62 protein-coding genes (2 of these 62 only partly in view) are annotated in these 55,582 nt (G+C 50.9%); 39 read left to right on the forward strand and 23 right to left on the reverse strand.

Annotated features, from left to right (window positions below):
- From ACYVJM_RS28060 to ACYVJM_RS28075, 4 genes are all read left to right on the forward strand, one after another.
- Positions 1-213: the 3' end of a QcrA and Rieske domain-containing protein gene (locus ACYVJM_RS28060; RefSeq protein WP_460963736.1), read on the forward strand. 261 nt of this gene lie to the left of the window's left edge; 213 of the gene's 474 nt are visible here — the last part of the coding sequence; its start codon lies off the left edge, out of view; it ends in the stop codon at positions 211-213.
- Entirely contained in the window at positions 213-1,553 is a 1,341-nt protein-coding gene (locus ACYVJM_RS28065) for a hypothetical protein (protein ID WP_460963735.1), read from the forward strand. The genes ACYVJM_RS28060 and ACYVJM_RS28065 overlap by 1 nt, the downstream gene beginning before the upstream one ends.
- Before the next feature lie 88 nt (positions 1,554-1,641).
- A complete protein-coding gene (locus ACYVJM_RS28070) occupies positions 1,642-2,019 on the forward strand; it encodes a hypothetical protein (protein WP_460963734.1) in 378 nt (125 codons plus the stop codon).
- Between the two features lie 259 nt (positions 2,020-2,278).
- On the forward strand, positions 2,279-2,503 hold the full coding sequence (locus ACYVJM_RS28075) for a hypothetical protein (RefSeq protein WP_460963733.1): 225 nt from the start codon (positions 2,279-2,281) through the stop codon (positions 2,501-2,503).
- Positions 2,504-2,586: 83 nt separating this feature from the next.
- On the opposite strand, the gene ACYVJM_RS28080 is transcribed toward ACYVJM_RS28075, so the two are convergent.
- Together ACYVJM_RS28080 and ACYVJM_RS28085 are read right to left on the reverse strand one after the other, a co-directional pair.
- Positions 2,587-4,575, reverse strand: coding sequence for a heavy metal translocating P-type ATPase (locus ACYVJM_RS28080; protein WP_460963732.1), 1,989 nt, complete (start codon positions 4,573-4,575; stop codon positions 2,587-2,589).
- Positions 4,576-4,581: 6 nt separating this feature from the next.
- Positions 4,582-5,208: a hypothetical protein gene (locus ACYVJM_RS28085; protein WP_460963731.1), complete on the reverse strand. Its 627-nt coding sequence runs from the start codon at positions 5,206-5,208 to the stop codon at positions 4,582-4,584.
- 96 nt (positions 5,209-5,304) lie between these two features.
- Between ACYVJM_RS28085 and ACYVJM_RS28090 the strand changes: the two genes are divergently transcribed.
- Positions 5,305-5,511 (forward strand): hypothetical protein, encoded by a 207-nt coding sequence (locus tag ACYVJM_RS28090; RefSeq protein ID WP_461151528.1) that lies wholly within the window; start codon positions 5,305-5,307, stop codon positions 5,509-5,511.
- A 330-nt stretch (positions 5,512-5,841) separates the two neighbouring features.
- On the opposite strand, the gene lpcA is transcribed toward ACYVJM_RS28090, so the two are convergent.
- The 8 genes from lpcA to ACYVJM_RS28130 all read right to left on the reverse strand — a co-directional run bounded on the left by lpcA (position 5,842) and on the right by ACYVJM_RS28130 (position 14,800).
- Positions 5,842-6,441, reverse strand: coding sequence for a D-sedoheptulose 7-phosphate isomerase (gene lpcA, locus ACYVJM_RS28095; RefSeq protein ID WP_460963729.1), 600 nt, complete (start codon positions 6,439-6,441; stop codon positions 5,842-5,844).
- A 35-nt stretch (positions 6,442-6,476) separates the two neighbouring features.
- Entirely contained in the window at positions 6,477-7,130 is a 654-nt protein-coding gene (locus tag ACYVJM_RS28100; protein WP_460963728.1) for a DUF1345 domain-containing protein, read from the reverse strand.
- An 8-nt stretch (positions 7,131-7,138) separates the two neighbouring features.
- The gene (locus ACYVJM_RS28105; protein WP_460963727.1) at positions 7,139-7,519 is read right to left on the reverse strand and encodes a SpoIIAA family protein; all 381 of its coding nucleotides are present in this window, start codon (positions 7,517-7,519) and stop codon (positions 7,139-7,141) included.
- Positions 7,520-7,548: 29 nt separating this feature from the next.
- Entirely contained in the window at positions 7,549-8,316 is a 768-nt protein-coding gene (locus ACYVJM_RS28110) for a ZIP family metal transporter (RefSeq protein WP_460963726.1), read from the reverse strand.
- A gap of 36 nt (positions 8,317-8,352) precedes the next feature.
- On the reverse strand, positions 8,353-8,703 hold the full coding sequence (locus ACYVJM_RS28115) for a hypothetical protein (protein WP_460963725.1): 351 nt from the start codon (positions 8,701-8,703) through the stop codon (positions 8,353-8,355).
- Entirely contained in the window at positions 8,693-9,958 is a 1,266-nt protein-coding gene (locus tag ACYVJM_RS28120; RefSeq protein WP_460963724.1) for an efflux RND transporter periplasmic adaptor subunit, read from the reverse strand. The genes ACYVJM_RS28115 and ACYVJM_RS28120 overlap by 11 nt, the downstream gene beginning before the upstream one ends.
- Positions 9,958-14,412 carry a CusA/CzcA family heavy metal efflux RND transporter gene (locus tag ACYVJM_RS28125; protein WP_461151529.1) on the reverse strand — a complete coding sequence of 1,485 codons (4,455 nt, stop codon included), beginning with the start codon at positions 14,410-14,412 and terminating at the stop codon, positions 9,958-9,960. The genes ACYVJM_RS28120 and ACYVJM_RS28125 overlap by 1 nt, the downstream gene beginning before the upstream one ends.
- Positions 14,413-14,521: 109 nt before the next feature.
- A complete protein-coding gene (locus ACYVJM_RS28130) occupies positions 14,522-14,800 on the reverse strand; it encodes a DUF6660 family protein (RefSeq protein WP_460963722.1) in 279 nt (92 codons plus the stop codon).
- Between the two features lie 260 nt (positions 14,801-15,060).
- On the opposite strand from ACYVJM_RS28130, the gene ACYVJM_RS28135 reads away from it, so the two are divergent.
- The 17 genes from ACYVJM_RS28135 to ACYVJM_RS28215 all read left to right on the forward strand — a co-directional run bounded on the left by ACYVJM_RS28135 (position 15,061) and on the right by ACYVJM_RS28215 (position 24,760).
- On the forward strand, positions 15,061-15,300 hold the full coding sequence (locus tag ACYVJM_RS28135; RefSeq protein WP_460963721.1) for a transposase: 240 nt from the start codon (positions 15,061-15,063) through the stop codon (positions 15,298-15,300).
- A gap of 22 nt (positions 15,301-15,322) precedes the next feature.
- Positions 15,323-15,589: a transposase gene (locus tag ACYVJM_RS28140; protein WP_461151555.1), complete on the forward strand. Its 267-nt coding sequence runs from the start codon at positions 15,323-15,325 to the stop codon at positions 15,587-15,589.
- 787 nt (positions 15,590-16,376) lie between these two features.
- Entirely contained in the window at positions 16,377-16,634 is a 258-nt protein-coding gene (locus ACYVJM_RS28145; RefSeq protein ID WP_460963718.1) for a transposase, read from the forward strand.
- Between the two features lie 240 nt (positions 16,635-16,874).
- Positions 16,875-17,582: a low molecular weight phosphatase family protein gene (locus ACYVJM_RS28150; RefSeq protein WP_460963717.1), complete on the forward strand. Its 708-nt coding sequence runs from the start codon at positions 16,875-16,877 to the stop codon at positions 17,580-17,582.
- Between the two features lie 63 nt (positions 17,583-17,645).
- Positions 17,646-17,972: an ArsR/SmtB family transcription factor gene (locus tag ACYVJM_RS28155; RefSeq protein WP_460963716.1), complete on the forward strand. Its 327-nt coding sequence runs from the start codon at positions 17,646-17,648 to the stop codon at positions 17,970-17,972.
- Positions 17,973-18,035: 63 nt separating this feature from the next.
- Entirely contained in the window at positions 18,036-18,908 is an 873-nt protein-coding gene (locus ACYVJM_RS28160; RefSeq protein WP_460963715.1) for an arsenite methyltransferase, read from the forward strand.
- A gap of 19 nt (positions 18,909-18,927) precedes the next feature.
- A complete protein-coding gene (locus ACYVJM_RS28165; RefSeq protein WP_182462309.1) occupies positions 18,928-19,353 on the forward strand; it encodes an arsenate reductase ArsC in 426 nt (141 codons plus the stop codon).
- A 3-nt stretch (positions 19,354-19,356) separates the two neighbouring features.
- Positions 19,357-19,806 (forward strand): arsenic resistance N-acetyltransferase ArsN2, encoded by a 450-nt coding sequence (gene arsN2, locus ACYVJM_RS28170; RefSeq protein WP_461151530.1) that lies wholly within the window; start codon positions 19,357-19,359, stop codon positions 19,804-19,806.
- On the forward strand, positions 19,803-20,867 hold the full coding sequence (gene arsB, locus ACYVJM_RS28175; protein ID WP_460963713.1) for an ACR3 family arsenite efflux transporter: 1,065 nt from the start codon (positions 19,803-19,805) through the stop codon (positions 20,865-20,867). The genes arsN2 and arsB overlap by 4 nt, the downstream gene beginning before the upstream one ends.
- Entirely contained in the window at positions 20,864-21,667 is an 804-nt protein-coding gene (locus ACYVJM_RS28180; protein ID WP_460963712.1) for a metallophosphoesterase family protein, read from the forward strand. The genes arsB and ACYVJM_RS28180 overlap by 4 nt, the downstream gene beginning before the upstream one ends.
- 35 nt (positions 21,668-21,702) lie before the next feature.
- Positions 21,703-22,317: a hypothetical protein gene (locus ACYVJM_RS28185; protein WP_461151531.1), complete on the forward strand. Its 615-nt coding sequence runs from the start codon at positions 21,703-21,705 to the stop codon at positions 22,315-22,317.
- A gap of 88 nt (positions 22,318-22,405) precedes the next feature.
- The gene (locus ACYVJM_RS28190; protein ID WP_460963710.1) at positions 22,406-22,798 is read left to right on the forward strand and encodes a phosphonate metabolism protein; all 393 of its coding nucleotides are present in this window, start codon (positions 22,406-22,408) and stop codon (positions 22,796-22,798) included.
- Between the two features lie 30 nt (positions 22,799-22,828).
- Entirely contained in the window at positions 22,829-23,050 is a 222-nt protein-coding gene (locus tag ACYVJM_RS28195) for a hypothetical protein (protein ID WP_293691102.1), read from the forward strand.
- 166 nt (positions 23,051-23,216) lie between these two features.
- Positions 23,217-23,591 (forward strand): ArsR/SmtB family transcription factor, encoded by a 375-nt coding sequence (locus ACYVJM_RS28200; RefSeq protein WP_293691104.1) that lies wholly within the window; start codon positions 23,217-23,219, stop codon positions 23,589-23,591.
- A 34-nt stretch (positions 23,592-23,625) separates the two neighbouring features.
- The gene (gene merTP / locus ACYVJM_RS28205; protein WP_460963709.1) at positions 23,626-24,216 is read left to right on the forward strand and encodes a mercuric transport protein MerTP; all 591 of its coding nucleotides are present in this window, start codon (positions 23,626-23,628) and stop codon (positions 24,214-24,216) included.
- A 3-nt stretch (positions 24,217-24,219) separates the two neighbouring features.
- Positions 24,220-24,429: a GDCCVxC domain-containing (seleno)protein gene (locus ACYVJM_RS28210; RefSeq protein ID WP_460963708.1), complete on the forward strand. Its 210-nt coding sequence runs from the start codon at positions 24,220-24,222 to the stop codon at positions 24,427-24,429.
- Positions 24,377-24,760 (forward strand): YnfA family protein, encoded by a 384-nt coding sequence (locus ACYVJM_RS28215; protein WP_461151532.1) that lies wholly within the window; start codon positions 24,377-24,379, stop codon positions 24,758-24,760. The genes ACYVJM_RS28210 and ACYVJM_RS28215 overlap by 53 nt, the downstream gene beginning before the upstream one ends.
- 10 nt (positions 24,761-24,770) lie before the next feature.
- Here ACYVJM_RS28215 and ACYVJM_RS28220 read toward each other — a convergent pair whose 3' ends face one another.
- The gene (locus ACYVJM_RS28220) at positions 24,771-25,205 is read right to left on the reverse strand and encodes a hypothetical protein (protein ID WP_293691112.1); all 435 of its coding nucleotides are present in this window, start codon (positions 25,203-25,205) and stop codon (positions 24,771-24,773) included.
- A 64-nt stretch (positions 25,206-25,269) separates the two neighbouring features.
- On the opposite strand from ACYVJM_RS28220, the gene ACYVJM_RS28225 reads away from it, so the two are divergent.
- Positions 25,270-25,665, forward strand: a complete 396-nt coding sequence (locus ACYVJM_RS28225) for a MerR family transcriptional regulator (RefSeq protein WP_293691114.1) — start codon at positions 25,270-25,272, stop codon at positions 25,663-25,665.
- A 7-nt stretch (positions 25,666-25,672) separates the two neighbouring features.
- On the opposite strand, the gene ACYVJM_RS28230 is transcribed toward ACYVJM_RS28225, so the two are convergent.
- Positions 25,673-26,320, reverse strand: coding sequence for a cation transporter (locus ACYVJM_RS28230; RefSeq protein ID WP_293691116.1), 648 nt, complete (start codon positions 26,318-26,320; stop codon positions 25,673-25,675).
- A 192-nt stretch (positions 26,321-26,512) separates the two neighbouring features.
- On the opposite strand from ACYVJM_RS28230, the gene ACYVJM_RS28235 reads away from it, so the two are divergent.
- Together ACYVJM_RS28235 and ACYVJM_RS28240 are read left to right on the forward strand one after the other, a co-directional pair.
- Complete coding sequence (locus tag ACYVJM_RS28235) at positions 26,513-28,036, forward strand: IS1182 family transposase (RefSeq protein ID WP_460963706.1); 1,524 nt, start codon at positions 26,513-26,515, stop codon at positions 28,034-28,036.
- A 398-nt stretch (positions 28,037-28,434) separates the two neighbouring features.
- Positions 28,435-28,881 carry a 5-fold beta-flower protein gene (locus ACYVJM_RS28240; RefSeq protein WP_460963705.1) on the forward strand — a complete coding sequence of 149 codons (447 nt, stop codon included), beginning with the start codon at positions 28,435-28,437 and terminating at the stop codon, positions 28,879-28,881.
- Positions 28,882-29,011: 130 nt separating this feature from the next.
- Here ACYVJM_RS28240 and ACYVJM_RS28245 read toward each other — a convergent pair whose 3' ends face one another.
- Positions 29,012-31,261 carry a heavy metal translocating P-type ATPase gene (locus ACYVJM_RS28245; protein ID WP_460963792.1) on the reverse strand — a complete coding sequence of 750 codons (2,250 nt, stop codon included), beginning with the start codon at positions 31,259-31,261 and terminating at the stop codon, positions 29,012-29,014.
- A gap of 491 nt (positions 31,262-31,752) precedes the next feature.
- Here ACYVJM_RS28245 and ACYVJM_RS28250 point away from each other — a divergent pair, with 491 nt between their 5' ends.
- The 5 genes from ACYVJM_RS28250 (at position 31,753) to ACYVJM_RS28270 (ending at position 38,667) form a co-directional block, all read left to right on the forward strand.
- Positions 31,753-32,424, forward strand: a complete 672-nt coding sequence (locus tag ACYVJM_RS28250; RefSeq protein ID WP_461151533.1) for a helix-turn-helix domain-containing protein — start codon at positions 31,753-31,755, stop codon at positions 32,422-32,424.
- Between the two features lie 128 nt (positions 32,425-32,552).
- A complete protein-coding gene (locus ACYVJM_RS28255; RefSeq protein WP_461151534.1) occupies positions 32,553-34,844 on the forward strand; it encodes a heavy metal translocating P-type ATPase in 2,292 nt (763 codons plus the stop codon).
- A 51-nt stretch (positions 34,845-34,895) separates the two neighbouring features.
- Positions 34,896-35,117, forward strand: coding sequence for a heavy-metal-associated domain-containing protein (locus tag ACYVJM_RS28260; protein WP_293691124.1), 222 nt, complete (start codon positions 34,896-34,898; stop codon positions 35,115-35,117).
- Between the two features lie 99 nt (positions 35,118-35,216).
- On the forward strand, positions 35,217-35,729 hold the full coding sequence (locus ACYVJM_RS28265) for a DUF305 domain-containing protein (protein WP_460963702.1): 513 nt from the start codon (positions 35,217-35,219) through the stop codon (positions 35,727-35,729).
- Between the two features lie 94 nt (positions 35,730-35,823).
- On the forward strand, positions 35,824-38,667 hold the full coding sequence (locus ACYVJM_RS28270) for a multicopper oxidase domain-containing protein (protein WP_460963701.1): 2,844 nt from the start codon (positions 35,824-35,826) through the stop codon (positions 38,665-38,667).
- A gap of 161 nt (positions 38,668-38,828) precedes the next feature.
- Here ACYVJM_RS28270 and ACYVJM_RS28275 read toward each other — a convergent pair whose 3' ends face one another.
- Positions 38,829-39,407 carry a DUF305 domain-containing protein gene (locus ACYVJM_RS28275; RefSeq protein WP_460963700.1) on the reverse strand — a complete coding sequence of 193 codons (579 nt, stop codon included), beginning with the start codon at positions 39,405-39,407 and terminating at the stop codon, positions 38,829-38,831.
- 41 nt (positions 39,408-39,448) lie between these two features.
- Positions 39,449-40,078 (reverse strand): DUF305 domain-containing protein, encoded by a 630-nt coding sequence (locus tag ACYVJM_RS28280; RefSeq protein ID WP_293691132.1) that lies wholly within the window; start codon positions 40,076-40,078, stop codon positions 39,449-39,451.
- A 193-nt stretch (positions 40,079-40,271) separates the two neighbouring features.
- On the opposite strand from ACYVJM_RS28280, the gene ACYVJM_RS28285 reads away from it, so the two are divergent.
- Complete coding sequence (locus tag ACYVJM_RS28285) at positions 40,272-41,522, forward strand: hypothetical protein (protein ID WP_297369536.1); 1,251 nt, start codon at positions 40,272-40,274, stop codon at positions 41,520-41,522.
- Between the two features lie 212 nt (positions 41,523-41,734).
- On the opposite strand, the gene ACYVJM_RS28290 is transcribed toward ACYVJM_RS28285, so the two are convergent.
- Complete coding sequence (locus ACYVJM_RS28290; protein ID WP_461151535.1) at positions 41,735-42,319, reverse strand: hypothetical protein; 585 nt, start codon at positions 42,317-42,319, stop codon at positions 41,735-41,737.
- Between the two features lie 465 nt (positions 42,320-42,784).
- Here ACYVJM_RS28290 and ACYVJM_RS28295 point away from each other — a divergent pair, with 465 nt between their 5' ends.
- Both ACYVJM_RS28295 and ACYVJM_RS28300 read left to right on the forward strand, forming a co-directional pair.
- Positions 42,785-43,129, forward strand: coding sequence for a hypothetical protein (locus tag ACYVJM_RS28295; RefSeq protein WP_461151536.1), 345 nt, complete (start codon positions 42,785-42,787; stop codon positions 43,127-43,129).
- A gap of 311 nt (positions 43,130-43,440) precedes the next feature.
- The gene (locus ACYVJM_RS28300; RefSeq protein WP_461151556.1) at positions 43,441-43,815 is read left to right on the forward strand and encodes an FEKKY domain-containing protein; all 375 of its coding nucleotides are present in this window, start codon (positions 43,441-43,443) and stop codon (positions 43,813-43,815) included.
- A 174-nt stretch (positions 43,816-43,989) separates the two neighbouring features.
- On the opposite strand, the gene ACYVJM_RS28305 is transcribed toward ACYVJM_RS28300, so the two are convergent.
- Positions 43,990-44,445 carry a nuclear transport factor 2 family protein gene (locus ACYVJM_RS28305; RefSeq protein ID WP_461151537.1) on the reverse strand — a complete coding sequence of 152 codons (456 nt, stop codon included), beginning with the start codon at positions 44,443-44,445 and terminating at the stop codon, positions 43,990-43,992.
- A gap of 882 nt (positions 44,446-45,327) precedes the next feature.
- Between ACYVJM_RS28305 and ACYVJM_RS28310 the strand changes: the two genes are divergently transcribed.
- The 3 genes from ACYVJM_RS28310 (at position 45,328) to ACYVJM_RS28320 (ending at position 48,025) form a co-directional block, all read left to right on the forward strand.
- On the forward strand, positions 45,328-46,215 hold the full coding sequence (locus tag ACYVJM_RS28310; RefSeq protein WP_461151538.1) for an NAD(P)H-binding protein: 888 nt from the start codon (positions 45,328-45,330) through the stop codon (positions 46,213-46,215).
- 75 nt (positions 46,216-46,290) lie between these two features.
- Positions 46,291-47,205, forward strand: coding sequence for a helix-turn-helix domain-containing protein (locus tag ACYVJM_RS28315; protein WP_461151539.1), 915 nt, complete (start codon positions 46,291-46,293; stop codon positions 47,203-47,205).
- A gap of 397 nt (positions 47,206-47,602) precedes the next feature.
- A complete protein-coding gene (locus ACYVJM_RS28320) occupies positions 47,603-48,025 on the forward strand; it encodes a response regulator (RefSeq protein WP_461151540.1) in 423 nt (140 codons plus the stop codon).
- 569 nt (positions 48,026-48,594) lie between these two features.
- Here ACYVJM_RS28320 and ACYVJM_RS28325 read toward each other — a convergent pair.
- The gene (locus tag ACYVJM_RS28325; protein ID WP_461151541.1) at positions 48,595-48,963 is read right to left on the reverse strand and encodes a hypothetical protein; all 369 of its coding nucleotides are present in this window, start codon (positions 48,961-48,963) and stop codon (positions 48,595-48,597) included.
- A gap of 722 nt (positions 48,964-49,685) precedes the next feature.
- Here ACYVJM_RS28325 and ACYVJM_RS28330 point away from each other — a divergent pair.
- The 3 genes from ACYVJM_RS28330 (at position 49,686) to ACYVJM_RS28340 (ending at position 51,234) form a co-directional block, all read left to right on the forward strand.
- Complete coding sequence (locus ACYVJM_RS28330; RefSeq protein ID WP_461151542.1) at positions 49,686-49,946, forward strand: hypothetical protein; 261 nt, start codon at positions 49,686-49,688, stop codon at positions 49,944-49,946.
- A 252-nt stretch (positions 49,947-50,198) separates the two neighbouring features.
- Entirely contained in the window at positions 50,199-50,414 is a 216-nt protein-coding gene (locus tag ACYVJM_RS28335) for a hypothetical protein (protein WP_461151543.1), read from the forward strand.
- Between the two features lie 448 nt (positions 50,415-50,862).
- Positions 50,863-51,234 (forward strand): LytR/AlgR family response regulator transcription factor, encoded by a 372-nt coding sequence (locus ACYVJM_RS28340; protein WP_461151557.1) that lies wholly within the window; start codon positions 50,863-50,865, stop codon positions 51,232-51,234.
- A gap of 429 nt (positions 51,235-51,663) precedes the next feature.
- Here the strand turns inward: ACYVJM_RS28340 and ACYVJM_RS28345 are convergent, their stop codons facing one another.
- The 5 genes from ACYVJM_RS28345 to ACYVJM_RS28365 form a co-directional block, all read right to left on the reverse strand.
- Positions 51,664-52,173 carry an SgcJ/EcaC family oxidoreductase gene (locus tag ACYVJM_RS28345; protein ID WP_461151544.1) on the reverse strand — a complete coding sequence of 170 codons (510 nt, stop codon included), beginning with the start codon at positions 52,171-52,173 and terminating at the stop codon, positions 51,664-51,666.
- Positions 52,174-52,401: 228 nt separating this feature from the next.
- On the reverse strand, positions 52,402-53,082 hold the full coding sequence (locus tag ACYVJM_RS28350) for a VOC family protein (protein ID WP_461151545.1): 681 nt from the start codon (positions 53,080-53,082) through the stop codon (positions 52,402-52,404).
- 203 nt (positions 53,083-53,285) lie between these two features.
- Positions 53,286-53,510, reverse strand: coding sequence for a hypothetical protein (locus tag ACYVJM_RS28355; RefSeq protein WP_461151546.1), 225 nt, complete (start codon positions 53,508-53,510; stop codon positions 53,286-53,288).
- A 734-nt stretch (positions 53,511-54,244) separates the two neighbouring features.
- Positions 54,245-54,916, reverse strand: coding sequence for a LytR/AlgR family response regulator transcription factor (locus ACYVJM_RS28360; RefSeq protein WP_461151547.1), 672 nt, complete (start codon positions 54,914-54,916; stop codon positions 54,245-54,247).
- Positions 54,917-54,940: 24 nt separating this feature from the next.
- On the reverse strand, positions 54,941-55,582 hold the end of the coding sequence (locus ACYVJM_RS28365; protein WP_461151548.1) for a two-component regulator propeller domain-containing protein. Its footprint extends 2,553 nt past the window's final position; the window shows 642 of its 3,195 coding nt (coding positions 2,554-3,195); the start codon falls outside the window, past its right edge; the stop codon is at positions 54,941-54,943.

The following is a 55,582-nucleotide window of genomic DNA, read 5'->3' on the forward strand; positions in this document are numbered from 1 at the left end:
CGCCGGGTTGGGGGTGACAACTACACGGCGGTATTGATGCAATGCACCCATCAGGGCAACGACTTAAACGCGCACGATGGCTACCTGTCGTGCCCGGCCCACGGCAGCGAATACGACACCGATGGGCGGGTAACAGAAGGCCCCGCCGAGGATAGCCTGAAGCGATACAACGTGACGACCGACGAACAGTATATCTACATCAATATCGCCTGATGACGAAAACACTCTATTTTCTGATTGGGTCTGTACTGATGCAGGTGGCGGCTTATGCACAGCCTGACGCTGCCCGACCCGTTTCGACCTCGGTTACAATTACTTCGGCGGTGACCGTGACCAAGCCGATACCCGCGGATTCGACCCCCATGCCCAAAGCATTTGCCGACTTGTTTTACCGGGATTCGACGCTTCGCAAGGGTAAACAGGAGAAGGGAGCACTCAAGATCAACATGGATGCTACGTATGACCGCCCTTTTCTCACGTCAACGAAGGCTCCTGTGTCGATTGGTGGCTATCTGGAAGCCAACACCCAGTATATGCAGACCAATGGCAAGACTGATGGCCTTTCGTTTCAGGCCCGCCGGATGACCATCTTCCTGGCATCGAGCATCAACCGGCGGATCAAGTTTCTCTCCGAGATCGAGTTCGAGGACGGTACGAAGGAAATCAACATCGAGTTTGCCGCGATGGACATCGAACTGACTCCGTTGCTGAACCTGCGCGGGGGTATCATCATGAACCCGATTGGTTCCTTCAACCAAAACCACGATGGCCCTAAGTGGGAATTCATTGACCGACCTATTTCGTCGGTGACGATTATTCCCTCCACCTGGAGCAATGTGGGATTTGGCTTATATGGCAAGAAATACACCGCCAACTGGGTGTGGGCTTACGAAGCATACCTGACCAACGGCTTCGACGATCAGATCATTGCCAACGGCCAGAACCGAACGTTTCTGCCTACCACCAAAGCCAACCGCGACCGCTTCGATGAGAGCTTCAATGGGGTGCCCTTAGTCACGCTCAAAACGGCCTTCAAACGACGAAAATTGGGCGAAATCGGCTTATCGTGGATGGGAGGGGTGTACAATAAATTCCAGATTGATGGACTGATACTCGATCAACGTCGGCGGGTCGATGTGTGGGCACTGGATTTTAACACGACCCTGCCTACGGGTACGTTCATCAACAGCGAATTCGTGTGGGCCAGCATCAACGTCCCCGCCACCTACACCCAGCAATTTGGCCGGATGCAGCAGGGGGGCTGGATTGACATCGTGCATCCGTTGGTGAAGAAGACCATGTTTGGCTGGAAAAAAGCGGTCGTCAACGCGGCCCTGCGCGTGGAGCGGGTTGATTACAACGTGGGTACGTTCGCCGAAACGGGTGATCCCCTGCGGGATGATCTGTGGGCTATCGTGCCGGGCCTGAGCTTCCGCCCGTCGCCCACGACGGTGATTCGAGCCAACTACCGCTACCACTGGCAAACAGATTTACTGGGCAACCCCCCCGCCCGAACAGCCGGATTTCAGTTTGGCTTTTCAACGTACTTCTAACTCGTTGGGGGTTATAAACTGCCTGTTATAAACCACACCATACTTATTCTCAACGTCCTGGCTATGTGTACTCCTAAACCCCGTTGCCATGAAACTGCTGTGCTGTCTCGCGCTGTCCCTGAGTATTGGATACGCTCAACCACGTCCGGTTATACGGGCGCACCACCGCCATTGGTGCGAACAACCGACCCTTAATCTCCGCTGGCTAAACCAGATGATCCAAAATGCTCAATCCTGGGCACCATATCATTACGGCTGGGAAGTGCATCAGGCCCGCTATCGGGAACAGGAAGTATTTGTGTTGCATCTGTGCCGCTATTGCGGCAGTAGCCGGGGCTTTTTACTGTATAATCACCACGGTGAGCTAATCGGGCGGGGTGAGGGAGCCGACTCAATTTGGATTGCGACACTGACAAACGACCGGCTACTGACTATCCATCCGGGGCGGTTTTTGATCAGTCGGTAAGCGTCAGGGCCATCAAGCTATTATAAGAGGATGGCCCTGACGCTTGCTGTGCGGCTATAAACCGTCCTGGTGTTTTTGGCCCATAAAGTCTACAGCAACTACGTATTGACCAGCACCTGTGAAGGTCTGCACTATATCTCATAATCAATAGCAGAGGTGCCAGGTGTTCTTAATGACTTATTAATTTGGAGAGACGAACATTGACCAGATCAGACAGTTCTTAAAGGAGTATTTAGTATTCACTATATCAATGTCAAGTATGGCACATGAACATCATAAAGAGGCCGCTTATCACTTCCGTAAAGCGGCCGAGTATCACGAGAAAGCCCAGCAACTTCACGAAGCAGGCGATCACGAAAAAGAGGCCCACGAGGCTTATGTGGGCTATGGTCATCACAATTTAGCCGATCAGCATGCACAGGCGGCTGCGGAACATCACGCCGAGACCCACGACACTAGCGGCCACAGCGATCCAGTGGCCTGATTGGCATGAGTAGATTTCATAGCTCTGAAACAAAGAAACATCCCGTAACCTATAGGCTGCGGGGTGTTTCTTTGTTTCAGAGCTTATTTAAACTTGAGGTTCTGTACCCGCACGGCGTTTAAAATCGCCAGCATCGCTACGCCCACGTCGGCAAAAACGGCCTCCCACATGGTGGCTAATCCGCCCGCACCAAGTACTAGCACAATGGCTTTGACGACCATTGACATCGTGATGTTCTGCCAGACAATCCGGCGGGTTGCGCGGCCAATTTCAATGGCGATGGCAATTTTAGCCGGTTCGTCGTTCTGGATAATTACGTCGGCGGTTTCAATAGTGGCATCGGAACCGAGGCCACCCATCGCCATACCCACGTCAGCGAGGGCAACCACCGGCGCATCGTTCACCCCGTCGCCCACGAAAGCCAGCTTTGCTTTTGAATTACCGGCTAAATCAGCCTTGAGCCGTTCGACCTGAGCGACTTTATCTTCGGGTAGCAGATCGCCGTGCCACTCGTCTACGCCGACCTGTTTGGCAACAATCTCGACCACGGCTGCTTTGTCACCCGATAGCATCACCGTTCGGATGCCGTCCGCTTTCAACCGTTTTACCGCGTCGGCGGCATCGGGTTTTACCTCATCGGCAATGGTAAAGTATCCCGCAAATTTGCCGTCGATTGCGGTCATGACGATAGTGAACGGAATTTGGGTCAGGGCCTCGTCGAAGCTGACGTTAAACTTACGAAGCAGCTTGGCATTACCTGCCAGCATTTCTTTCCCTTCCACCATCCCTTTCAGGCCATGACCAGCAATTTCTTCAACCCCTTCAACTGATACCATTTCGTGGCCGGTATCTGCATGGTCAATGATTGCTGTAGCCACCGGGTGAGTCGATTTGCTTTCCAAAGCCGCCGTAAGCCGGGTTAATTCTTTCGCGTCGATGCCGCTAGGCTTTACCTCCTGGACCTTGAAGACGCCTTTGGTGAGTGTACCCGTCTTATCCATAACGACCGTTTTGAGCTGGGTTATCAGATCTAAAAATACGGACCCTTTAAATAGAATACCCTGTTTTGATCCAGCCCCAATGCCCCCGAAATAGCCCAGCGGAATGGAAATCACCAGCGCACAGGGACAGCCAATCACTAAAAACACCAGCCCCCGGTAGAGCCAGTCGGCAAAGCGGTAGTCTGTAACAAAAAAGTACGGAACTACTGTAATTAGCACCGCTAGCAAACAAATGATCGGCGTGTAAATCTTGGCGAAGCGGGCAATAAACTCTTGGGTCTGCGCTTTGCGGCCCGTCGCCTGCTGAACAAGCTTTAAAATTCGGGAGAGTTTGGAATCCTGGTAGGGCGTGGTTACGTCCATCTCCACCAGCGACTGCCGGTTGATCATACCCGCCAGCACAGCTTCTCCTTTCTCAATGGTGCGCGGAACGCTTTCACCCGTCAGAGCCGCCGTATCAAACGTACCCGTGGTTGAGCGCATTGTTCCATCTAATCCCACCTTTTCGCCCGGTTTGATTTGAATCACATCACCAATGGTCACCGTCGCAGCTTTGACTACCTGTGTTTGCCCGTTTTTAAGCACCGTTACCTCGTCGGGCCGCACATCGAGCAGAGCTTTGATCGAACGACGCGCCCGCAACACGGCTGCATCCTGAAATAATTCGCCGATGGTGTAGAACAGCATCACGGCGACACCTTCAGGATATTCGCGGATACCAAACGCGCCGAGCGTGGCCACGCCCATCAGAAAAAATTCGGTGAACACATCACCCCGGATACTACTGCTCCACGCCCGGCGCAGCACCGGCCAGCCAACGGGCAGGTAAGCTACTACGTACCAGATTAGTCGAACCGGGTCGCGGAACCAACTCAATTTGAAATAGTCCAGCGCAATGCCACCCAGCAGTAACACCAAACTGATTGCAGCCGGGGCATAGGTACGCCAAGTCTGATCAGGCCCTTTCTTGGCCGGGGCCGCGTCGGCCGCCGGAGTTGTTCCTTCTTCGATTAATTCGACGTCATCCTGTTCGTCGTGGTCATGCCCTTCATGGTCGTGATCGTGTGCCATAATTTATCAGAATTCGATGAAAAAATTAAATACAGCCAGCCCGACGAGCGTCAGGCCGGTAATCAGGTTTTCGTGATGCTCAAACCAGTGCGGGTTCACATAGCTTAACCCCCGGCGACCAATCGTCACCATCAGCAGCATTCCCGACAGGGTGATGCTATTGTAGATAAGAGCCACCAGCCCAACCGCTCCCCATCCTTTTGCCCCCGCGCTGAGAAAGTACGTTTCGATCTCCAGACAGGGCGACAGAAACATCGCCAGTCCTAGCGACAACAGTAGCGCCGAAAACGACCGGGCTTTCCGGGTGCCTTGGGCGTCGAGGTGATCATGTACGTGCCTGTGGCGCAGATGCTGCATTAGATACCATAAACCTAACGCCAGAAGCAGCAAGGGAATGGCCCGCTCCGACAGGTCGTGGTAATTCTCCGCCAACTGCCAGCCCGCCAGACTAACCAGCACCCCCAGCAGCGTCGTGCTGATGGTGTGAGCCAGTCCCGCAATGGCTGTTACGGTCAGTGTCTGCCGCAGGCTCCAGCGTTCCGTTTGGCCGATGGTCACAAACGGGAGCCAATGGCTAGGAATCAGGGCGTGTAGAAGACTCAGTGTCAAGCTACCAATAAAAAGTGCATCCATAGTTCTGCAACATTCGATAAGCGCAATGGTTGTTCAGTCGCGTTCTCGTCTCGCTGTGTAAAGCATTTGCCGGGAAATAGGGATAACGGCCTTCTTTTGCCCTATCGTCAAGACGGGCCTGCCTGCCTGACCAGGTACAGTGCCATTAGTCGGACGCCTGGTCAGTTTCGTCTGTTTCCTGACGATGCCGGACAAGATAGCCAGCCAATACAGACACCACCCCAGCAAGCCCAGCGTAAACGCGACCCCAATCACGAGCTCTATGATAAGAATAGTATGATACATGGTTTCTTTAAAGTATAAAATAAGTGGGCGATACGGTTGGTTGTCCGGCCATAGCCCCGCCCGTTAATTGGTTTAAACTCACTTCGATCCCATTAGCGATGGCCGTCATCGGCGTGTCGGTAGGCCGGATCTCAAACGGGTCCTGTAGTTGAATGGCACTTTTTTCGATTAAAAAGAAAGCGGACCTATCAGCGTTACGGAGGCCGCGTTGCCGCGCTCACTCAGGGTAAAAGCCGTCTCCCGCCTGATCGAAGCAAATGCCTTCTCCCAGCGGCCCGCAGCCGATCCGGTTTGTGAGGGGTGTTGGGTTTATTGATTAGTCTTGTGTTTGGTCATCGGTTACCTGAACTAGCAAGACCGTTTGACGGGGATTACCAGCGTTTCAATCAGCAGAATCAGGATGTGAATGATCTTGCCGTGAACTTCCTGAATCCGGTCGGCATAACCGAAGTGAGGCACGCGAATTTCAACGTCGGCCAGACCCGCCAGCTTGCCCCCGTCCTTGCCCGTCAGCAGAACAACCGACATGCCTTGCTGCCGGGCCGCTTCGACGGCCCATACCACATTGGCGGAATTGCCGCTTGTACTTAGGCCGAGCAGCACATCGCCCGGATGGCCCAAGCCTTCGATAAAGCGCGAAAACACGAACTCGTAGCCGTAATCGTTGCCTACGCAGGTCAGATGACTTACATCCGCAATGGCCAGACCCGCCAGACCTGAGCGGTCGTTACGGAAGCGGCCGGATAATTCCTCGGCGAAGTGCATGGCATCGCAGAGCGAACCGCCGTTGCCACAGCTAAGAATCATGTGTCCCCCGTTCAGAGCATCCGCCATAAGCCGGGCGGCTTTTTCAATCGCAGTCAGATTATTGTCATTGGCCATAAAGGCGCTGAGCACCGCCTGGGCTTCGCTCAGTTCTTGCTGGATTAGGTGCTGGATAGTCTTCATACAGAGTAGAACGGTTAATGGATGAATGGGCCAGCCTACAACAGACCGGAAACGGTGTTGATGGTCAGGGCAATGATGAGCGTATTAAACGCGAAGGACAAAACACCATGTAATAGGGTCAACCGCCGGAGCGGTTTGGCGGTAATGGCTACGTCAGAAACCTGAAACGTCATACCGACCACGAACGAATAGTAGGCGAAATCGACGTAATCGGGTGGCTCCTCACCGGGAAAGTCAAGACCACCTACCCGTTCCGTTTCGTCGGGGTTATAGTAGAGGTGAGCGTAATGCAGTGTAAAAATGCTATGCGTCAGCATCCATGAGCTAACCAAGGTCAGCCCGGACAGAATCACGTGCCGCGTCGCTTCGGAAGCTGATAGCCCCTTAACCGAACCCAGCAGAAAGACTACAGCCAGCAGACTGACCAAAGCTGCGCCCACCGTAAACAGAAAGATAGCCGGTCGGCTTTCATCTTCCTGCTGAGCCGTCTGCCGGGCATCGGCCCTGCCGATGATCAGCCAGATTAGTACCAGCACGGTCAGGGCGTAGGCCAGCCAGCCCAGCAGGAACCGGGCTTGCCAGGTCAAACTTCCTGCCGTCAGCAACCAAACTATACCACCGACAGTGAGGGCAATCAGGGACCGGGACAGGGCCGTTAGCCTGGGCTGGTATGATTTAGTTTTTTCCATAGTAGATATTAATTTATCCGTGGGATAGCTAATTTATTATCGTCAAACCACTGCCAGGCTGATTCTCTCTGGTCAAGTGAGAAGCTGCGAAGTTCCGCCCGGAAGACGGTTTGCATGACTGGCGTGATGAACGCTATATTGTCAGGTGTACCCACCAGCGCGATGCGGGCAAAATCCGCTGTGACCGTCAGGTCAAACTGCAAATCCCGCCAGAGCTGGTCTGGTTGCCAGCCCCGGAAATACTCCATCTCCCAATACAGCCGGGCTTCATCGGAACTGTGCAGCGTCGTATCCAGCAACGGACGGAGTTCATAGTAATCCTCCGCCGTAATTAAGTCAGCCACCCGAAGGGCCAGCCGACCAGGCTGGTTCAGTAGAATCTTGTACATAATCCACTAGTGATTTGGGACAAAAGCCATCAGGCGACCATGCCTAGGATTAAAAACAACAGGAAACCCGCAAAGAACGTAGCCGTCATCCAGGGCTTCTCCAGTCCTTCATGCGCTTCGACCAGCAGTTCTTCCGTGACCAGAAACAGCAGAGCCGCCAGTCCAAAGGACAAAACGATGTCCAGCCCCGTTTCGGGCAGGTTGTGCAGCAGCGTGCCCCCCCCCACCGTGCTGGCAAAAAACAGTACTGACAGGCTCAGCAAGAGCCGGATAATGCGGGACCGGGACACACCGTCTTCGGTCAGCGAAGTAGCCGTAGCCAGGCCCAACGATAGCACTTCGACACCCAGCGCAAAGGCCAACAGAATGCCTTCTTTTGCCCCGGCAGCAAAGCCGATCCCCAGTAGCAGCCCGTCGATGAAAATATCTACCCCGATGGCCAGCAGAAACGCTACGGGTAAGGAAGCGGCTTGCTGGGGGGCCGTACCATCCGAAGTCAGTGCGAGAGCCGGGTTTTCGGTCGTTTCCGGGGCGGATTCAGTGAACCGCCGAATCAACAGCATCAAGCCGATACCCGCGCTAAAGCCGATGACCGTCAGCAGGGGATCGTGCAGCCGTACTACGTCGGGCAGAATCTCAACCGCCACCACAGAAAAGACCACGCCAGCCGCAAAGTGCAGAATGGCCGAACGTACCTGAACCCCGAACGGGATAAACAGGGCCAGCAGCCCCCCGCCCGTCAGGGCAAGAGTTGGCAGCAGCGCATAAGTAATGATCTGTTGAAACAGAGGGGTCATAGCAGCATCAGGTAAGCACTTACTATAGGTTTCATCTCAGTCAGGATTTAGTGTGTAATACACCCGGATGGAGAAATCAAACGCTTCCCCGTGGGTTTCGATACCAAGAGTCAGGCTTTCCCAAACCGCAAACGTGCGCCCGATCCGGGCTTCGCCCGGTCTCTCCGGCAGCGTATAGGTATACACTTCCTCACTCCAAAGCACCAAACCCGATTCATCGGCAATAGATAACGACAGGGCCGGGTAGTGGTCAAAGCTTAGCTCATTTTCCGATACCAGCCGATCCACCCGCACGCTACGAATGGCATCGCGGGCGTGCAGGTGAACCTTGTTACCGGTTGGCGTGAGCAAGACCGAATCGGTTCGTTCCAGGCTGTTAGTGTCCATGTCCGCCTCCTTCATCGCCCCCAGCACTGGCCGACAGAATATCGTAGGCACCCGCCAAAACTACCTGCGCATCAGCCGCTACGTCCGTTGGCAGGGTTACGGCCCGGTAGCCGTTCTGGGCCGCGCCCGCCCGCACCGGCACGGGCCGGAAGCGGTAGTGAACCAGCCCTTCGTGGTCTTCTTTTCCCGCAAACACAAAAATCTGGCTGCTGTTGCCCGACTGCACCACCGCCGGTTCGGGCAGGGCCGGTTCGGTGGCCGCGCCCGTCTCGATAACGGCTTTAACAAACGTGCCGGGCCGTAACGTACCTACTGCCGGATTATCCAAACTCGCATAGACCTTCACTGTCCGGTCAGCATTGACTTCGCGGTTGATGAGTTTGATGCGTCCCGTGCGTTCGCCCGACGCACCGACCACCGAAAACCGCACCCGCTGCCCAACCTGCATCCTGGCCAGGTCGCCCTCGAACACCGTCAGTTCGGCCAGCAGACCAGCCGCGTTTGTCAGTTCAAACAGCACATCATTGGCCGCCACGTAGCTGCCCCGGTTCACGTTGACCTTCGTAAGCGTACCGCCAATGGGCGCACGGACGCTCATGGTGCGGGTGATGGTTTCGGGGGTCAGTTTGGCCGAGTTCAGGCCCAGGATAGCCAATTGCTGACGAAGTCCGCCCAGTCGCGCCCTGAGCGTACCTAACTGAGCCGTAGCCTGTTGCAGCGTTTTAAGTGCCCCTACGTTTTCCTTACTCAGCTCACGCTGCCGCTCGTATTCCTGCTGCTGATACGTTAGCTGGCTCTGCGTTTCCAGATACTCCTGCTGGATGCGGATAAACTCCGGATTTTCCAGCACGGCCAGCGTTTGTCCCTGCCGAACGGGCGTACCGGCTAACAGATTCGCCGATTTAAGAATACCGCCGTAGGGCGACGATACGGACACCTGCTGACCGGGCGGCACCGTCAGCGAACCGTTGACGCGGATCAACTGGCTCATTTGCCGCTGCTCCAGGCGACCCAGCTTCACGCCAACGGTCTGGTACTGGGCTTCGGTCAGTTCGATCAAACCTGCTTCCTCTTCTTCGGCACCCTCGGCGGGTTGCCCGGTCTTTGGTTCGGCTTCGTGACTGCCCGCTGCTTTGGTGGTTACGTCTTTAGCAGCCCCGCCTTTGGTGGCCCCGTCGGATGATTTCTTACAGCCCGTTATGGTCAGCAACGAAAGTAGCAGAATAGCGCTGATAATCAGATGGATTTGTTTCATTAGTCGATTCGTCCCAACAGAAAGTCGAGGTTGATTAAGGTTTGATTTAAGTCATTGAGAGCCGCTAAGTAGCCGGTCTGAATCTCGCTGACGGTTCTGAGGTTTTGTAACAGTTCGACGTATCCGATTTCGCCCGCTCGGTAAGCTTTGGTGACCTGCTCCCGAATCAGTGTCGCCTGGGGCAGGGCCGATTCGCGGTAATAGGCCAAGGCCTGCCGGTCTTTCTGGTAAGTCTGTATCGTGGTAGCTACCTCGCCTGCCAGGCTACGCTCGCGGGCCGTGCGCTGGGCCTCAGCGCGTTGCTGACCGATGCGGGCCGCTGCTACGCGGGCTTTAAGCGGTTTGGTAAACAGGGGAATCGAGACGCCAACCTGCCCGTAGGTGAAGCGGTTGCCGAAACCGTAGAAACGATCACCGGCCCCGTCAGGCAAGGTCTGAAACCCCTGTAACGACTGGTTGGTGAGACCCACCGTGAAGTCGGGTTTAAGCCGGGCGGCTTCCACGTCGGTTTCGCGCCGGGCCACCTCGATCTGATCACCCAACAGGGCCAGTTCGGGATTTTGCGCCAGCATTGACGAGTCAACAATGGGCAGGATGCGCTCGGTCAACGGCACATCGGGAACGGTTGGCGAGGCAGAACTGGCCAGTAGCGTTTGCAACTGCCGGGCTAGAATTTGCGCGTCCAAGGCGTTTTGGTTCAGAGCCGTTTGGGCCTGTCGGCGTTGCACCTCGGCGGCTGTCTGTTCCAATAGCGTCCCTTCTCCCGTGCGCCGACGTACCTCGGCCCCCCGCGCAATGGCCGCAAATAAACTATCCTGGCTACGCAAGAAACCAGCCTGCGACTGCACGTACCAAAGTTGGTAGTAGGTCGCCTTCACCTGCCTGGCCAAATCGGCGCGGGTCAGGCGGCCTTCGGCTTCGGCCCCGGCGGTGCGGGCATCGGCCAGTGAGCGCAGCCCCCGCACTAAGACCGGGCTGGGCAACCGCTGACCGATGGTAAACGATTGGTCGATGTAGCGGCTGTTATACTGGCCGAAGGTGGTGGAAATATCAGTTTTGCCCACGTCGCCCGCCGTGGCCCGCAGACTTTGCTGGTAGCCTACATTGAGTTGCGACACCCGCAGTTGAGGGTTGTTACTGCCTGCCTGTTGCAGTGCCTGCGCTAAGGAAAGACTGCCCCCGTTGCCCGTCTGGGTCTGATTTGGTCGGGCCACGCTTGGCTGGGCTGTAACCTGTGCCTGTGTCGCTACAGCCCATAAAGGGCTCAGGCCAATCAACCCGAACAGCAGCCAGTTGGCCACTGAAACCGCCACCGGTTTTGCGTCAGGTTTAGGCTGACCGAATTTCTTGCCGAACCGCCGTTCAATCATCACGTACAGCACCGGCAACACAAACAGTGTCAGCAGCGTAGCCGTAATCAGCCCGCCAATGACCACCGTGGCTAACGGCTTTTGCACTTCTGCTCCCGCCGAACTTGATAAAGCCATGGGCAGAAAGCCCAGCGAAGCAACTGTCGCCGTCATCAGCACAGGCCGCAGCCGCACGGCCGTTCCGGCATAAATCACCTTGACCAAATTGGTTTCGCCCGCCAGCCGCAGCCGGTTGAACTCGCCGATGAGCACGATACCGTTCAGCACCGCCACCCCGAAGAGAGCGATGAATCCCACGCCCGCCGAGATGCTGAACGGCATACCGCGCAGCCACAGGGCCAGAATGCCCCCGATAGCCGCAAGGGGGATAGCCGAGAAAATCAGCAGTGATTGCCGGGCCGAGCCGAACGTGAGAAACAACAGCCCGAAGATCAGAGCTAAGGACACCGGCACGGCGATGGAGAGCCGGGCGCGGGCTTCGATAAGGTTCTCGAATTGCCCCCCGTAGGTGACGTAATAGCCGGTCGGAAACTTGATCTGGCCAATTATTTTTTGCTGGAGTTCCAGCACCACGCTCTCTACGTCACGTCCCCGCACGTTGAAGGCGACGGTGAGTCGCCGTTTGGCATCCTCACGCTGAATCTGATTGGGTCCTGGCCGCAGTTCCACACTGGCCAACTGCGAGAGCGGCACCGCCGGGCCATCAGGCACGGGGATGGTCAGGTTACGCACGTCTTCGATGCTGCTTCGCCCGCTCTGGGCCAGCCGCACGGTGAGGTCAAACCGCCGTTCGCCTTCGTAAACCAGGCCCGCGCTTTGGCCCGCAAAAGCCGCCGACACGGTCTGGTTCACCTCGTCCACGCTCAGGCCATAGCGGGCCAGGGCCTCGCGGTCTACCTGCACCACAATCTGGGGCAAACCCGACACCTGCTCCACGTACACATCCGTTGCCCCCGACACCTTACTGACCAGGCCATTGACCTGCCCCGCCAGCCGGGTGAGTTCGGCCAGGTCTTCACCAAAAATCTTGATGGCTACGTCCTGTTTGGCTCCTGAGATCAGTTCATTGAAACGCATCTGAATGGGTTGCTGAAAGCCAAACTCCACCCCTGGAATGACTTTAAGGGCTTCGGCCATTTTCGTCGCTAATTCGTTCTGGCTGGTTGCCGAAGTCCACTCAGCCTGAGGTCTAAGGATCACCATCAAATCGGTTGCTTCGATGGGCATGGGATCGGTAGGGATCTCGCCCGCGCCGGTTTTACCGATCACCTCGCGCACTTCGGGAAACTGTTTCTTCAGCAATGCACTGGCCTGCAACACCTTGTCGATGGTCTGGCTCAGTGAACTGCCCGTGCGCACCCGGACTTCCACGGCGAAATCACCCTCGTTAAGGTTGGGAATAAATTCGCCCCCCAGCGAGGTAAAGAGCCAAACCGCTCCCACTAACAGCGCGACTGACATCCCCAGTACCAGGGCTTTCATCCGCATGACTCCGCGCAAAGCGGGTTCGTATCCCCGGTGGAAAAAGGCCATCATCCGGTCGGAAATCGTTTGTTTATGGGCTAAATTTTTGCTCAGAAACAGGGCCGACATCATCGGTACATAAGTCAGCGAAAGAATGAACGCGCCCGCAATAGCAAAGGCCACCACCTGCGCCATCGGCCCAAACATTTTGCCCTCAATCCCGACTAAGGCCAAAATCGGCAGGTAAACGATCAGGATAATGACCTCGCCAAAAGCGGCCGAGTCCCGTATCCGGCTCGCGGATTCATAGACTTCCTCGTCCATCTGTTCCTGGGTGAGCCGTGATAATTTGATGAGTCCCAGATGATGCAGCGATGCTTCCACGATGATCACCGCGCCGTCCACGATCAGGCCGAAGTCGATGGCACCGAGGCTCATCAGGTTGCCCGACACGCCAAAGAAGTTCATCAGGCTGATGGCAAAAAGCATAGCCAGCGGAATCACCGACGCGACAATCAACCCCGCCCGCAGATTGCCCAAAAACAGGATTAGCACGAAAATAACAATCAACGCGCCTTCGATGAGGTTTTTGGTGACGGTGCCGATGGCCCGACCCACCAGTTCAGAGCGGTCCAGAAAGGCGTGCACGTCCACGCCTTCGGGCAGCGTCCGCCGAATCTGTTCCATTCTCGTTTTTACCTTCCCGATCACCGTATTGGCGTTTTCGCCCTTGAGCATCAGCACCAATGCGCCCACCGCTTCGCCCTCCCCGTTGCGGGTCAGGGCACCGTAGCGCACCGCCGACCCAAACTGCACGGTAGCCACGTCGCGAATCAGCACCGGAGTACGGCCCTCCGTGCGCCGAACCACTATCCGGCCGATATCATCCAGGTTGGTCACCAAGCCTTCGGTACGGATGAAGTAGGCATTGGGCTTTTTGTCGATATAGGCACCGCCTGTGTTCTGGTTGTTGCGCGAAAGGGCCGTAAACAAATCGCCGATGCTTAGTCCGTAAGAACGTAGCCGATCCGGGTCGATGGCAATTTCGTATTGCTTGAGCAAACCCCCGAAACTGCTCACATCGGCTACGCCGGGCGTACCCAGCAATTGCCGCCGCACGACCCAATCCTGAATGGAGCGCAGTTCGGTAGGCGAGTAGCGCTTCTCAAAGCCGGGTTTGGCGTAAATCACGTATTGGTAAATTTCACCAAGACCCGTCGAAACGGGGCCGATGGCGGGTTCACCGGTGCCAGCAGGAATCTGGCTGCGGGCTTCGTTCAGGCGTTCGCTGATTTGCTGCCGCGCCCAATAGACATCGGTTTTATCGGTAAAAACAATAGTGACGACTGACAGTCCGAAGCGCGATAGTGAGCGAATCTCGACGATATCGGGAATGGTGGCCATCGTTTGCTCGATGGGAAAAGTAACGAGCCGCTCGATTTCCTGAGCCGCCAGTGCAGGGCTTCGGGTAATGACCTGCACCTGGTTGTTGGTGATGTCGGGCAGGGCATCAATGGGCAATCGGGTCAGCGAATAACCACCCCACACGATGAGCGCGAGGGTAAAGAGCCCGATAATGAGCTTATTCTGAATAGAAAATCGGATGATGCGATCCAGCATAATCGTGTCTGAACTAATGGACAATAGGAAGATGCCGAATGCACACAAACCGCCTACTTACGCCTTATAAGGGCATAGTAAAGCAGTCCATCGCAAACGGCGAGGGTGTTCAGACCCGAAGTTGAGGGGGTTGCCAGATGGCAGTAATCGGATCGAACGGATGATCCGAAGCGTAGCCAAACGCGGCTACGGCAATTGATACGATCTTGACCGAATGAGTGGGTGAGTACTGGAATCGGGGCGAAATGGTAATGGTAGCAGCACAGCAGGCGCAGGTACAAAAAGGAGTGCAGGCATCATGCTCGTGATGATGGCCGGTATTCGACTCCGTAATCGAGGCCGACAGAATCATAGCTATCCCTGACTCCCCAACAGGGATCAGCGGCATATCTGCACAGGGCCAAAGAGACAAACCCAGGAGATAAACGGACAATATGAGGGTAAACCACTTCACAACCCCAAAGGTACGGTAAAAGTTTATGCAACAGGTAGTCAAAAAGGAAACCCGTACGCTACATTAAGTTGGACAGATAGTGAACTATTCGACGCGAATCGAGAAGGAACTTTCTCAAAAAAGGAGCTTGGCTGTTGCACAACTTTGCCAGTGCATAAAATACCTGGATAGGTTGAGTTTTTGTATCTTCAGTCATGCAAGGAAGAAAACACGACCGCGAGAAAATCATCACCCCTTTCCAGCTTTCCAGCCGCATCCCCAAAGATAATTTCTACCGTCGGCTGAAGGAGACTCTCGATCTGAGGTTCTTGTATGAACATACTAAAGCCTGTTATGGCTCAACTGGCAATCCATCGATTGACCCCGTGGTCTTCTTCAAGTTCATGCTCATTGGCTATCTGGAGAATATCAATTCTGATAGAAAAGCTGATTGAGCATTGCTCCATGCGCATGGATATGCTGTATTTCCTGGGCTACAACATTGATGAGTCACTTCCTTGGCACTCCACTCTGAGCCGGACCCGCCAACTTTATCCAGAATCACTTTTTGAGTTACTATTTAATAAAGTATTCAGCTTATGTGTGGCCCACAATATGACCGGCTGCGGTAGCCGGTCGGCGGATCGCTATCGACTCGGCTCCTGTCAAAGCGAACGCGTCGATGGAAACACTCTTAGAAAAACAGCCCCAGCGATCTGGGCCCAAATTACTACCCCAAGCTGAAGATCAAAACGGACCAGTACATTCGACCCTCTAAACTCAGCTCCCGTCAGACAGCCTCGGTAATCTCGGCTGCCGATCATCAGTTAAGAAGACTAGCCAAGCGCCAGCAGAATCTGCAAAGTGCGCCCACTACCCTGGGGGCTGGTAACGAAAAGGCAAAGTTACTGAGCAACCGCAACGGCGGACCGTAAAACTCATTACAGTCCTACCGACCCCGATGCCCGCATCTCCATCAAGCCGGGTAAAGCCCGCAAACTCAATTATAATTGTAGTCTGGCAGTTGATACCGCTGAAGGCGTCATTAGTAATGTGCAGGCCGATTTTGCCGATGGTCGAGACAGCCTGTGCTTACCTGATATTACGCTGAAACTTCAGCAACGGTTAGCCGCCAATGAGCTGCGCTTAGAAGAGCTACTGGCTGATACAGGATACTCCAATGGCGGTAACTACGCCTTACTGGAGGGGTGGAAAATTACGGACGGTCCGCCGTTGCGGATGGATACCTGTTTTTGGCAAGTACAAGCTACAGATCGAAGGCTTTCCTTATGATCCTGAAGGCGATTACTTTACTTGTTCCGCTGGCAAGCGACTGCCTTTCAAGACCTTTGCCACCCATGCTGAAACTGGTTTGTTGAAAGTTTACCGGGCAGATTACCAGGATTGCAAACCGTGTCCCCTCAAACCCACTTGTGTCCCCAAAAGCCAATGCCGACAATTTATCCGGACGGCCTATGACCCCTTCTACCGTCGAGCCTTGGAGCGCCAGTAAAGTCGGCGGGGCAAGCGCATGAAAAAGCTTCGTCAACGGACGGTGGAACCTGTCTTATGTAGTCTGTTGGAGTACAATGGGTTACGCAAGATAAATGTACGGGGTAAGGCTGGGGCTCACAAAGTGATGCTGATGGCCGCAATTGCCTTCAATCTGAAGAAGTGTATGAAGTTCACTATCAAGTCCACTGTCAGCCAGGCCATAGCCTTAAAGGTGAACTGGTCATTGTCTTCTCAAGACACTTACTTAGGCTTTTGCCTGCTTTTTCTCAACTAATAAGGGCAGAAGGTGGTAGAAAATCTGATTCGCCATTTCAGACGCTGGAAAATCGTTGTGGGAAGCAGAGTTGTGCAACAGCCACGTGCGATTAAGGAGACACTTGGATGACTGATTAAGTCATAAGATACACAGTCGGGCGAGCGATTACTTATAAATTCCACACGAATAGCAAATTAATCGTAACTTTACGATGAAACCAATTTCGTGTTTGGAGATAACAATATATAACGCTGTACTATGAAGCTTTTCAGCCTATTACCATTATGGTTACTAACTACAACCGCTATTTTCTTGAGCAATGATCCCGACAAAAAAGTGGTATTGAATGGCTCTATAACGACCTACATCAACGGCATTAAGCAGGACTTTTCAAAAATACCCCAAGACCGCAAGACTGAATTGGACAAAATTGCGGAGTTTGTTCAACTCAAAGTCAACACTCAAGAGACTGTCCAACTAATTTACATCTGTACCCATAATTCCCGACGCAGTCATTTCGGCCAACTATGGGCAGCCACAGCCGCTGCTTATTATGGCGTTCCAGGCGTAAAAAGCTTCTCAGGTGGAACAGAAGTTAGTGCCTTCAATGAACGGGCAATAGCTGCCTGCAAAAGAGCGGGATTTGATATTAGCGAAGCATCAGAAGGACCGAACCCAATGTATGCTATTACTTACGCATCTGGTGCAGAACCCATTAAGGCGTTCTCCAAGAAATACGATGATGCCAGTAATCCCCAGAGCAATTTCCTGGCGATCATGACTTGCTCACAAGCCGATAAAGCATGTCCCATTGTGAAAGGCGCAGCCCTGCGGGTAGCGACGTCCTATGACGATCCCAAAGCTTTTGATGGCACACCCCAGGAAACCGCTAAATATGACGAGCGGTGCAAGCAAATTGCCACGGAAACCTTTTATGTTTTTTCCAAAGTAAAGATGAACCTTTAACCGGCTTATAGATTTTATCCATCGCAATATTGCAATGAATAAAAAACCTGTTACCTTTGGGACATGGGACTTACCAAAACCGAAATATTCACCGAGGAACAAAACCGCATTGCGGATCTGGCAAAGGCATTTGCTCATCCGGCACGGGTAGCCATTCTACAATTGCTGGTGGACAGGAAAGCGTGCGTCTGCGGTGATCTGGTGGACGAGCTGAATTTGGCCCAGGCAACCGTTTCACAACACCTAAAAGAACTAAAACGCATTGGCATCATTCAGGGCGAAATCAACCCGCCCCGCGTGTGCTATTGCATTAATCCCCCCGTATGGGATGAAGCTCAACGCGCATTCGGAGAATTGTTTGATACGTTTGTACCAGTGACCTGCTGCTGAAATCAGCGGGTATTTTTTTGCCTGAATCAATCGTAATATTACATTATACCAATAGGAAAACATATGGAAACCGCCGAGCAAATCAAAGAAGTCGTGCGCCAGAAATACGGCGCAATTGCCGAACAACCGACCGTCGGCCCGGCCGATACCAATGGCTGTTGGGGACCCACCTCCTGCTGTGGGCCTGAAACGGTCGCCAGCGTGCCCATTGATATGACCGTGAGCTATGACGAGCTGAACGGCTACGTCGCCGAAGCCGATTTGGGATTGGGTTGCGGCCTGCCTACGCAATTCGTGCAGATCAAACCCGGTGACACCGTAGTGGATCTTGGATCGGGCGCAGGCAATGACTGCTTTGTGGCCCGTGCCGAAACCGGCGAAACGGGTCGCGTGATCGGCCTGGATATGACCCCGGCCATGATCGACCGTGCCCGCAAAAACACCAAGACGCTCGGATTTACCAATGTCGAATTTGTCTATGGCGACATCGAGGACATGCCGTTACCGAGCAATTTGGCCGACGTTGTGGTGAGTAACTGCGTGATGAACCTGGTCCCCGACAAACAAAAAGCCGTTGGCGAAACCTTCCGCATTTTGAAGCCCGGTGGTCATTTCAGCATCTCCGATATCGTGCTGAAAGGTGAGCTGCCCGCAGGCTTGCAACAGGACGCCGAACTCTATGTGGGTTGTGTATCGGGTGCCATCCAGAAGAACGAGTATTTGCAGCTCATCCAGGAGAACGGTTTTACCAACATCATCGTGCAGAAAGAGCGCGAAATTTCTTTGCCCGATGAGGTGCTGAAAAACTATCTGTCGGCGGAAGAAATCGCCGATTATCGCCATCAAGACAAAGGTATTTATAGCGTCACCGTATTTGCCCAGAAGCCCGAAGAAGCGGCCCCAGCGGCCTGCTGCCCTCCCGGTTGCTGCAACTAAACCCAACTACAAAACAGCCATGAAAAAAATCCTAGTGCTTTGCACGGGCAATTCCGCCCGTTCGCAGATGGCCGAAGGCTATTTGCAGCATTTCGCAGGCGACCGCGCCCAAGTCTATAGCGCGGGTGTTGCTCCGCACGGCGTCAATCCGTTGGCCATTCAAGTAATGGCCGAAGACGGCATCGACATTTCGCATCATACCTCGAATCACGCCGATGAGTATGTGCAAATCCCGTTCGATTACGTCATCACCGTGTGTGACAATGCCCGCGAACAATGTCCGTATTTTCCCACAGCGGGCGAAATGATCCATCACAGTTTCCCCGATCCAGGGCACACACCAGGCGAGGATAAATTGACTTCCTTTCGCCGGGTGCGGGATCTGATCAAAACCTACAGTCAGGAATTCATCGAAAGTCGGTTGGGTGAACCTGTTCCGCAATAAGTGATGGCCATGCAGATCGAACCCGCGCAACTGGCAGATAGGGAGGCCGTCATTGCCCTGCTAGAGCAAGGGCACCTATTGACTGAGGATTTACCGACCGGCCTTCCTGATTTTTTCATTGCGAAATACGAGGAAACTCCCGTTGGGGTGGCTGGTTTGGAACGCTTCGGCCCGGTGGGCCTGCTGCGTTCGGTGGCCGTCGATCCGCACTACCAGGGCAAGCAAATTGCCGCCCAACTGGTTGGCCGATTGCTGGAAGCCGCCCGGGCATCCAGCCTGCAAGAAGTGTATCTTATAACCAATACCGCCGACCGCTATTTCGAGCGGCATGGCTTCCAAATCGTCAGCCGGCAGGAAGTGCCTGCGGCTATCCAACAGACGCAGCAATTCAGCGATTTATGCCCGTCATCGGCCATCGTCATGAAACGCGCGCTAATTCAGGATCAATTATGAGTACCCCCCGTCTTTCGTTTCTCGACCGCTTTTTGACCCTATGGATTTTCCTGGCCATGCTGATCGGCGTGGGCATCGGGTATTTTTTCCCGCAGTCGCAGGGCTTCATCAATGGGTTTAATTCCGGCTCGACCAACGTGCCGCTCGCCGTTGGCCTGGTGCTGATGATGTATCCGCCTTTGGCGAAGGTGCGGTATGACGAGCTGCCCAAGGTGTTTGCCAACACCAAAATATTGGGTCTTTCGCTCGTGCAAAACTGGATCGTCGGCCCGCTGCTCATGTTCGGGCTGGCGGTCATTTTCCTGCCTGACAAACCCGAATACATGACCGGCCTTATTATGATCGGCATTGCCCGCTGCATTGCAATGGTGATTGTCTGGAATGATTTGGCGGGCGGTGATCGGCTCTATGCCGCCGGTCTAGTGGCCTTCAACAGCATTTTCCAGGTGCTGTTCTATTCGGTCTATGCCTGGTTGTTCATTACCGTGCTACCGCCCCTGTTTGGCCTGCATGGTTACGAGGTGAATATCACCATCGGCGAAGTGGCCAAAAGTGTCTTCATTTATTTGGGCGTGCCCTTCCTGGCAGGCATGTTTTCGCGGATCATCCTGACGCGTTTGAAAAGCCGCCAATGGTACGAGCAGACGTTTTTGCCTGCCATCAGCCCCATTACGCTCATCGCGTTGCTGTTTACCATCGTGGTCATGTTCAGCCTGAAAGGACAGCTCATCGTGTCCATTCCGCTCGATGTGCTGCGCATCGCCATTCCGCTGACGATCTATTTTGCCATCATGTTCTTTTCGGCCTTCTATCTCTCGAAACGGGCCGGTGCCGATTATGCCAAATCCACCTCGCTCGCTTTCACCGCAGCGGGCAATAATTTTGAGTTGGGTATCGCCGTTGCCATTGCCGTCTTCGGAATCAATTCAGGCGCGGCCTTTGCCGCCGTGGTTGGTCCGCTGATCGAAGTGCCGGTGCTGATCCTGATGGTCAATTTCGCTCTGAAACAACAAAGCAAGTTTGCTCCCTACTACAAAAAGACGCTCCAAAAGCACGCATGAAAATTGCCCTGTTTTCCGACATTCACGCCAACTTGCCTGCTTTGGAAGCGGTATTGGCCGACATCGACAGCCGCCAGCCTGACGCGGTTTATTGTTTGGGTGATTTGGTCGGCTATAATATCTGGCCAAACGAGGTGATTGCCACGATCCGCAAACGCGGTATTCCGACGATTGCCGGGAATTATGATTATGGCATCGGTCGCAGCTCCGACGATTGCGGATGCGCCTACAAAGAGGAACAGGAAAAGTCCAATGGCAAAGTGTCCATTGCCTACACCAATGTCCAGGTGGGCAACGATGAGCGGCAGTATCTGCGCACGCTCCCAACTCATATTCGCGTGGAATTTGAGCTAGGCAACGACCCCGAACACCTTTGGCAGCAACAAACCCCGTTCACGTTGCTGCTGGTGCATGGTAGCCCCCGGCGCGTGAATGAATATCTGTTTGAGGATCGGGGCGACCGCAGTTTGGGCCGCGTGATCGAGGGTGCGGGTGCTGATGTGCTGTGTTTCGGTCATACGCACAAACCCTTCCACAAAGTGGTGAGTGCCAAGGCAGAAGGCCAGGAAACATATTGGCGTCATGCCATTAATATTGGTTCCGTGGGAAAACCAAAGGACGGTGATCCGAGGGCCGGTTATGTGCTGCTGACGATAGACGAAACAGCGCGGCCAGGTTCGCGCGAAGGGGTTACCGTGGAGTTCGTGCGCGTTGCCTACGATGTAGAAAAAGCAGCCCAGGCCGTTGAGCAAAGCGAATTGCCGGATGCCTACGCGGAAGCCTTGCGCATCGCCCGATAATCGATTTACCCGACCGCTCCTAAATTTCCCAGCGTATGAGAAAAATTTTATGTTGGTTCGCCAGTGCCGGGATGCTGTATTTTGTGGCAGCTCCCGGCCTTGCTCAGTCGAGCAGTAATTTTCTGATCGACTACACAAGGGAGGGCGCATGGCGATATACCAGCGTCAGAGAAACACCCTACCAGAGCAACGGGCGCGTCATTCAGCACCAATTAACCGCGCTAGGTAAAAAGCTCAATCATTTGTCGGTGGTCGATGCCCCGGCTTATTCGCAGCTCCAAAGCGACTTACACGGGTACTTGCAACGGCTCGAAAACGATTCCCCCGATTATGGCCGCGCCGAGGTGTATCATTCCGTTTTACTGCGCCTGATGCAGTTCGAGGAGTCGATTAAAGAAAACCTGATCGACAACAGGCACCGTGACCCGCGCCCAATAGACGCCGATGCTGCAAAACAGGATGAAGGTCAGCAAGCCGCCGTGCTACCTTATGCGTTGCTCTTTCGTCGGCAGGATCACCGCTCTAAGCTGGTGCATATCGTTACCAGTGGGAAAGTCACGATTCTAAAGCATGGCCCAACTTACTGCCTGGTGCGGTGCGGCCCCCACGAGGGATATTTGCACAAAGGAATGATCGTTGCATTACCATGATGCAATTGTGCGTTTTACATAATTGCGGATTACTTTTACGAAGAATTGGGGTCTCACAACTAAGTGATACTCAAGCCGTTAAATGGGTATGATTTCAACCGATCTTCTCGAAAACTTTAAGCCCACTTTGGCAACGGCCATTGGCCAACTTCAAGCGGTATTGCATTCGGTTAAAGAAAGCAGCGATCCCGAACGGGAATTAATCCAACTCAAAGCGGCTCAGGTACTTTTATCGAAAAGCGTTTTGCTGCTGCTGGATGATGTTTACCGAAAAGCAATGGCCGAGAAAATTGCTTTCGCGCACCATCATTGCCCCGGTGATTGTGGACAAGAAAATTTGATTGAACGATTACGGCGCATGTTTCCCGATATACCATTGGAGGACGTACCCCAGCGGTTGAAAGAAGCCGAAGCGGTCGAACAGTTCATGAAGAAAATTTTATTAGAAAAAAGTTTGGAGACCCCCCATCCCTCCATCTGAACTTTCGCGCTCACTTAAAATCAATTCATTATGTCTAAACGCACAGTGTTTGCTTCTGTCGCCACCATGTTGGCGGTTGGAGGTATGGCCTATGGCCTAAGCAGCTTCACCAGCCGGAGCGAAACGTGTCCGCTGGAAGGTACGCCCGCTTGCCCGAAGGCAATGTCGGCGCAGGCCGTAGCATCGACCCACGCTAAAACGGTGGCCGATGCGGAATTACCCCCATGCTGCCGGGCAAAGAAAGGCATCTAACGTGTAGAAGGCCCCGAAAGGGGCTTTCTGCTTCTCTGCGTTGTTCACAAGCACACGTCGCTTGCAAATAAACTTTATGGCTTTTCCTGCAAAAAGAAACCGCTGTATGTGATTCAAGTATTTAAGAATTTGCTTAAATAAGCAAATTACTTACCTTTGTTCTGAAATGGAAAATTCCTCAAACTGTGTTCGCGTCTTTGCCGATCAAGAACAGATTCGCCAATGTACCGAGAAAATAAAATATGCCGGGCCAGTCTTTGACCGATTGGCTCAGGTGTTGGATTTGGCAGGCAATGCCAACCGGCTTAAAATTATTTATTTGTTGCGGGAAGAAAGCAATTTGTGCGTTTGCGATTTGAGCGACATTTTGGGCATGACTATTCCCGCTGTTTCTCAGCATTTGCGTAAGCTCAAAGATGCGCAGTTGATCCAAGCCCGGAAAGTCGGCCAGACTGTTTTTTATTCATTGCGGACAGAATCAACCGGCATCTTACATTCGCTGTTAGAACATCTTGAAACGATGCAAACCGCCCCTTGCTAACTGTTTAATTTGGGGCCATAACGATCGCAAAGCTATGAAACTCGCAGGATTGACCGGGCTACTGACCGCCTTTGTTTCTTCTCTCTGTTGCACAGTCCCTTTGCTCACATTGCTGGTGGGTGCCACTGGCTCGGCTGGTGGGTGGGCTTGGCTGGAACCTTTGCGGCCTTACAGTATCGCGCTCACGGTGGGCGCGTTGGGTTGGGCCTGGTACGAACAATTAAAACCCAAAAAAACGATGGAATGTAATTGTGAAACGAAGAAAACATCCTTTTGGCAAACGAAGCCAATTTTGGGCGTAATAACAGCAATTGCATTGCTGCTGTTGGCTTTCCCTTCTTACTCAAACTGGCTGTACCAGAAAAAGAATCAAGCGACCTTGCAACCCGCGCAGGGAGGCACGCAACAAGTGGCCTATGTCACCATCAAGGGCATGTCCTGTGAAGGCTGCGAACATCACATCAAGCAGGAAGTCACCAAGATCAAGGGCGTATCGGCGGTGGATGTGTCGTACCAAAAAGGGGCTGCTACCGTGAAATACGATAGCAAAAAAACCTCTCTGGCTGACATCAAAAAAGCGGTGGATGCCACCGGATACAAAGTCACCAGCACAAAAACGCTTTAAGGAATGACTGTCACACTCGGATCTGTGATTACATGCCCAAATTGTGGCCACCAAGCAGCGGAGATCATGCCGACCGATGCTTGCACCTATTTTTATGAATGCACCTCCTGCCAGACCCTTTTAAAGCCGTTGGCGGGGGATTGTTGTGTCTTCTGTTCCTATGGGTCGGCGAAGTGCCCGCCGATCCAAGAGCAAAAGAGTTGCTGCGCCTGATATGGCTATTGTCAAATCACTTTTCGTGTTCATTTTGGCCGGATTCTGTGAGATCGGGGGCGGATACCTCGTTTGGCTTTGGATGAAAGAGGGAAAACCGCTCTGGTATGGCGTTATCGGCGGCATCATGTTGGCCTGCTATGGCATCGTGGCAACGTTTCAGCCCACTGGATTTGGCCGCGTGTATGCCACATACGGCGGTTTCTTTATTGTCATGGCTCTGCTGTGGGCATGGAAGGTGGATGGATTCCGACCAGACAGATATGATATTATCGGCGCATTGATTGCGCTGATCGGGGTTTGCGTTATCTACTACGCACCCCGACATTAATCAAAACAGCCTACCGAACGGCAGGCTGTTCAAGTTTGTCGAGTTCCATCACCAGATAGACCATTTCCTTTGTTTCGGCGGAATCCCCCATTTCCAGGGAAATAGGGCCTTCTTCAGGCTGAAAGGTCAGGTGAAACACCAGCCAGGGGCAGCATACCCGCTCGAATTTGATAAATTCAGCCAGGTCGCCAATGATAGCATTATCGGACTTTTCAAACACCAGCTCGTAGCTATTCGGATGCTCAACGGCGCGTGACACCTTTTTAAAAAGCGTCTGGTGCAATTCATTCATGCGCTTGATCTGGTCTTTGTCTGTAAGCTTGCAGGCGAGCGCGATTTTTTTCTTTAAAACGGCTTGGGTTTCCATCGTCTTTGTTGTTTTTGTCTGAGCCAGGCAGGACAATACGAGCAGCCAGGCCAACCCGGTAAGCATGAGTGATTTCATGGTTTTTCTGGTAAATTTAAACGGTGGAGTATAGTCCACTGTCAAGCGTTTCACCGATAAAATTATGCTCATCGGCATCATTGCCCAGGAATCAGGCTTTTCCCGCGATACGATCCGGTATTACGAAAAAATCGGTCTGCTGCGACTGCCCAAACGAGCCAGGCGGGAAAACAACTACAAGGAATATTCCCCGGCTATTTTATCGCGGCTTCGGGCAATCAAGGAATTAAAGAAAATCGGCTACACGCTGGCAGAAATTCAGCAGGTCATCGCCTCCTACGAAACGGGCGGGATGGATTGCATCGCAGGCAAAGGCCAGGTGCTGGAAAAAGTGCGACTGATTGAGGAACAGATCGTGCAATTGCAAACCCTCAGACTGCAATTGTTGGAAGCGGTTGCCGATTGCCCCGACCATTGCAAAATTGCTGCCATTTTAGATGATACTCTGATGGTTCGATAGAAGGCCGCTAGCAATGACCGCAGCAGGCCGCAACATCGTTCGATTTCTCGAAACTCTCCTGCCCTTCTTTGAAGGAGAACCAGGCTAGCCCCAGCATACCAGCTGCATCAATGTAGGGTAGATGCAGCAACTCATACAGCACACTCGATGCCAACAACACCACCGACATATAGACACAAACCATTGTGCATTTGCCATCAGTAATAATAGAGGCTGAACTGAGCTGTTCGCCTGTGCGAATCTTCCACCTGGCAAGCACTCGCATAATGGCAATGGAGAGCAGAGATACCACGATTCCGGCCACGGTCGTTTCCGGCTTTTGATTCTCCCAAATACTGACGCCCGCGCCGATCATCAAACCTGCCACCAGTACATACAAGCAGACGCCCGTGATTTGAAGAGCCAGCTTTTCAAAGCGGCCCCGATCTTTGTTGCCGAACCGACGCAAACGGGCGATCATGGCTAGGATACCCAAGCCGGAAATGACTTCGATAAAACTATCCGCGCCAAAGCCTGCCAAGGTCAAGGCTTCGTCTTGTGCGCCGAAATACAATGAAACCAAGCCTTCGCCGATATTGTACACGACGGTAAAGAGGGCCAATCCCGTGGCAATGTTCCACCGTTTATCAACGGGAGGATTAAGTGTCGTTTCCATAGATTCTTGTATTTGTAACCCGGAAGGCAGGGAAATAATTTATCCGCCTTCTTTGATCGTTGTTCCTATATAAACGAGCGTTTATACAGGAACACTTCTTTTTAAAGGATATTGACCTTGTCTCAAGAAAGGCTAGTGGCTGTTGCACAACTCCACTTAGGAATTTAAGTGGCCTTTTCTGTATCTTAAGGTATGCAAGGCCGAAAAGAGTATACCGAAAAGCAAATCACTTGTTTTCAGTTGTCCAGCCGCGTCCCTAAGCACAACTTCTACCGTCGGTTAAAGGAGACGCTCGATCTGACCTTTATCTATGAGGCCACTAAACAGCTCTATGGCCATACCGGAAACCCTTCCATTGACCCAGTCGTATTCTTCAAATTCATGCTCATCGGTTGCCTGGAGAATATTACTTCCGACAGAAAGTTAGTCGAGCATTGCTCGCTACGCATGGATATGCTGTACTTCTTGGGCTATAACATTGATGAGCCATTACCCTGGCACTCCACGTTGAGCCGTACGCGACAACTTTATCCGGAAGCACTCTTCGAAGCCGTGTTCGATAAAGTGTTCGGCCTATGTGTAGCTAACAACATGGTGGCTGGCCGTAGGGTAGCCATCGACTCAGCGCCTGTCAAAGCGAATGCGTCGATGGAAAGACTGTTAGAAAAACAACCCAACCTACCTGGTCCCAGACTGGTCCAGTCGGCTGAGGATCAGCCCGGGACTTCCATAGCCCAACTTAGCCCCCGTCATCCTGCGTCGGTGATTACCGCAGCCGATCACCAATTGAGACGGCTGAAAAAGCATCAGCAAAACCTGAAAAGTGCACCGACTACCTTGGGAGCTGGTAACGAAAAGGCAAAGTTACTGAGTAACAAAACCCACTACAGCCCAACCGATCCTGACGCCCGCATTTCCATCAAGCCGGGTAAAGCCCGCAAACTTAACTACCATTGCAATCTGGCAGTTGATACCGCCGAGGGGGTCATTAGCCATGTGCAGGCCGATTTTGCCGATGGTCGAGACAGCCAGTGTTTGCCAGATATTACGCTGAAACTTCAGAAACGGTTAGCCGCCAATGAGCTGCGCCTTGAAGAGGTACTGGCTGATACGGGTTACTCTAATGGCGGTAACTATGCCTTGCTGGAGGGGTGGAAAATCACGGGGTGGATACCTGTGTTTGGTAAGTACAAGCCACAGATCGAAGGCTTTCCCTATGATCCTGAAAAAGATCACTTTACCTGCTCGCAGGGTAAGCGTTTACCCTTTAAGACGTTCGACAGGAACGCGGACGGAGGCTTATTGAAGGTTTATCGAGCAGCTTACCAAGACTGTCAACAGTGCCCCCTCAAACCCACGTGTGTTCCTAAGAGCCAATGCCGTCAGATTATTCGTTCGGCCTATGATCCACACTATCGACGAGCCCTAGAACGCCAGCAAAGCCCACGAGGCAAGCGCATGAAGCGGTTACGGAGTGCGACGATAGAACCAGCCTTAGGCAGTTTGGTCGACTATTATGGGTTACGAAAGATAAATGTACGAGGCAAAGCTGGGGCTCACAAGGTGATGCTCATGGCAGCAGTGGCCTTCAATCTGAAGAAGTATATGAAGTTCACTACCAAGTCTACCGTCAGCCAAGCCATAGCCCTAAAAGTGGAGTGGTCATTGGCTTCTGGTGACACTTTTCTAAGCTTTACCATGATTTATCTCAACTGAGATGGGGCAACGAGGTGAGAAAATCTGACCACTAGCCTACACAGAGAGAACAACCGATGTAAAAAGCGGAGTTGTGCAACAGCCACGCTACTTTTCTTGAGACAACTTTGTACACTGCTGGCTTAAACGACGAATTATCTCCCTTTCCGCAGAACTACCCACCCCTTTTTCATTTAAGACTGTCAAATGAAGAGCTAACTGCTTCAGTTGTAGAAATATGAGAAAGGTCAGGAATTTATGTAACTAAGATCATCTCATTGAACCCACGCACTTCTGACCTTTGATACAGATTATTATATAATCCAGTGATCTTGCTTGGTACGCTAAATGGGTGAAGCCTACGGATACAACAAGCGAGTCGCCTTGGGTAACTACAACCAACTTTTAACAAGACCATCATGAAATCACTAGCACTCGTTTTTCTTTTTGTCTGCCTGGTTACCAGCCCCTTTTATACGTATGCGCAAGGTGCCAATTATAAACAACCGATGACGATCAATGCCACTGGGCAGGTGAAAGACGTTACGGGAGCAACGATTGGACTCGTTACCAAAGACAAGATGATACAGGATGCGAAAGGTCACAAAATGGCCTTTGTGGACGGGCAGGGCAACTTAGTCGATGCCAAAACGAACAAAAAGCTGGGGCATATGGGAAAAGATGGGAAAACCTATATGGATGCCAATGGCGATCTGATGTTCACCATCAAAAATAATCCGGATAAAACCTGTGACATTTTTAATGCTAAGGGCAAAAAAATCGGGAATGTGCATGAAAGCTACAAAGGAACAGCCTGCGCACTGCACTGCTTTGAGAATCAGCATACCCATATGAATAAGCAGTAACGGTACGAAATCTATAATTAACAGGGTTAAGGCCCAGTCGCTAAAGCCCTTTATTGCTTTGGTGACCGGGCCTAACTTTAAGAAAAATAGTTCATTGAACGGGATAAAATTGACCGTAAAGGCGTAATAGCTATTCCTGTTTGGGGTTAAGACTCCGCTTTAGGAGTTGCGCGTTCAGTGCTACAATCACTGTACTTGCACTCATTAATACGGCACCCAAGGCCGGACTAAGCACAAAGTTGGGGTACAGCACCCCAGCCGCCAGCGGAACGGCAATCACATTGTAACCCGTCGCCCAGAATAAGTTCTGAATCATCTTGCGGTAGGTAGCCTTTCCAAAATCAACCAGGTTGGTAATATCGGTGGGTTTGCTGTTGACTAAGATAATGTCGGCAGTCTCAGCGGCAACATCGGTGCCGGAACCTACGGCGATGCCTACGTTGGCCTGCGCTAAGGCGGGAGCATCATTAACCCCGTCGCCGGTCATGGCTACGAATTGGCCTTTTGCCTGTAAATCCTTTACGATCGTTACTTTCTCGTCGGGCAGCACCTCGGCGAATACCCCGTCCAAACCCAGTTCTTTAGCAACGGTATCGGCTACTTTCTGGTTATCACCAGTGGCCATATACACCTTTATACCCGACTCCTGTAAGCGTCGAACGGCTTCTTTAGAATCATCGCGTATACGGTCAGCTAAGGCTATGTAACCCATAAGTTGATCGTTCATCAGAACGAAGATTACCGTTTCGGCATCGCTGCCGGTTGCATCCGGGGGCAGTTTGATCTCTTTCTCTTTCAGATAGCCAGGGCTGACAACCACAACCGATTTTCCGTTCACGGTAGCCGTAACGCCTTTACCCGTAATGGATTGAAAGTTGCTGATGGATGGCAAATCCAGTTTCCTTTTCTGAGCCTCACGAACAATGCCCTGGGCAATCGGGTGTTGTGACTGTTGTTCCAAAGCGGCTGTCATACCTAACAAGGTTGTCTCGTCCATCTCTGCCGACAACACCTTGACGCGTGTAACGCCAAACTCGCCTTCGGTCAGCGTACCGGTTTTGTCGAAAACCATCGCGGTAATTTTGCGGGCTTCCTCAAAGGCAGTCCGGTTGCGAATAAGTAGTCCCTTTTGGGCTGAAATGGCTGTGGAGATGGCTACTACCAGCGGAATTGCAACGCCCAAGGCGTGGGGGCAGGCTGTCACCATTACCGTAACCATCCGCTCGACAGCAAAAGCGACGTCTTTACCCAGCCAGAGCCAGGTTACAAGGGTAATTAGCCCCACCGACAGGGATACAATGGTTAGCCAGCCCGCTGCGCGGTCAGCCAGTGTCTGGGTTTGTGATTTGGCATTCTGAGCCTCCTCAACCAGTTTAACCACTTTGTTGAGGTAGCTGTCTTCCCCCCGATGGGTGACCTTAATTTTGAGCGACCCTTCTCCGTTAACCGCCCCGGCGATAACCGTATCGCGCAGCGCTTTCTGTACGGGCACACTTTCACCCGTTAACATACTCTCATTGACCGCACTATCCCCCTCAACTACCTCACCATCCGTCGGAATACGTTCTCCGGGTCGAACCAGCACTACGTCGCCAATAGCCAGTGACGTGACGTTTACGTCGCTGATGGTATCTCCATTCACCTTGTGGGCATCAGAAGGCAACATCTGTACGATCAACTCCAATGAGTGTGAGGCTCCCGCTACTGATTTCATCTCGAAATAATGTCCCAGCAGCATGATATCAATCAGCGTGGCCAGCTCAAAGAAGAAATCCATACCACTCAACCACCCCACCGATACGACGACGCTATAGACATAGGCGGTGGTGATGGCTACGGCAACGAGCGTCATCATGCCCAACTGCCGATTCCTCAGTTCGCCGATCATACCCGTTAGGAATGGCCAGCCGCCGTAGCCATAAATGATGGACGCAAGCACCAGCACCACCCCATTCCGAAAGGGGAAGTCAAGGGTGTAGCCCGTCAGGTCGCGAAACATCATTGACAGGAGGACAACCGGCACCGACAGGGCGAGACAAATCCAGAACCGGCGTAAAAAATCGGCGATCATGGCTCCATGATCATGCCCCCCGTGTCCCCCATGACCGCCTTGCTTACCATGTCCCATCTTAGAATGATCCATCTGGGCGTGATCCATCGACTCATGTTCCATCCCTATGCCGCCCTGATGTTGCTGGGGACTGTCGGGTCCACTGTGGCCATCGTGCCCAATATGTTGCAGTGCTTTCTGTTCAGCGGGTGATTCGGCAGCAGACCCTACGCGGTTTGCATTTGGTTCGTGGTCATGGGTGGGATTGGCAGGCAACCCGCTTGCCTGATGGTCGGTATGTATAGGGGCTGGCTCATCACGGGCTTCCATCACATGAAACGATCCGACCGTCGAAACCAGTTGCTGTATGTCGGCAGCGGAAGGATGATGCTCAACCGTAAGCAACGCTTCGGGTGGGTCAACGGTTAGCCGGGCGTCGATGATGCCCGGCTGACCAATCAAACGCTTTTGGATGGCTTCGGCCTGCTCGGTGGTCGTTAAGCCGTGTATCATATACCGGTGCTGATGCGTCATATTCCTGGATCCGTTAGCATTCGTTGTGTATTCTGAAAGCGCAAAACACGCTAGCTCATCAACTTAACTCGCTGGACGTTAAAAAAGGCCATACTACAAAAATTCTGCAAGGCAAGGCCCGAATTTTGCAAGCCTCTGCATCACTCATACCCATAGCTTTGTTTGTTATCGTATTGAGTACACTGCAATTACTTCCACCAGTGCGTGACGGGGTAAGTAGTCAGGTCGGCATTCAACCGGCCGGCGACCCCGTGAGATATTGCCCGATAGAAATGGAGCCAACAATAATGAAAGCGATTCAGCCGGACGATCAGAACGCCGGTAAGGCGGAACACCAGGCAGGTTTGCTACGAATTCGGGGCATGGTGTGCGCCCGGTGCATCGACGTCGTTCAACGTGAACTAACTCAGGCTGGTTTCGATGTCCTTACAGTTCAGTTAGGAAAGGTCACACTTCGAGACGCTTTAACGTCGAATGACATGGAGCGCATCCAGACTGTTTTATCGAAGCAGGGATTTAGTCTTCTGGAGGATCAACAGAAAATGACCGTTCACCAGCGAGCCAAAACCTTTGTTGATTCTTATTTCGCACAGGCGACTGACCTTAGCGAAAGCAACATCGGATCCGCACCGGCGGGGGTGCGGCCTTCCGACCGGCAGAACCGCCGACTATCAACCCAGATTCAGGACGCGCTAGGTCTAGATTATGACACCATCAGCAGTCAGTTTACAAAAACAGAGGGCATCACGCTGGAACGGTATATTATCCTCCGGCGAATCGACAAGGTGAAAGAATGGCTGGTGTACTCAGATGAGACCCTCACTGAGATTGCTCACCGCACGGGTTACAGCAGTGTGCAACACCTTTCCAACCGGTTTCGGCAGCAGACCGGCTTGACTCCTTCCTATTTCCGTCAGGTACGTCAACAGAAGCAAGTATTGCAGCAGGGGACTCTGTAAGCAGCAACCAATAGGCCGGTGGTGGTTCATCTTTGGGCATCCCCTAAAATCTCACAAGCGGCCGGGGTAATTGTATAACGAAATGGGTGGTAGGCGGGGCGACCTTTGCCCTATAAATTGACGAAACCATGATGACCCAACCCATTACTGCTCCTGCAAAATCCGCAACTACGGGTGAGCTAACCCGCCAAACGTTTCCAGTACTGGAGATGACCTGCGCAGCTTGTGCCGTCAGTGTCGAGTCCATGCTTAGCCATACACCCGGCATTGCGAAAGCGGCCGTCAACTACGCCAACCAGTCGGCTTCGGTCGAGTATGATGCTAAACTGATTACCCCGTCCGGGATGCAGCAGGTACTGCAATCCATTGGCTACGACTTAGTGGTCGACGTTGACGATCCTCAGCAGGTACAACAGGAAGCGCAACAGCGACAGTACGAATCATTAAGAAAACGAACCTTGTGGGCCGGAATTCTATCCGTTCCGGTGGTTGTGCTGGGTATGTTCTTTATGGACCTCCCGTACGTCAACTGGATTATGATGGCTCTGTCGGCTCCGGTCGTGTTCTGGCTGGGTCGGTCCTACTTTGTGAATGCCTGGAAGCAGGCCCGGTATGGCAAAACAAACATGGATACGCTGGTGGCGCTGTCAACAGGCATCGCCTTTCTGTTTAGTGCCTTCAACACACTAAATCCTCAGTTCTGGCATAGCCGGGGTTTGCACCCGCACGTTTATTTTGAAGCCGCTGCGGTAGTGATCGCATTCATCTCGCTGGGCAAGCTGCTCGAAGAACGGGCCAAATCAAATACCTCGTCGGCTATCAAGAAGCTGATGGGTTTGCAACCAAAGACCGTACGAATTGTCGAGGACGGAGCCGGGCCGCATTCGGTCGAACGCGACATCCCCATCGCACAAGTGCGCGTCGGTCAGCTCATCGTCGTGCGACCGGGTGAGCGGATTCCAGTTGATGGGGTTGTTGAATCCGGGGAATCGTATGTAGATGAAAGTATGATTTCGGGCGAAGCGGTTCCAGTAGTCAAACGAACCGGAGAAACCGTCTTTGCTGGGACTATCAATCAAAAAGGGTCGTTCCGCTTCAGGGCCCAAAAGGTGGGTGGTGAAACTGTGCTGGCGCAAATTATCCGCATGGTGCAGGAAGCACAGGGCAGCAAAGCCCCAGTGCAGAAATTAGTCGATAAGATTGCCGGTATCTTCGTACCCGTAGTGATCGGCATCGCTCTACTAACGTTCGGAGCCTGGATGTTCTTCGGTGGTGAAAACGCCCGCGACGGCGGACCGTTCACCCACGCGCTGTTAACCTCTGTGACCGTGCTGGTCATTGCGTGTCCCTGTGCGCTGGGGCTGGCTACTCCTACAGCCATCATGGTCGGCGTCGGTAAAGGAGCCGATAACAACATCCTCATCAAAGACGCGGAAAGCCTGGAACTCGGCTACAAAGTCAATGCCGTTGTGCTGGACAAAACCGGCACCATTACCGAAGGTAAACCCACCGTAACGGATCTGGCTTGGCAAGTAAGCGACGATGAGGTGGCCCATGTAATGCCGGTCCTCTATGCCCTGGAAGCCCAATCTGAACACCCGCTGGCCGATGCCGTCGTTGAGCAGTTGCGTAGCAGAAAGGTAACCGGAACAACCCTGGACGAATTCGAGAGTTTGACTGGTAGGGGGGTTGTAGGCCGGGTTGGAGCCATAACCTACCTGGTTGGCAACGCCCGATTGCTGGCAGAACGGGCGGTTACGGTTAGCCCCGCCATTAAACAGGTAGCCGAGAGCTGGCAGGAAGCGGCCAAGACGGTGGTATATTTCGCTGACCAAACACGCATTCTGGCCGTGATAGCCATTGCCGATCCGGTTAAACAAACCGCCTGCGAAGCGATTCATACCCTCAACGAGCAAGGCATTGCTGTTTACATGATGACCGGCGACAATGCCCAGACGGCCGCGGCGGTTGCCAAAGCGGTTGGGCTAAAGGACTTTCGAGCGGAGGCCCTACCCGCCGATAAAGCGGAATTCGTCAAACAGCTACAGGCACAGGGCAAAGTCGTCGCCATGATCGGCGATGGTATCAACGATTCACAGGCACTGGCGCAGGCTGATGTCAGCATCGCGATGGGACGCGGCTCCGATATCGCGATGGATGTAGCAAAAATGACACTTATCACCTCCGACCTGAATAGTGTACCCAAGGCTTTGCAACTATCCCGTAAAACCGTGCAGACCATCCGGCAAAATTTATTCTGGGCCTTCATCTATAACCTGATTGGGATTCCCATTGCAGCCGGGTTGTTATACCCCGTGAACGGCTTTTTGTTGAACCCGATGATTGCCGGGGCTGCGATGGCGCTTAGCTCCGTGTCAGTGGTTACGAATAGCCTGCGGCTACGGGCGACTAAGTTGTGATGAATGAAGGGAACAGTTTAACAAGACATAAACCAAGTAATAACAACGAACATGGAAACGCTGAATTTCAAGACAAACATTAAGTGTAGTGGTTGCGTGGCAACCGTAACGCCTTTTCTCAATGACATCGAACAACTCGATGGCTGGAATGTAGACACCGCCAGTCCGGATAAGATTCTAACCGTGCAGACAACGGACAACCGCATTGGTGAGGAGGTCCGAAAAGCGGTTGAACGGGCAGGCTATAAAGCAGACCCAATACCACGGCCCTGATTTCTAAAATTTTGTAACGGTATGGTCTTAATCTTATAAGCTGGTCCACTATCCGGTGGGGCAGCTTATTTGTTTTACTGATACTCAACAAATCTATTTATGGAAACACACGATCAACAGACCGACCAGGTTCGGTCAATGCAGCAGGGCCACACGATGGCTGGGCAAAACCACTACGGCAAATTAGCCATCATGGGAGTCTTGTCCTTTTTCTCCATGTACATCCTCATGTACTCGATGGTGGACCGTTTTGAAAATGTAATTCCGAACGTCAATCAGTTGTACATGGCTGGCCTGATGACAATGCCAATGCTTATTATCGAAGTACTATTGATGTCGTCCATGTATACAAATAAACAGCGGAATGTACTAATCGTCGCGATTAGTACCCTAGCATTGGTCGGCTTTTTTTTTCTCATTCGTGTTCAAACGGCGGTTGGCGATAAGCAGTTTGCCAAATCGATGATTCCGCACCATGCCGCAGCCATTCTGATGGCTAGGGCGGCCAAACTCAGCGATCCCGAACTGCAAAAGTTACAGCAGGATATCATTTCAGCACAGGAAAAAGAAATCAGGCAAATGAAGAACAAAATCGCTGAACTGGATAAGTAAAGAGGATTGAGAGACCAGGCCTGTTAATTATAAACGGCTCTGCTATAAGGTAGGGCTTTTTGTTTTATTAAGTTATAATTCGAAAGCACTGATTATGAAACGTTTTTTTCTCATCACCTATCTTGTTCTGGTGTTTACGGCCAGCTACGGACAACATCAACAGCACACAATGCCCGATGCCAATCGGTCGGCTGAGCAACCTCACAATCCTGACAAGTCTAACTTCCCAGCTGTCAAAACAAGTTTGCCCGTGTCGCGGCCACAGGCGTTGGCGAACGTAAAGCCGACAGGGAAACGGGTACCGTATGATCTGGTCATTGATGAGCAGATGGTTAATATTACGGGCAAACCCAAAAAGGCCATGACCATAAACGGTGGGATTCCCGGACCCACCATGCGGTTTACAGAAGGTGATGTAGCCGTTATTCGGGTTCATAACAAACTGAAAACAGAAACCTCGCTGCACTGGCACGGCATCCTGCTCCCCAACAAACAGGATGGTGTTTCGTATTTGAATACCCCCCCTATTCATGCGGGCGACACCTACACGTTTGAGTACCCCCTCGTTCAGTCAGGTACGTACTGGTTTCACTCCCACACGCGCTATCAGGAGCAGATTGGCGTATACGGCTCGATTGCCATTCAACCTCAGCAGCCCACTCACAAAGTAGATCATGATTTGGTGTTACTACTGTCGGATTGGACGGATGAAAATCCGGCCCATATCCTGAAAAACCTGAAACGGCGCAACGAATGGTACTCGATCAAAAAAAACAATGTCCAATCGCTCAACCGCATTATTCAGCACAAGGCCGTGGGGGCGTACCTGCGGCAGTCGATGATGAAAATGGCACCGATGGATATTTCCGACGTTTACTACGACCGGTTCCTGGTAAATGGAAAAGACACGGTTCGATACCCGGAAATCAAAGCAGGTCAAACCGTTCGGCTTCGGGTTATCAACGCCAGTGCGTCCACCTATTTTCACGTTAATTATGCCGGTGGTCCCATGAAGTTGATTGCTGCCGATGGTCTGGATGTGCAACCGGTGGACGTTGACCGGCGGCTAATTGCCATTGCTGAGACCTACGACTTTATTGTCACTGTCCCAAACGGTGGCGCTTTTGAAGTACGGGCGACGGCACAAGACGGTTCTGGTTACGCAACGGCTTTGCTGGGAAAAGGTAAGGCGAAGTACGCCCCCACTGTCCCCCGCCCCGATCTGTATAAATTAACCGCCAACATGAGTCGAATGGGGGGGATGGGCATGGGTACGATGAACATGGGCAAAACCGACACAACTGCTCAGACTAACTCCGACATGAACGGCCCCATGCTGCACGATATGGCCGGGATGAATCATGGGGCTAGCCAACAACCCGTAAATCCAGCAAAACCGGGCACCAAAGAACCAACCATGGGGAACATGGACCATAGTCAGATGCAGATGGGACAGACTAAGCCAGCACAGGCCGTACCCGGCAAACCGAAAAAGCAGGATCCGATGGCTGGGATGGACCACAGCCAGATGGATATGGGTGAAAAGCCGTCTGCCAAGCAGGCGATTCCGGCAAAAAAAGCCTCAAAGCCCTCAAAAGCGGTTGGATCAATGGCTGGGACGGATCATAGTGCCATGAACATGGGTGGCATGAAAACGGCCAAAGATGGTAAGATGGACATGACGGGGATGGACCATGGACAGATGGGACACTCCTCCATGCCCGCGTCGGTGGACCGGGGCATGGACCATAGTAACATGGCCATGAAAATGGATTCGATGCCCACTACGAAAACGGACGGCAAAAAGCCGGATGACATGGCTGGTATGGATCACAGTAAAATGAACATGGACAATAAAACTGGCGATAAGGCCGGGATGAAAGGAATGAGCAGTGGGGGCGGGGGTATGGAAGGGATGAACATGATGGACGAGCAGAATACCATCGACTACAGCATTCTCAGGTCTTCCGAACCGATTGTCTTTCCGGCGAATCGCCCTATCCGCGAAATACCGCTCACCCTGTCGGGCAATATGTTCCGCTACATCTGGGGCTTTAACGGACAGCCACTCTCGCGAGCCGACATGATTCAAATCCGTCGGGGCGAAATTGTGCGTGTCCGTATGACGAACAATACCATGATGATGCACCCGATTCACTTGCATGGTCATTACTTCCGCGTACTGAACGGGCAGGGTCAGTATTCACCCCTGAAGCATACGGTGAACGTATCGCCCATGGAAAACGTCACGATTGAGTTTATGGCTGATGACGAGAAAGACTGGTTTTTTCACTGTCACCTGCTGTATCATATGCTCAGCGGAATGGCCCGCGTGGTTAGCTATGGCGACAAACCGGACTCATCCATCGCTGCTATTCAAAAACTTCACCTGCGCGACATGCGCGATAATCAGCCGTTTGTCTGGGGCTTCCTGCAACCTGGTTATCCGATCAACTACTTTAATCTAAATGTCTCTACTAACAAAAACGCCATCGTTGCCGGGGGTGACCACGACTGGCGCACAAATCGGTTCGAGTTCGATTTGGATTATGAACGCTACCTCGGCGATTGGTTTCGGGTATTTGCTGGAATAGACGGAGGCAACGAGGAATTCCTGCGCCGGATACGGCCCGAAGAAGGACAGCCAACTGGGGATCAACGCATCATCCGGGCGGTGGCGGGTATTCGGTATATGTTGCCGTTTTTGATTCAGTCAGAGGTTAAACTCGACACACGTGGCAACGTCCGTTTTCAACTCAATGGGCAGCAGATGTTGTTTCCCCGCTTAGATTTCCAGTATCAGACTCAGTGGTTGATTGGAGGCTACCTGCGCGCGCACGTTGAGTTGCAATACACAGTCAGCAAGAACCTCTTTCTACACACCGATTATGACACACGTTACCGCACTGTTGGGGGCGGGCTGGGGTATAACTTCTGATTATAAAAAGGGTTTGCTGACCGGCAAACCCTTTTTACTTCACTATTAACGCCCTTACTGAAATGGTTAACCTAACTCCAATCATGTTCGTGATACCAGTTATTACACTGACAATCAGAATTAATATTAAACATTTATTGGTAGTGGCTTAATCGCGTTGATCAACCCTTCAGACTTGCTTCAAGCCGCTTTAATTCGCCAATCTCTTTAGTCTGCACCTTGATAACGTTATTGGCCATTGCCTTCATTCTCTCCGTCTTCCCTTCCTTCAAAAATGCACGGGCCATATCAACGCCCTGCTGGTGATGCTGGGCCATCATACTGGCAAAGTCGTGGTCAACATTGCCGTTCATGGAGTGGGTACCACTATGCATCATTTTCATCCCTTCTTGTCCTAACTTGGACGAAGATGATTGAGGTTTGTGGCTACTCATAAACTGCGTCAATTCTCCTATCTCTTTTTGATTAGCTGCTTTAATCTGGGTAGCCATTTTTCTTACCTGAGCATTTTTACCCTGCTTAATCTCTAAATCAGCCATTTCTACGGCTGATTGATGATGCATCTTAAGCATCATGGCGAAGTCATGATCGGGATCGCCGGTCATTTTCATGCTCATCATCTGATTCATGCCCGATTGCATGGACTTCATCATGGCATTGCCAGGATTCTGAGCCAGCGTTGGTTGAGTGAGCAGGAGTGCCACACCCAGTCCCGCTGCAATGAATTTATTCGTTTTCATCCGTTTTCGTTAGTTAGAGATAAATGATACATCACAACTCCTCAATAGGGCTTGTTGGTGATAAGCCAATCCTGAAACTGACTAATTTCGGCCTTTTGCTCAGCAATGATTTTCTGAGCCATCTGACGCATGCTCTCAACCGTACCGTAGTTTAATTCAGTCTGTGCCATATCGAGAGCACTCTGATGGTGATCGATCATGAGCGCAACAAAGTCTACATCGGACCGGCCCGTCAGGATACGGGTATCCTGCGCTTTCATCATTTTATCCATATCCTGCATAGCCATCATATCGAAGGACTGACCAGCCGCTGATGCCATTGGCTGGTGGCTGCTAAGAAACTGGGCAAATTGGGCTTTTTCTGCCGTCTGGGAAGTAACAATGTTTTGTGCCATCGTTTTTATAGGTTGATCAGTACCACTCTTGAGTTCCTGATTAGCCATGTCAATGGCACCCTGGTGGTGCATTTGCATCATCATCGCGAAGTCATGATCGGCATCTCCTGTCATTTTCATAGCATTCATCTGCGTCATGTTCGCATGCATGATCTGCTGATAAACATTGGCATCATGTTCCTGTGGTGTTATACCCTCACTATTTTTAGTACAGGCGGTCATAGCTCCCACTATCAGTACGAAGAAGCCAGCTAGTTTAAATACGTTACTTTTCATTGCGTTGAGATATGCGTTTGTTCCTCTACATAACTTGTGGTTATTGACCTGAGTTTTTACAAGATTACCCCTTTAGACTTATAGAATTTACGGATCCAAATAGCATATTGTCATTCGATTTAGTTGCAGTCACTTGTTTATCTGCCTTTCATCCATCAACTTAGTCACCTGACTTGTTGCTTTACCCCCTATCATGCTTGCTGACTCCTTTACCCGCCTGATTGACGACTACAGACAAAACCCGAATCTGATTTACCAAAGTTGGTTTCTGCACAATGAAGACCGCCTGAAAGCCTTTCGCTCGATTCGGCGTGGCGTCTTACAAGTCATCAGTGACATTAAAGACGGTTCGTTTCCCAACGATTTCAAAGGCAGTTCTCTTGAGTTTGTGCTTACCTGCATTACCGAGCAGAAACAGGTATTTGAAGGCGCGTCGCACCCTTTCTACTGGAAACCAAAGCTGCGTATTCCAGATATTTATGAGAATCAGGACCACAAGCGATACTTTGGCCAGTTTCTGGAATGCTGCCTGAAGGCCACCAAACCCGAAACCATCGTCAACGAAATTCACAAACTGGATGCGCACAAGATCAAAGGCCTAGGGCCGGCCGTAGCCAGTATTCTTTATTTCTTGCACCCAACCTGGGTCCCCCCTTTTAATACGGCGATCATTAATGGCTATAACCGACTCTTTAATGAGCGTCGGAAACTAGGATCGTGGTCGGAATACCTAGCCATCCGCGAAAAGATGCTGACGGTAAACAACGAGTACCGGTCTGTGCTGTCAAACGACCTGGGTGCCCTGGCGGGTTTGTTATTCGAGGTGGGAGCGGGTAACCTGCTGGTGCCGGGACTGGCCGATCAACCGGCCGTTGATCGGGAAAAGCTTCAGAAACAAATAGAAAAACGCCACAAAGGTGTGGTAGATGAACAACAGGAAGAACATACGCATAGCGAGATGCAGTATCACCTGCTAACCATTGGTCGAGCTCTGGGGTACGACGTGGCCGCTGCCCGAAATGACATGTCCCGTCACTATAACGGACATTCGTTTTCCTTCCTGAGTTTACCTGCTCTTCCTCCCCTACCTGTCTCGGCTGAAACGAGCCAGACGATCGGCCTAATTGACATTGTCTGGTTAGAAAAAGGCACCGGTCGAATTATTTGTGCCTTCGAAGTAGAGAAAAGTACCTCTATTTACTCTGGCATTTTACGATTGACGGATTTAGTCTGCTCGCTACCCGATCATGCCACTACGCTCTATTTAGTTGTCCCTGACAGCCGTCGGAAAGAAGTTGAAATTCAGTTAACCCGTCCATCAATTAAGCAAACGAATACCCCTATTCGCTACATGCTCATGTCTGAGCTTCGGACCCATTGTGATGCGCTATGCAAATTTGGTGATAGCTACCGGGTGTTGGAGAAGATTGCCCGCTCTGTGTAAATCGATAATTGAGTGATTATTTCAGCACACCTTTCTTGTGTTAAATAACATCATTTATCTTTTAGATACATGCGGCCCACCGCTGTGGTCGGAAATTTGCCGATAGTGTCTAGCCACCTCTTTGTTTGGTTATACCCAACAGTCTCACAAAAACGCTGGTTTTAATATTTGTCCAACGCTATCCGTAGCATACAGACCCATGAATGGCCCTGTTAATACGAAGAAACAATCAATACCCACGAATTGTACTGGCCGTCTTCGAGCCTATTCTCGATTGACATCGTTGGCGTCTCTTTGGCATAGGGTTTGCCCCGCCTCAACGCAGTCGTCAGGTCATCCGGTATGGGTTCTCCTATAGCCTTAAATGCCTTCTCTACCGTTGATGCATACTGGGTAAGGGCTCTCGATTTTTGGTTCATATTTGGTATACTAACCTTTACTTTCAGGGTCTGCACCTCATTTTGCCTCGACGATTCAAGATACAAAGTGAGGTTATTGCGGAGCTGGCCAATGCCAGAGGAACCAAACTCGTAAAGACTTGAAGCCGACCAGCCTAATCCATCGTAATGCCAGTTACTCATGCCCCCCCTGCTAATTGTAGCAAGTTTTTTTTGGGTCCTAGCCACATCATTGAATAGCGGAATCTTCAGGGGTTCTGTAGCAGGCAAGGACTTGGCTTTAGCGACTGATGCTGAATCTGCCTTGCTGGAATCAGGGCTTTGCGTTGCCCTTCCCTGGTTGGGTGACGAACAGGCAACGGATAGTAATAGGACGAGGTAAGTGAGGGTAGCTTTCATTGGAACACGAATCGTCGAGCAACATAAGTTTGCGTAAACGTAGCAATTCCCAAGATGGTAAGCTCTTTGAGGTAGTTAATAAGTGGATACCAATAGGTGGGTTTGGTTTTTGAGGGGGACAATAGCCAAAACGATTTCCTACTCCAGGCTTATCAACTGACCAGTCATCAGTGGGCGTTTAACTGGACGGCTTGTCTTACTATCTGTCAAGTGGGGTCGCACCGACGGACGGCCCCGCGGTTCGGGACTACTTGACAGGTATTCAAAAATATGCGTCGCACAAAAACGCTCCTGCATGAGACGAAGGAGCGTTCATCTATATGCTTCAAAAATGGGGCATTTAACTGGAATGCTTATTTTAATGCCTGTCAATTACTATCCCTAGCATAAGAAGCGGCAAACCCTGTACGCTATTTGACGTTATACATGGATGTATACAAATCTGCTTCAATAGCCCCTGCCATCATGAGGACGCCTACCAAACGGCAAACAAATCGATGGGTATTGATCGCCCTGCTTTATAGCCTGCTGGTTCTCCCGGCCTGGCGGAGGGACGGGTCGATCGGCGTGGAAAAAGGCTTCGTAAAAGCACGAACACGAGTGATGGTGCGCGTTTACGAAGAAAGCACGAACTTAAGTAAAGGACCATTGCTGTATGCTGACTGGTTGGAAGCCAATCAGTATGTTTCTTTTAGCACAGAACGAGGCCGTATCATTTATGACTACAAGTACCCTACCGGTGATACTTGGACGACGGATGTGCATGCCGACTGCCGGGGCAGTCGGGAAGAAGCGTTATCGATTCCATAAGCTGAGTGGTTGTTGCTAAAGCGAAACTATACGTTAAATACGAGTGGAGTGCTCATCTCTTTAAAGGCTCCCTCCTGAGACGAATGGACTTTCACGGGTCTGCCTGTTAATTGGGGCGATTTTAGTAATTATTTAATTCCAACGGATTTTTGAGTTTTCGAGTCCTAATGAAATTAATTCATTCCCGAGTTACCAATGTATACTGCCTCTTTGCTAGCAGCCTTCATGAGCTACCTGAAAGAAGACGCAAGTAGGCAAACTTCCCTTAGGAAATAATTTTTGTGAGCCTACCTATATCCTATACTCGTATGATGAGGATATTAACCACCCTAGTCTTGCTGAGCCTTTGCTTGCTTCAAGGTCTCAGTAGCCAACCCCGCCAGCCTTGTCCGGCCTTTAACCGACTTACAGCACAAGGGGACCTGGCGAACGGAAAACCTAAACTGTTTCTGCCAGGCGGGATAGCACCCCTTAGGCGGGCCAGCGATTCCATCATGGAAAAACAATTTGGTTTTCTCTATCAAGACTTAGGTTGTGTCAGGCCAGTTGACGATCGTTGTCTGCGCGAGTACAGCCAGGTGGTCTTTGCTTACTTAGACAAACTGCATGGAAAAGAGTGGCGGGCGTACGTGCGCAAAGAGGTCTTATTTCTACCTCCTCCACCTAGGCTGGCAACTAATCGGTAGTCAAAGAAGTAGCGGCAGCCTTGCCCGTGTACAAACCCTCAGCCTATCGATTTTAGGATGGCTCGACTCAGAAGGGGTCTTTTATTGGATTACTACGCGTTCATAGTTATTAAACTTGGCGGTTACAGAATAAGTCAGCCTGAAACAAAGCCCCTAGGTTACCAATAAGGCAGGCTAGGGCGAACAAATGATCGAGGCATGCCTGCCGATCTGTTTCCACTGCCCATTTTTTTTCAGCCAGATATTGGTAAACCGACGTTTGGTCGGTTGGCCGGCCTTGGCCTCCTGCAGGTCATGCTTGGCTATAAACAACTCGTAGCCCATGGTAATGACCAAGTTCTCCTGGACTTGCATCTGTTCAATGACGCGCTCAAAGGAGCTGTAATCAATCAAGCCCTGCTTCTGATTTTTGAACACGGCCGCTCGATTCTGGGCAATGGTATTGCGGGGGGTAGTGACCATAAATTCAGGCGCCCAAATTTGGGTCAGTAAGCTGGTATCGGCGGTTAAAATGCCTTTAACGCCAATCTGCTCTAAATCCTGAATAGTTTTTTGGATGTCGGCAGTAGACTGAGCTTGACTGACTAAACCCGTCAGTAGAACCCCAAGCAGAAGTACGTGTCTAAGCATGGATGTCGTTTAATAGAAGCGCAAAGCGGTTGATCAGTGGACTGATTTTTTAGAAACGGATAAGGTAAAGTGAACAACTGTTCAAGCCTTCATTTACTTAAATATAGTTGGTGAAGTACCAGCTAATGAAATTGCCTTAGTAAACGGTAAAAGGCAGGTCAATCATGTTTCAAATGGGTTTGTTGGCTTGTTTAAGATGCAACACGTCAGGCTAGCTGCTACAGTTTGTTGCTATCCTAAAACGCTCTATTCGCGGCATACTTAGAATTCTGATCTAACAAGAAAGGCCGCGCTCAAGCGCGGCCTTTCTTGTCCCATTTCATTTCCAACAACCTTGATAATCAAGGCTTACAAAGATACTTCTTCAACCTAAGTTGACCAGCAACAACTCAAGAAACGTTTTGGCGACGGTTCTGAATTGTGATCTAAGGTTTATAAATTCTCACAAATAGCTCCTGCGTGACACGAGGAAACGTTTATCAATAAGCTCCCAGTTGAAACGATTAAGTATTCATGTATCTGCTCATGAATTCGGGCGTTTGTTTTAGACACAAATTTTCTAGTCGCGACCGCCATCGGTGTGCCGACCCAGGCCAGACCGTGGTTTGTCGGAGCCGCTGTCGATGCCGCACCGGCGGACCGGGCCGCCCGGCCGGGCCGTACTTTTTTTAAAGCACCCATTTTTTCAGCCTTGTTCCAGAAAGTGTAATGCCTAACCCTTTACATCTGTGGATAGGCCTTCTCGCCATTGATCCGTTTACTTAACACCTCAATAACAGCCCGTCTGATCAGTCAAGAAATAACTACAACATCCTGAGATTTGGCTACGGGTGGGTAGGTCAGTCCAACCAACTTTGTACCCTAAGTAAAACGGAAACTTTTATGAAAATCATTATGACCGGTTCGTTAGGCAATGTTGGCCAGCCGCTGGCTACCGAATTAGTACAGCAAGGGCATGAAGTGACGGTCATTAGTCGCCAGGCCGGTAGGCAATCGGCCATCAACGAGTTGGGGGCTACGCCAGCCATCGGATCTTTGGAAGATGTTAACTTCTTAACGACGACGTTTACCGGAGCGGATGCGGTCTTTTGTATGATTCTCCCCAACCTCCACCTACCCGATTCACGGGCCTATTATCAGGGCATTGGGCGTTGCTATGTACAGGCCGTTAAAGAATCGGGCGTCAAGCGGGTCGTTCACCTGAGCAGTTGGGGGGCCCATCTAAGCGAGGGCACTGGCTTTATTGCTGGCTCCCATGATGTCGAGCAGTTACTGAATACACGAATGGATGTCGCCATCACACACTTGCGGGCTGGGTCCATGTATTACAACTTATACGCCTTTATGGATATGATCAAACAGGCGGGCTTTATGGGTACCAATTACGGGGATGATGACCTAGTAGCGATGGTAGCTCCGGTTGATATTGCCGCGGCTGCCGCCGAAGAACTGGTCCGCTCAGCCAACGGCCACGAGGTGCGTTATGTCGTCAGCGGGGAGTATACGGCTAACGAAGCGGCCCGTATCCTGGGCGCGGCCATTGGTAAGCCGGATCTGCGCTGGATGACGTTCACCGACGAGCAAACCCAGCACGCTCTGGAGCAGAACGGCATACCGCCCCACGTAGCGACTGGTTTGGTTGAACTGGGAGCCAGCATCCACAACGGACGTCTGGGCGAACACTACCAACAACACAAACCCCGTACGATGGGTAAAGTCAAGCTGGCCGAATTTGCCCGGGAATTTGCCGCTGTCTATGCGCGCAGCTAATTCGCCATTGGCAGCCGGTGAATCGAAAGTCGGCTGACTGTGTTCGGTACTGAAGGAAACAGTAATCGCTGCCTCATGAAAAACGCCCAACCGCATAAACTAGATACTATCTCAGCGTTTCATCAGTTTTGGGAGCTTCCCAAACCCGAGCATCCGTTAATCAGCGTCATCAATTTTGACGCCCTTAACCACCGGGCAGAACCCGCCTCCCTCACGCTGATCAGCAATTTTTATTCCATCGCCTTAAAACGAGTCTCAACGGGTAAGCTCAAATACGGTCAGCAGCCTTACGATTTTGACGAAGGCGTCATGATGTTTATGGCGCCCGGTCAGGTGTTGGCCATCGAAACGGATGCCCCCGGGAGCTCGGCGGGTTGGTTACTCCTGATTCACCCCGATTTCCTGTGGCATACGCCCCTGGCCAAAACCATTCGCCAGTACGCCTTTTTTAGCTACGCGGTTCATGAAGCCCTGCACCTATCGGAAAAAGAAGAGGGCCTGTTGGTCAGCATCATCCACCAGATTGAGCAGGAATACCAGGCCCGGATTGATCTGTTTAGCCAACGCGTTATGCTCAATTTGGTTGAGCTGTTATTGACCTACTCAGACCGCTTTTATCAGCGACAATTTATTACCCGCAAAATCACCAACCATCAACTACTCAACCGCCTGGAGGCCATTTTGACGGACTACTTCAACAGCGATGCCCTAGCCCGCAACGGTCCGCCTACGGTACCCTACATCGCCGATAGGTTGAATGTATCGCCGAATTACTTAAGCATTCTGTTAAAACTGCTAACCGGTCAGAGCACGCAACACCATATCCATGACAAGCTAATCGAGCGGGCCAAGGAGAAGCTCTCTACCACCGATTTATCGATTAGTGAAATTGCCTATGCGTTAGGCTTCGAGCATGCGCCCTCGTTCAGCAAACTCTTTAAAAGCAAAACAAATTTATCCCCCCTGGCCTTCCGACAATCGTTTAATTAAACGAAATACCCTGTTTACTGCCTAATGACCACAACTCGAGACGCCAGTTGAGTATCGACAAGCGGCTTAAATTCCAGTCGAAACTGGCTCACCAAACGGGGTAGGGACACATCAGGCAGGAAATGTACGCCGTGTTTCTCACTTAACCTAACGTCAGCCTGGAACGCAGGCAATTTGATAAGCTAAGCGAACCAAATATATCGGGACACATGCCTGCGCTTAAATTTCGATTGATAGCGGTCATTCCCTCGACTTACTCTTTTACGCTGCTTTAACAACTGTTTAGTGAGGGTAAGGCCTTGATTTTGTCCGTTCGGTAAGAAGAAAAACTAAACGGATCAACAAGCTAACCTTTTGGTAGCCGTACGATTAATCTTCAATTAATCGTACGGCTACTATGGTTTCAACTCCTCAAATTTATATCGTTGATGATGCGGCAGATTACCGGCTCATCCTCCAGCAAGTATTTAGTCGCTTTTTTCCCACCTACTCCGTGGCGCTCTTTGCCGATGGAAACGGCTGCCTGGAAACTCTTTCCCGATTAAACCAACTACCGGATCTGATGGTCTTGGATCGGCACATGCCTGGCCTGGATGGTCACCAACTCTTGCTTCATCTGAAGACGCATCCAACTTACCGAAAAATTCCCATCGTCATGATGAGTGCTGCTGCATCCATTGAGGAAATTAATGACTGCTACGAAGCCGGAGCGAATTCATTTCTAGGTAAGCCAATGGAGCTTGATCTACTGCGAGAACAACTGGGACTGATCTGTCATTATTGGTTGGAGACGAACCGAAAACCAACCGTATTGATGTAATTCCGGGAAATGTCGTTTCTCGGAAAAGTTAATATAAACAGTGTTTTATAGGCAACTTGATTAAGCAAATTACCACTTCAAAGACAACCAATTTGTCGAAAGGATGTGCATCGAATCGTCCATTCTTGGCTTTATAATGACCCATGAGCTAATCTTTTCAAGAACTATTGGGTAAACTAGGGAAATTTCGAATTCTCAAATTACGCTGGTATTCTGCAGGGCTTAGCTTTTCTTGGTCTGATAGGCTTGTCGAAGAACCCCTAATTGACCGATAGCCAAATGCCCTGCTTAAAGCGCATGCCATACACATAGTCTAGAGCCCACTTCCGGTAGGAATACGGACCTTCAAAGACGATAAAATCAATACAGGTGTTGACCATGACAAAAGGAAAGGGAGAGCAATATAACCGATAAAATGGGCTTTTTCTAGGGATGAATGACGAATTTGAGGTAGACGGGTAAGCTCCTAATCGAATTGGACAGCTAATAAAAAATCAAAATCCAGAAAAACGCTGGTTTTAATATTTGTCCAACGCTATCTGTAGCATATAGACCTGTGACTGGCCCTGTTAATACGAAGAAACAATCAAGACCCACGAATTGTACTGGCCCTCTTCGAGCCTATTCTCGATTGACATCGTTGGCGTCTCTTTGGCATAGGGTTTGCCCCGCCTCAACGCAGTCGTCAGGTCATCTGGTATGGGTTCTCCTATAGCCTTGAATGCCTTCTCTACCGTTGATGCATACTGGGTAAGGGCTCTCGATTTTTGGTTCATATTTGGTATACTAACTTTTACTTTCAGGGTCTGCACCTCATTTTGTCTCGACGATTCAAGATACAACGTGAGGGTATTGCGGAGCTGGCCAATGCCAGGGGAACCAAACTCGTAAAGACTTGAAGCCGACCAGCCTAACCCATCGTAATGCCAGTTTCTCATGCCCCCCCTGCTAATTGTAGCAAGTTTTTTTTGGGTCCTAGCCACATCATTGAATAGCGGAATCTTCAGGGGTTCTGTAGCAGGCGAGGACTTGGCTTTAGCGACTGATGCTGAATCTGCCTTGCTGGAATTAGGGCTTTGGGTTGCCCTTCCCTGGTTGGGTGACGAACAGGCAACGGATAGGAGTAGGACGAGGTAAGTGAGGGTAGCTTTCATTGGAACACGAATCGTCGAGTACTATAAGTTTGCGTAAACGTAGCAATTCCCAAGATGGTAAGCTCTTTGATATAGTTAATAAGTGGATACCAATAGGTGGGTTTGGTTTTTTGAGGGGGACAATCGCCAAAACGATTTCCTACTCCAGGCTTACCAACTGACCAGTCATCAGTGGGCGTTTAACTGGACGGCTTGTCTTAATAGCTGTCAAACGCTATCCGTCGCATACGACGTTGATCAGGCGCTTTTCTTTTCCAAGCTTAGTGAAAAATTTAGTGATCCGAATCGGGCATTTAATGGCGTCGAAGTGTAAAGTCCACCACCTAAAAGCGGCTTCGTGTTTTAGTGTCGCCCCTTTTTGTCTACTGCTGTTACCATAAAATACAGTATAGTAACCAAAAAATCTTAATAAGTAGCCTTACCAACCTAAGCCGACGGTTACTTTTGACCGGCTTGTTGAGTCACAACCAGAAAGAGCGCTACCTACTCCCTCTTGCTTTTCAACCATGGAATCCGGTCCTTTTCAATGGAACTACTATGTACTTTATACCAACCAGTTGATCTACGGGAAAGCGGGTGTCAGCACGATACACGACGTCAACCGCTTTATCGAACACGCGACGAGTCGGCTGCAGTATGAGGTACTGGGTTTTTATGATACCCATCAAGACCGCTTCTATTGGCATGTGCCCACCAGCGATGACCTGTCGCACAGGGTGTTTGTTGAACAACTGCTAGCCAACTTAAGAACTGATCTTAACCAGTGAGCAGGCCAGCGGCTTGGCTGCCTCTTGATTTAATGAAAACCTTTAGCTACCCCCAAGACTAGCACACACCTGAAATGAGCAACTCATCCCTTAAGCCAACTTACTACCTGCTTCATCTACGGGAGGGGCAGTACAGTTTGACGGCTACCCAGGATCTGGTCTATACCTTGTTCAGTAGGTAAGGCCTAAACTTATTGGGGCGGGGTCCACAATCCGCTTTGTCTATACTGTTCATTAACTAGCCCGCAAACTATGGAGAAAACTTTACCCACTAGCCCGTTCATCTTTCGGCTGCTAACGCTTGCCCTGCTAGGGATCATTCTGGGTTACCAAATTAGACTCGATACCCGGCTTTCTCAACTGGAGACGAAGACGAAACAGGCGGCTGGCTCAGCGGCTGCCACTGAGGTGTCCATCGAAGAGCTAAGGAAAGAACTGAATGCGGTCATGGAGCGGCTTGGTATTTAGGTTCCAAGTAGGGATGGCCACCTGGTCTCCCTGACCAAGTCAACCTTGGGGCTGGTTAGTCAGGGTTGACACTGTTGTTGATCGGTCTACTTCAGGGTTACTGAAGGGATTTTGCTTTTCGGTTGGGTTGTCGTGTGAGCCAGGCTGTCGGCGTCGATAACGGATAGGCGTTAACCGAACGCAAAAAGCTAGTATCTTACGAAAAAATCCTTCATAAGACGGTCGAGGTCGACTGCCTAGCCATCTTGCTCTCAAAAGGGCAATACATGGGAGATCTTGTTTCAATCCCGGTCAACAATTTTTCCTGGCAGGCGGCTTTTAGGCTCCCCTTGTCAACGCCCTGATTGGACTAGCTCCAGGTTAGGTTAAAGCTTTCTGTCGGCTAGTCGAGAGCTATAGAATTAAACCAAGCATCCAAACAATGCTTTATACCTACATAAACTGTGAGATGGATGATTGGCCGCTAATTCGAATTCATCAGCGGGCTGAGGCAGAACTACGAAACGTGAGAGACCTGGTTCTTTTAGAAGGATCAGTCAACTACACCTGGCTGGTATGGCGGGCTGGTTTGCGCATCCTTGTGCCTTACACGATGAAAAGTGTTCTAGCCAGACTGCCCGCTACTGAGTTCGTCCGCTGCCACCGTCAATTTGCGGTCAATCGTCGTTATATTGATAAAGCCAAACTTCTCTCTGACCGATCCAGAGTGTATTTAACCACTGGAGAAATTGAGTTACCGATTGCTCGACGACGACGCACGTTGCTGTACCATCAACTGGTTAAAGCAAACTCGGCAAGGCTATCGACCCGATGGGCCTGAGTAGCCTTTATTAGTCCCATCGGGACTCAGAGGGTTTCTTACTGTCTGGTCAAACCGCTAACGGCTTGGTCTTATTCTACTAACTGGAGCTGACAGATAGTAAAAAAGTCAATGTCTCGCAAAAACGCTCCAAAATGAGACGAGTGAGTATCTATAATTCGGGCGTTTCAAGAGATAGTTAACTAGCGTGAGTTTGGTAAGTGAACGTGTCAGGCGAAGTCCTGTATATCATACGTAGCTGACTGTTCCAACCCCAACTTTACATCTTTTGAAAAATAGGCTCACCAATGATAAAGGTTCCATTGGACAATCTAACCCAAATATCATTGTAGGTGTTGGCGAGGCTGTTGTCTGCTACACGCTGAAGTTGATTCCGGGTGTTACCGCTCCCTACAAGCACAATCAGCTTGCAGGGAGTAGCTATGCCATTTATTCAGGAATAGGCGTTCCTGGTTTTACATCGACGTTGTGGTAGGAAACAACTTTCCAACCGCCTGTCTCCTTAGCCAATACCTGTAATAAACGGGTATTGAGTTGCCCCTTGGCGTCTAGCTGAAGTCTGGCAGGAAGACCTTCTTTGGCAAAGCCCGATACCTGACATAAGGTTTCTAAAAGGGCGACATCGGAACGGATAAATTTGAGGGATACGATTTTTTGTTTGAGGACCGTATTCTTAAAGAAGCTTTTGAAGATCACATCGTGCTGGTCTAAAAAGGCTTTATGCCCTCTGAAGAACATACCTCCAATATTGGTAAAGGTACCATCAGCGGAAAATGGCTGCGAGTAGGCCGGGGCATCCCCCTTGTTCCACGCCTGGTCTTCCTGCTGGAGGATACTTTGAATGGACACTGAATCCGTCGCGTTTTGGGCACGAAGGCTTGCTGAAGTAAGGATCAGGGTAAAAACCAAGGCACTCTTGATCGCTGATTGTATTTTCATGATTGTTGGCTTTATATAAAAACAATTGTAAGCTACCAAAGGGAATACCCCTTACCTATCCTTCTTTAGTTATCGGTTGATAAACAGGAAATTATGACCGGCGCATTAAAAAATAGCCAAGTCATTGCACAGACTCGTGGGTGCCTTAACCGATCCGTGTAGCAACGGTCAGCAATGTGAGTACTTCTAACTAGGGAACCGTTGTTTATGAAGCAGCTCTGTGGCTGGCTACCAGGTAATCCGTAATGGAATCAATGGATTAAAGTCCTTCAATTCACCTTGCCTACCATCATCAAATTCTAAAGTTGCTGAATAAGTCTCGCCAACTGATACTTGAATCGCACCTTCCTGAAGAACCTTTCGGAGTGCCGCAGAAAAGTCGTTGTTTGGCGAGGGGAGTGTCAAGTTTACTTTCGTCAGTTGCTGGAATCCCGTTGCATGCGTTAATGGTTGCTGCTTTTCTACCGGGTAGTCATGGGGAGCCAGACCAAAAAATGGCATCTCAAAGAGCATAGGTTCAGCGGGAAAATCCTCATTTGAGGCAACGTTGGCAAATTGGCCTTCAGGTAAATAAATGGAATGATATCGCCAGCCATCCTCAAAAATTAGGTTAATAGCCTGTTCAGGTTGCTGGTTGGTTCGGAAACAAAGGCCAAATGGACAAAACTGGGTTAGGCTATATTGTGATCGCTCCCATAATTTGGTTCGTTCGATCATTGGGTTTTTAATTTCATCTATATTAATCACCCAGGCTAATTCTAGGTACGCATTCTGGAAAAAGAAGCGCCGACAAGCCGTTCCTTGTCCGGGGTGGATATTGGCTGTGCCTTCACTCAAGCCAAAGGATTGTAATGTGCTAGCGACCTGTTGTGCCTGATGAGTAAATATAAAAATATGATCTAACTCCATTGCGGGTAGGGCCTCCAATTACACGTTTCGTACTTTGGGAAGTAAAGTACGACAATATAGGTAGCTAACCAGTCCTTAAATGATTGTTGACTTAATCTCAGTAAATCCTGATTTTACTATCTGTCCCGTAGTACCGCTCCGGCAAGATTACCGGCCACCCCAGCTCAGTCTACGAGCGTGAACTCGAAATGTATCTTAACCAGTTAAGGTAATCTCGTTTTAAACGAGCCATTTTGAAAATGAATGCTTTGTGCGGCATCGGATACTGGCTGCCAACGATTGTCTCTCACCAAAGTAACGTCGAAAGTGCCTTCAATTTCACCGTCTTGTGGGTCATACTTCGTAATCTTAAGCAGGCCAGCCTTGCTTAAATCAGGTTGATATTGATCTCGAATCACATCCCCTCCAATCAAGGTTGTAAAGCCCACCCCTACTTGATTGGCGCTCAGGGAACAAGGCTGATGAGTGGAAAGCCTATACACGCCAACCGCCAGGGAATTCGGGAGAAGACAAGCGATTGATCCCCACAATAACCGATACAATTGACTGGTGCTTGTAAGCGCGCTCTAGGGTAAGGTAACTTGTTTTGAATACTCAGATAAATGGAATTCAGTCCACAGGAGTCACTCGGGTTTTTTCTGACAGTGGAAAAACCACTCCAGGCTTTTCCATTCAAGGTAGCCGTCGTATCCTCACCCACTTGGGGATCTGGCGTAGATTTGGTACAGCCCATCAGGCCAACCAAGGCAATCAAAAGCCAATTGCGCGTCTTCATAGTACTGTTTTTACAGACAGTCCGAAATCGGTAGATAAGCGTTGGAATGGTCTGTTGTCTAAAATTGTCTATGCTGGCCAACGCGCGAAATAACGGGCTAACGATTCGGGTTACTTTGTCTCTCCGAATCCTCCCGCTTGAGACGAAAGGTCATTCTTACATCCGCTTCTGAAATGGTGCGATTAAAGTGACACTGTATTCTGATAACTATAAACTCTATTTTGTAGCATACACGATTCAAAGTTGACGGTTAGCTATACAGGCTTAATGTTTTCTGGAACAAACTCCACTCCGGGAAGCCTGGCTGAAGCGTGCTTCAGCCAAAGATAGCCAACAGCGCCTCCTTGCGGCTGCGTGATACGGGCACCACCGAATTATCGCTTAAAATCAGGTACACCCCCCCTCGCCTCGCACATAACATTCAATTTCATTCAGATTTACTACATGCGAATGGTGTACACGCAGAAACGAATGCCCATCCAGCAACTCTTCAATCTCCTTTAGGGTACGCGACACCAATAGCTTTCGGTTGTTCTTGAGGAAAATATAGGTGTAGTTACTGGTGGATTCACAGCGCAAGATAGCTTCCAGAGGCACCATTTTAAAGCCTTCCAGGGAGGGTAAGGCGATCTTTTGCAGTTTAACTGGTTTATACTCCAGTTTATCCCGCAAAATACCCAATTGCTGATCAATCATCGGCGCGGGGGTATCATTGATTTTAGCAACGGCCTTGATGAGTTCATCCTTTTCAATGGGTTTGAGTAGATAGTCGAGGGCACTGAACCGGATCGCTTGGATGGCGTAAGTATCGTAACCGGTGGTGAAAATAACCCTGAACCCAATGGCAGGACATTGCTCAAGCAGTTCGAAGCCATTCATGTGGGGCATTTCAACATCTAAAAACACGACATCAGGATGCAGTTGATTAATGGCCTTTAATCCTTCGACTCCTGAACCACAACTGGCTAACAGCCTTACCTGGGGGGTATAGCGGGCTAGCTGAATAGACAGCGATTCCCGGCAATGTTCTTCGTCATCGATTAGTAGCGCGTTGATCATCAGCTGGGGGTGAAGTCCGTTCTTTTATAGCGATAACATTAGGATTACGCGGGTGCCCCTGGCCTGCCCGGCGGCATCTACCAAATCCACAATTGTTACGGTCGTTTGTTTGCCATAAAGTTCGTTCATCAACTCCATGCGGCTAGCCGTTATTTGCATGCCTAGCGGCTTGGATCGAATAGCCGATTTGCTCTTCAGCTCGGCGGCCCGCTGTCGGCCGATCCCATTGTCCTCGATCACACAGACCAATTGCTGATTTTCAAGGTACAAATTAATCCGTAAATGACCGAGTGATTCTTTATGCAGTAATCCGTGCCAGATGGCATTTTCGACGTAAGGCTGAATCAAAAGGGAGGGAATAATAATATCCTCGGCTTCGACATCGGGGTCTACGTCAATATGAAAATTGAACTTTTGCCGAAACCGCAGCGCTTCCAGCTTCAGGTACAGCTCTAAGGCATCCAACTCATTTTGCAGGGTGATCGTGGCCGAGTTAGAGTTTTGTAAAATGAGCCGGATGAGCCGGGAGAATTTAGCTAAATAATCTGAGGCTGCATCGGGGTCATTCTTAAGAATGAAGGTATTGATCGAGTTAAGGCTATTGAAGATGAAATGGGGGTTCATCTGAGCCCTCAGGGCCTGCATTTTCATTTCCGATAGCTTACG

Source organism: Spirosoma pulveris (assembly GCF_054781875.1).

Excerpts from the sequence above, each read along its gene's own strand:
- ACYVJM_RS28285 (WP_297369536.1), top strand. The coding sequence starts at position 40,272 with ATGCTTGCTGACTCCTTTACCCGCCTGATTGACGACTACAGACAAAAC.
- ACYVJM_RS28160 (WP_460963715.1), top strand. The coding sequence starts at position 18,036 with ATGGAAACCGCCGAGCAAATCAAAGAAGTCGTGCGCCAGAAATACGGC.
- ACYVJM_RS28350 (WP_461151545.1), bottom strand. The coding sequence starts at position 53,082 with ATGGAGTTAGATCATATTTTTATATTTACTCATCAGGCACAACAGGTC.
- ACYVJM_RS28270 (WP_460963701.1), top strand. The coding sequence starts at position 35,824 with ATGAAACGTTTTTTTCTCATCACCTATCTTGTTCTGGTGTTTACGGCC.
- ACYVJM_RS28075 (WP_460963733.1), top strand. The coding sequence starts at position 2,279 with ATGGCACATGAACATCATAAAGAGGCCGCTTATCACTTCCGTAAAGCG.
- ACYVJM_RS28215 (WP_461151532.1), top strand. The coding sequence starts at position 24,377 with ATGGGTCGGCGAAGTGCCCGCCGATCCAAGAGCAAAAGAGTTGCTGCG.
- ACYVJM_RS28300 (WP_461151556.1), top strand. The coding sequence starts at position 43,441 with ATGAGGATATTAACCACCCTAGTCTTGCTGAGCCTTTGCTTGCTTCAA.
- ACYVJM_RS28275 (WP_460963700.1), bottom strand. The coding sequence starts at position 39,407 with ATGAAAACGAATAAATTCATTGCAGCGGGACTGGGTGTGGCACTCCTG.
- ACYVJM_RS28130 (WP_460963722.1), bottom strand. The coding sequence starts at position 14,800 with ATGCCGCTGATCCCTGTTGGGGAGTCAGGGATAGCTATGATTCTGTCG.
- ACYVJM_RS28115 (WP_460963725.1), bottom strand. The coding sequence starts at position 8,703 with ATGGACACTAACAGCCTGGAACGAACCGATTCGGTCTTGCTCACGCCA.
- ACYVJM_RS28140 (WP_461151555.1), top strand. The coding sequence starts at position 15,323 with ATGCTGTATTTCCTGGGCTACAACATTGATGAGTCACTTCCTTGGCAC.
- ACYVJM_RS28210 (WP_460963708.1), top strand. The coding sequence starts at position 24,220 with ATGACTGTCACACTCGGATCTGTGATTACATGCCCAAATTGTGGCCAC.
- ACYVJM_RS28185 (WP_461151531.1), top strand. The coding sequence starts at position 21,703 with ATGAGAAAAATTTTATGTTGGTTCGCCAGTGCCGGGATGCTGTATTTT.
- merTP (WP_460963709.1), top strand. The coding sequence starts at position 23,626 with ATGAAACTCGCAGGATTGACCGGGCTACTGACCGCCTTTGTTTCTTCT.
- ACYVJM_RS28330 (WP_461151542.1), top strand. The coding sequence starts at position 49,686 with ATGGAATCCGGTCCTTTTCAATGGAACTACTATGTACTTTATACCAAC.
- ACYVJM_RS28105 (WP_460963727.1), bottom strand. The coding sequence starts at position 7,519 with ATGTACAAGATTCTACTGAACCAGCCTGGTCGGCTGGCCCTTCGGGTG.
- ACYVJM_RS28250 (WP_461151533.1), top strand. The coding sequence starts at position 31,753 with ATGAAAGCGATTCAGCCGGACGATCAGAACGCCGGTAAGGCGGAACAC.
- ACYVJM_RS28320 (WP_461151540.1), top strand. The coding sequence starts at position 47,603 with ATGGTTTCAACTCCTCAAATTTATATCGTTGATGATGCGGCAGATTAC.
- ACYVJM_RS28200 (WP_293691104.1), top strand. The coding sequence starts at position 23,217 with ATGGAAAATTCCTCAAACTGTGTTCGCGTCTTTGCCGATCAAGAACAG.
- ACYVJM_RS28305 (WP_461151537.1), bottom strand. The coding sequence starts at position 44,445 with ATGCTTAGACACGTACTTCTGCTTGGGGTTCTACTGACGGGTTTAGTC.
- ACYVJM_RS28225 (WP_293691114.1), top strand. The coding sequence starts at position 25,270 with ATGCTCATCGGCATCATTGCCCAGGAATCAGGCTTTTCCCGCGATACG.
- lpcA (WP_460963729.1), bottom strand. The coding sequence starts at position 6,441 with ATGAAGACTATCCAGCACCTAATCCAGCAAGAACTGAGCGAAGCCCAG.
- ACYVJM_RS28100 (WP_460963728.1), bottom strand. The coding sequence starts at position 7,130 with ATGGAAAAAACTAAATCATACCAGCCCAGGCTAACGGCCCTGTCCCGG.
- ACYVJM_RS28265 (WP_460963702.1), top strand. The coding sequence starts at position 35,217 with ATGGAAACACACGATCAACAGACCGACCAGGTTCGGTCAATGCAGCAG.
- ACYVJM_RS28290 (WP_461151535.1), bottom strand. The coding sequence starts at position 42,319 with ATGAAAGCTACCCTCACTTACCTCGTCCTATTACTATCCGTTGCCTGT.
- arsN2 (WP_461151530.1), top strand. The coding sequence starts at position 19,357 with ATGGCCATGCAGATCGAACCCGCGCAACTGGCAGATAGGGAGGCCGTC.
- ACYVJM_RS28195 (WP_293691102.1), top strand. The coding sequence starts at position 22,829 with ATGTCTAAACGCACAGTGTTTGCTTCTGTCGCCACCATGTTGGCGGTT.
- ACYVJM_RS28125 (WP_461151529.1), bottom strand. The coding sequence starts at position 14,412 with ATGCTGGATCGCATCATCCGATTTTCTATTCAGAATAAGCTCATTATC.
- ACYVJM_RS28310 (WP_461151538.1), top strand. The coding sequence starts at position 45,328 with ATGAAAATCATTATGACCGGTTCGTTAGGCAATGTTGGCCAGCCGCTG.
- ACYVJM_RS28150 (WP_460963717.1), top strand. The coding sequence starts at position 16,875 with ATGAAGCTTTTCAGCCTATTACCATTATGGTTACTAACTACAACCGCT.
- ACYVJM_RS28110 (WP_460963726.1), bottom strand. The coding sequence starts at position 8,316 with ATGACCCCTCTGTTTCAACAGATCATTACTTATGCGCTGCTGCCAACT.
- ACYVJM_RS28280 (WP_293691132.1), bottom strand. The coding sequence starts at position 40,078 with ATGAAAAGTAACGTATTTAAACTAGCTGGCTTCTTCGTACTGATAGTG.
- ACYVJM_RS28145 (WP_460963718.1), top strand. The coding sequence starts at position 16,377 with ATGAAAAAGCTTCGTCAACGGACGGTGGAACCTGTCTTATGTAGTCTG.
- ACYVJM_RS28155 (WP_460963716.1), top strand. The coding sequence starts at position 17,646 with ATGGGACTTACCAAAACCGAAATATTCACCGAGGAACAAAACCGCATT.
- ACYVJM_RS28235 (WP_460963706.1), top strand. The coding sequence starts at position 26,513 with ATGCAAGGCCGAAAAGAGTATACCGAAAAGCAAATCACTTGTTTTCAG.
- ACYVJM_RS28335 (WP_461151543.1), top strand. The coding sequence starts at position 50,199 with ATGGAGAAAACTTTACCCACTAGCCCGTTCATCTTTCGGCTGCTAACG.
- ACYVJM_RS28230 (WP_293691116.1), bottom strand. The coding sequence starts at position 26,320 with ATGGAAACGACACTTAATCCTCCCGTTGATAAACGGTGGAACATTGCC.
- ACYVJM_RS28085 (WP_460963731.1), bottom strand. The coding sequence starts at position 5,208 with ATGGATGCACTTTTTATTGGTAGCTTGACACTGAGTCTTCTACACGCC.
- ACYVJM_RS28325 (WP_461151541.1), bottom strand. The coding sequence starts at position 48,963 with ATGAGAAACTGGCATTACGATGGGTTAGGCTGGTCGGCTTCAAGTCTT.
- ACYVJM_RS28260 (WP_293691124.1), top strand. The coding sequence starts at position 34,896 with ATGGAAACGCTGAATTTCAAGACAAACATTAAGTGTAGTGGTTGCGTG.
- ACYVJM_RS28345 (WP_461151544.1), bottom strand. The coding sequence starts at position 52,173 with ATGAAAATACAATCAGCGATCAAGAGTGCCTTGGTTTTTACCCTGATC.
- arsB (WP_460963713.1), top strand. The coding sequence starts at position 19,803 with ATGAGTACCCCCCGTCTTTCGTTTCTCGACCGCTTTTTGACCCTATGG.
- ACYVJM_RS28360 (WP_461151547.1), bottom strand. The coding sequence starts at position 54,916 with ATGATCAACGCGCTACTAATCGATGACGAAGAACATTGCCGGGAATCG.
- ACYVJM_RS28180 (WP_460963712.1), top strand. The coding sequence starts at position 20,864 with ATGAAAATTGCCCTGTTTTCCGACATTCACGCCAACTTGCCTGCTTTG.
- ACYVJM_RS28315 (WP_461151539.1), top strand. The coding sequence starts at position 46,291 with ATGAAAAACGCCCAACCGCATAAACTAGATACTATCTCAGCGTTTCAT.
- ACYVJM_RS28065 (WP_460963735.1), top strand. The coding sequence starts at position 213 with ATGACGAAAACACTCTATTTTCTGATTGGGTCTGTACTGATGCAGGTG.
- ACYVJM_RS28080 (WP_460963732.1), bottom strand. The coding sequence starts at position 4,575 with ATGGCACACGATCACGACCATGAAGGGCATGACCACGACGAACAGGAT.
- ACYVJM_RS28295 (WP_461151536.1), top strand. The coding sequence starts at position 42,785 with ATGAGGACGCCTACCAAACGGCAAACAAATCGATGGGTATTGATCGCC.
- ACYVJM_RS28255 (WP_461151534.1), top strand. The coding sequence starts at position 32,553 with ATGATGACCCAACCCATTACTGCTCCTGCAAAATCCGCAACTACGGGT.
- ACYVJM_RS28220 (WP_293691112.1), bottom strand. The coding sequence starts at position 25,205 with ATGAAATCACTCATGCTTACCGGGTTGGCCTGGCTGCTCGTATTGTCC.
- ACYVJM_RS28070 (WP_460963734.1), top strand. The coding sequence starts at position 1,642 with ATGAAACTGCTGTGCTGTCTCGCGCTGTCCCTGAGTATTGGATACGCT.
- ACYVJM_RS28240 (WP_460963705.1), top strand. The coding sequence starts at position 28,435 with ATGAAATCACTAGCACTCGTTTTTCTTTTTGTCTGCCTGGTTACCAGC.
- ACYVJM_RS28245 (WP_460963792.1), bottom strand. The coding sequence starts at position 31,261 with ATGGAAGCCCGTGATGAGCCAGCCCCTATACATACCGACCATCAGGCA.
- ACYVJM_RS28190 (WP_460963710.1), top strand. The coding sequence starts at position 22,406 with ATGATTTCAACCGATCTTCTCGAAAACTTTAAGCCCACTTTGGCAACG.
- ACYVJM_RS28120 (WP_460963724.1), bottom strand. The coding sequence starts at position 9,958 with ATGAAACAAATCCATCTGATTATCAGCGCTATTCTGCTACTTTCGTTG.
- ACYVJM_RS28165 (WP_182462309.1), top strand. The coding sequence starts at position 18,928 with ATGAAAAAAATCCTAGTGCTTTGCACGGGCAATTCCGCCCGTTCGCAG.
- ACYVJM_RS28135 (WP_460963721.1), top strand. The coding sequence starts at position 15,061 with ATGCAAGGAAGAAAACACGACCGCGAGAAAATCATCACCCCTTTCCAG.
- ACYVJM_RS28340 (WP_461151557.1), top strand. The coding sequence starts at position 50,863 with ATGGATGATTGGCCGCTAATTCGAATTCATCAGCGGGCTGAGGCAGAA.